Source organism: Candidatus Defluviilinea gracilis (assembly GCF_057138825.1).
In genome coordinates this window covers 230,687-288,357 of the sequence record NZ_DBNHEF010000074.1, presented here as the reverse complement: position 1 = coordinate 288,357, position 57,671 = coordinate 230,687, and the positions used below count along the sequence as shown (strand labels likewise).

The 57,671-nt window shown below is 56.1% G+C and carries 52 protein-coding genes and 1 pseudogene (2 of these 53 running past the window's edge); 15 read left to right on the top strand and 38 right to left on the bottom strand.

Translation table 11 applies throughout. The features are described 5' to 3' along the window. From nuoK to AC16KF_RS13970, 20 genes and pseudogenes are all read right to left on the bottom strand, one after another. Positions 1–158, bottom strand: the 5' portion of a protein-coding gene (gene nuoK / locus AC16KF_RS14065) for an NADH-quinone oxidoreductase subunit NuoK (protein ID WP_484037963.1). Its footprint begins 145 nt before the window's first position; 158 of the gene's 303 nt are visible here — the first part of the coding sequence; it begins with the start codon at positions 156–158; its stop codon lies beyond the left edge, outside the window. Next, positions 155–679, bottom strand: coding sequence for an NADH-quinone oxidoreductase subunit J (locus AC16KF_RS14060; protein ID WP_484037962.1), 525 nt, complete (start codon positions 677–679; stop codon positions 155–157). The genes nuoK and AC16KF_RS14060 overlap by 4 nt, the downstream gene beginning before the upstream one ends. A gap of 70 nt (positions 680–749) precedes the next feature. Then, positions 750–1,268: an NADH-quinone oxidoreductase subunit NuoI gene (gene nuoI / locus AC16KF_RS14055; protein ID WP_484037961.1), complete on the bottom strand. Its 519-nt coding sequence runs from the start codon at positions 1,266–1,268 to the stop codon at positions 750–752. After that, positions 1,255–2,376: an NADH-quinone oxidoreductase subunit NuoH gene (gene nuoH / locus AC16KF_RS14050; protein WP_484037960.1), complete on the bottom strand. Its 1,122-nt coding sequence runs from the start codon at positions 2,374–2,376 to the stop codon at positions 1,255–1,257. The genes nuoI and nuoH overlap by 14 nt, the downstream gene beginning before the upstream one ends. Continuing rightward, positions 2,373–4,823, bottom strand: a complete 2,451-nt coding sequence (nuoG, locus tag AC16KF_RS14045; RefSeq protein ID WP_484037959.1) for an NADH-quinone oxidoreductase subunit NuoG — start codon at positions 4,821–4,823, stop codon at positions 2,373–2,375. Before nuoG ends, nuoH begins: the two co-directional genes overlap by 4 nt. Beyond that, complete coding sequence (gene nuoF, locus AC16KF_RS14040; RefSeq protein ID WP_484037957.1) at positions 4,823–6,073, bottom strand: NADH-quinone oxidoreductase subunit NuoF; 1,251 nt, start codon at positions 6,071–6,073, stop codon at positions 4,823–4,825. Before nuoF ends, nuoG begins: the two co-directional genes overlap by 1 nt. 48 nt (positions 6,074–6,121) lie before the next feature. Continuing rightward, positions 6,122–6,616 carry an NADH-quinone oxidoreductase subunit NuoE family protein gene (locus AC16KF_RS14035; protein ID WP_484037956.1) on the bottom strand — a complete coding sequence of 165 codons (495 nt, stop codon included), beginning with the start codon at positions 6,614–6,616 and terminating at the stop codon, positions 6,122–6,124. Between the two features lie 73 nt (positions 6,617–6,689). Further along, entirely contained in the window at positions 6,690–7,928 is a 1,239-nt protein-coding gene (nuoD, locus tag AC16KF_RS14030) for an NADH dehydrogenase (quinone) subunit D (RefSeq protein ID WP_484037955.1), read from the bottom strand. A 62-nt stretch (positions 7,929–7,990) separates the two neighbouring features. Continuing rightward, positions 7,991–8,503 (bottom strand): NADH-quinone oxidoreductase subunit C, encoded by a 513-nt coding sequence (locus tag AC16KF_RS14025; RefSeq protein WP_484037954.1) that lies wholly within the window; start codon positions 8,501–8,503, stop codon positions 7,991–7,993. 21 nt (positions 8,504–8,524) lie between these two features. Continuing rightward, on the bottom strand, positions 8,525–9,007 hold the full coding sequence (locus tag AC16KF_RS14020) for an NADH-quinone oxidoreductase subunit B (RefSeq protein WP_484037953.1): 483 nt from the start codon (positions 9,005–9,007) through the stop codon (positions 8,525–8,527). After that, on the bottom strand, positions 8,998–9,351 hold the full coding sequence (locus AC16KF_RS14015; protein ID WP_484037952.1) for an NADH-quinone oxidoreductase subunit A: 354 nt from the start codon (positions 9,349–9,351) through the stop codon (positions 8,998–9,000). Before AC16KF_RS14015 ends, AC16KF_RS14020 begins: the two co-directional genes overlap by 10 nt. Positions 9,352–9,489: 138 nt before the next feature. Then, positions 9,490–11,082, bottom strand: coding sequence for a sigma-70 family RNA polymerase sigma factor (locus AC16KF_RS14010; protein WP_484037951.1), 1,593 nt, complete (start codon positions 11,080–11,082; stop codon positions 9,490–9,492). Positions 11,083–11,233: 151 nt separating this feature from the next. Next, positions 11,234–13,189 (bottom strand): DNA primase, encoded by a 1,956-nt coding sequence (gene dnaG / locus AC16KF_RS14005; protein WP_484037950.1) that lies wholly within the window; start codon positions 13,187–13,189, stop codon positions 11,234–11,236. Between the two features lie 135 nt (positions 13,190–13,324). Then, positions 13,325–13,585 carry a hypothetical protein gene (locus AC16KF_RS14000; protein WP_484037949.1) on the bottom strand — a complete coding sequence of 87 codons (261 nt, stop codon included), beginning with the start codon at positions 13,583–13,585 and terminating at the stop codon, positions 13,325–13,327. Positions 13,586–13,748: 163 nt separating this feature from the next. Further along, positions 13,749–14,021: a DUF5647 family protein gene (locus AC16KF_RS13995; protein ID WP_484037948.1), complete on the bottom strand. Its 273-nt coding sequence runs from the start codon at positions 14,019–14,021 to the stop codon at positions 13,749–13,751. Continuing rightward, positions 14,021–17,071 carry a glycine--tRNA ligase subunit beta gene (gene glyS, locus AC16KF_RS13990; RefSeq protein WP_484037947.1) on the bottom strand — a complete coding sequence of 1,017 codons (3,051 nt, stop codon included), beginning with the start codon at positions 17,069–17,071 and terminating at the stop codon, positions 14,021–14,023. Before glyS ends, AC16KF_RS13995 begins: the two co-directional genes overlap by 1 nt. A gap of 157 nt (positions 17,072–17,228) precedes the next feature. Beyond that, positions 17,229–18,575 (bottom strand): toll/interleukin-1 receptor domain-containing protein, encoded by a 1,347-nt coding sequence (locus AC16KF_RS13985; protein ID WP_484037946.1) that lies wholly within the window; start codon positions 18,573–18,575, stop codon positions 17,229–17,231. Beyond that, positions 18,572–18,799 (bottom strand): hypothetical protein, encoded by a 228-nt coding sequence (locus AC16KF_RS13980; protein ID WP_484037945.1) that lies wholly within the window; start codon positions 18,797–18,799, stop codon positions 18,572–18,574. Before AC16KF_RS13980 ends, AC16KF_RS13985 begins: the two co-directional genes overlap by 4 nt. 184 nt (positions 18,800–18,983) lie before the next feature. Then, positions 18,984–19,196, bottom strand: a pseudogene (locus AC16KF_RS13975) (type II toxin-antitoxin system HicA family toxin). 2 nt (positions 19,197–19,198) lie between these two features. Next, positions 19,199–19,396, bottom strand: a complete 198-nt coding sequence (locus AC16KF_RS13970) for a type II toxin-antitoxin system HicB family antitoxin (RefSeq protein WP_484037944.1) — start codon at positions 19,394–19,396, stop codon at positions 19,199–19,201. Positions 19,397–19,772: 376 nt separating this feature from the next. Between AC16KF_RS13970 and AC16KF_RS13965 the strand changes: the two genes are divergently transcribed. Genes AC16KF_RS13965 through AC16KF_RS13950 form a run of 4 tightly spaced genes read left to right on the top strand, consistent with a single transcriptional unit; the run spans position 19,773 to position 25,224 of the window. After that, on the top strand, positions 19,773–20,246 hold the full coding sequence (locus AC16KF_RS13965) for a hypothetical protein (protein WP_484037943.1): 474 nt from the start codon (positions 19,773–19,775) through the stop codon (positions 20,244–20,246). Positions 20,247–20,259: 13 nt separating this feature from the next. Continuing rightward, the gene (locus tag AC16KF_RS13960) at positions 20,260–22,500 is read left to right on the top strand and encodes a tetratricopeptide repeat protein (RefSeq protein ID WP_484037942.1); all 2,241 of its coding nucleotides are present in this window, start codon (positions 20,260–20,262) and stop codon (positions 22,498–22,500) included. Further along, positions 22,493–24,196 (top strand): 2'-5' RNA ligase family protein, encoded by a 1,704-nt coding sequence (locus tag AC16KF_RS13955; protein ID WP_484037941.1) that lies wholly within the window; start codon positions 22,493–22,495, stop codon positions 24,194–24,196. The genes AC16KF_RS13960 and AC16KF_RS13955 overlap by 8 nt, the downstream gene beginning before the upstream one ends. 47 nt (positions 24,197–24,243) lie before the next feature. Then, positions 24,244–25,224 (top strand): GGDEF domain-containing response regulator, encoded by a 981-nt coding sequence (locus AC16KF_RS13950; RefSeq protein WP_484037940.1) that lies wholly within the window; start codon positions 24,244–24,246, stop codon positions 25,222–25,224. 342 nt (positions 25,225–25,566) lie between these two features. On the opposite strand, the gene AC16KF_RS13945 is transcribed toward AC16KF_RS13950, so the two are convergent. Then, the gene (locus AC16KF_RS13945; protein ID WP_484037939.1) at positions 25,567–26,391 is read right to left on the bottom strand and encodes a hypothetical protein; all 825 of its coding nucleotides are present in this window, start codon (positions 26,389–26,391) and stop codon (positions 25,567–25,569) included. A 271-nt stretch (positions 26,392–26,662) separates the two neighbouring features. Here AC16KF_RS13945 and galK point away from each other — a divergent pair, with 271 nt between their 5' ends. From galK to AC16KF_RS13890, 11 genes are all read left to right on the top strand, one after another. Then, positions 26,663–27,832, top strand: a complete 1,170-nt coding sequence (gene galK / locus AC16KF_RS13940) for a galactokinase (protein ID WP_484037938.1) — start codon at positions 26,663–26,665, stop codon at positions 27,830–27,832. Between the two features lie 11 nt (positions 27,833–27,843). Beyond that, complete coding sequence (locus AC16KF_RS13935; RefSeq protein WP_484037937.1) at positions 27,844–27,996, top strand: hypothetical protein; 153 nt, start codon at positions 27,844–27,846, stop codon at positions 27,994–27,996. Position 27,997: 1 nt separating this feature from the next. After that, positions 27,998–28,303, top strand: coding sequence for a hypothetical protein (locus AC16KF_RS13930; RefSeq protein ID WP_484037936.1), 306 nt, complete (start codon positions 27,998–28,000; stop codon positions 28,301–28,303). Positions 28,304–29,153: 850 nt separating this feature from the next. Continuing rightward, positions 29,154–29,546: a hypothetical protein gene (locus AC16KF_RS13925; protein WP_484037935.1), complete on the top strand. Its 393-nt coding sequence runs from the start codon at positions 29,154–29,156 to the stop codon at positions 29,544–29,546. Further along, the gene (locus AC16KF_RS13920; RefSeq protein WP_484037933.1) at positions 29,543–30,394 is read left to right on the top strand and encodes a c-type cytochrome; all 852 of its coding nucleotides are present in this window, start codon (positions 29,543–29,545) and stop codon (positions 30,392–30,394) included. The genes AC16KF_RS13925 and AC16KF_RS13920 overlap by 4 nt, the downstream gene beginning before the upstream one ends. 145 nt (positions 30,395–30,539) lie before the next feature. After that, on the top strand, positions 30,540–34,199 hold the full coding sequence (locus tag AC16KF_RS13915; protein ID WP_484037932.1) for a nitrate reductase subunit alpha: 3,660 nt from the start codon (positions 30,540–30,542) through the stop codon (positions 34,197–34,199). 75 nt (positions 34,200–34,274) lie between these two features. Beyond that, a complete protein-coding gene (gene narH / locus AC16KF_RS13910; RefSeq protein ID WP_484037931.1) occupies positions 34,275–35,789 on the top strand; it encodes a nitrate reductase subunit beta in 1,515 nt (504 codons plus the stop codon). Between the two features lie 143 nt (positions 35,790–35,932). Next, complete coding sequence (gene narJ / locus AC16KF_RS13905; protein ID WP_484037930.1) at positions 35,933–36,541, top strand: nitrate reductase molybdenum cofactor assembly chaperone; 609 nt, start codon at positions 35,933–35,935, stop codon at positions 36,539–36,541. Positions 36,542–36,558: 17 nt separating this feature from the next. Further along, positions 36,559–37,233 carry a respiratory nitrate reductase subunit gamma gene (narI, locus tag AC16KF_RS13900; RefSeq protein ID WP_484037929.1) on the top strand — a complete coding sequence of 225 codons (675 nt, stop codon included), beginning with the start codon at positions 36,559–36,561 and terminating at the stop codon, positions 37,231–37,233. A 210-nt stretch (positions 37,234–37,443) separates the two neighbouring features. Further along, complete coding sequence (locus tag AC16KF_RS13895; protein ID WP_484037928.1) at positions 37,444–38,058, top strand: FmdE family protein; 615 nt, start codon at positions 37,444–37,446, stop codon at positions 38,056–38,058. A 174-nt stretch (positions 38,059–38,232) separates the two neighbouring features. After that, positions 38,233–39,306 carry a tellurite resistance/C4-dicarboxylate transporter family protein gene (locus AC16KF_RS13890; RefSeq protein WP_484037927.1) on the top strand — a complete coding sequence of 358 codons (1,074 nt, stop codon included), beginning with the start codon at positions 38,233–38,235 and terminating at the stop codon, positions 39,304–39,306. 16 nt (positions 39,307–39,322) lie between these two features. Here AC16KF_RS13890 and AC16KF_RS13885 read toward each other — a convergent pair whose 3' ends face one another. The 17 genes from AC16KF_RS13885 to AC16KF_RS13805 form a co-directional block, all read right to left on the bottom strand. Beyond that, entirely contained in the window at positions 39,323–39,862 is a 540-nt protein-coding gene (locus tag AC16KF_RS13885) for a hemerythrin domain-containing protein (RefSeq protein WP_484037926.1), read from the bottom strand. A gap of 114 nt (positions 39,863–39,976) precedes the next feature. Then, on the bottom strand, positions 39,977–41,047 hold the full coding sequence (locus AC16KF_RS13880) for a 3-isopropylmalate dehydrogenase (RefSeq protein WP_484037925.1): 1,071 nt from the start codon (positions 41,045–41,047) through the stop codon (positions 39,977–39,979). Positions 41,048–41,143: 96 nt separating this feature from the next. After that, positions 41,144–43,213 carry a LeuD/DmdB family oxidoreductase small subunit gene (locus AC16KF_RS13875; RefSeq protein WP_484037924.1) on the bottom strand — a complete coding sequence of 690 codons (2,070 nt, stop codon included), beginning with the start codon at positions 43,211–43,213 and terminating at the stop codon, positions 41,144–41,146. 173 nt (positions 43,214–43,386) lie between these two features. Continuing rightward, positions 43,387–44,643, bottom strand: coding sequence for a 3-isopropylmalate dehydratase large subunit (gene leuC / locus AC16KF_RS13870; RefSeq protein WP_484037923.1), 1,257 nt, complete (start codon positions 44,641–44,643; stop codon positions 43,387–43,389). A 228-nt stretch (positions 44,644–44,871) separates the two neighbouring features. Beyond that, complete coding sequence (locus tag AC16KF_RS13865) at positions 44,872–46,743, bottom strand: aldehyde ferredoxin oxidoreductase family protein (RefSeq protein ID WP_484037922.1); 1,872 nt, start codon at positions 46,741–46,743, stop codon at positions 44,872–44,874. Between the two features lie 236 nt (positions 46,744–46,979). Then, on the bottom strand, positions 46,980–47,231 hold the full coding sequence (locus AC16KF_RS13860) for a MoaD/ThiS family protein (protein WP_484037921.1): 252 nt from the start codon (positions 47,229–47,231) through the stop codon (positions 46,980–46,982). Next, positions 47,228–48,547, bottom strand: coding sequence for a LeuA family protein (locus AC16KF_RS13855; protein ID WP_484037920.1), 1,320 nt, complete (start codon positions 48,545–48,547; stop codon positions 47,228–47,230). The genes AC16KF_RS13860 and AC16KF_RS13855 overlap by 4 nt, the downstream gene beginning before the upstream one ends. Before the next feature lie 96 nt (positions 48,548–48,643). Further along, the gene (locus AC16KF_RS13850; protein ID WP_484037919.1) at positions 48,644–49,285 is read right to left on the bottom strand and encodes an indolepyruvate oxidoreductase subunit beta; all 642 of its coding nucleotides are present in this window, start codon (positions 49,283–49,285) and stop codon (positions 48,644–48,646) included. After that, complete coding sequence (gene iorA / locus AC16KF_RS13845) at positions 49,282–51,030, bottom strand: indolepyruvate ferredoxin oxidoreductase subunit alpha (protein WP_484037918.1); 1,749 nt, start codon at positions 51,028–51,030, stop codon at positions 49,282–49,284. The genes AC16KF_RS13850 and iorA overlap by 4 nt, the downstream gene beginning before the upstream one ends. Positions 51,031–51,086: 56 nt before the next feature. Beyond that, entirely contained in the window at positions 51,087–51,998 is a 912-nt protein-coding gene (locus AC16KF_RS13840; RefSeq protein WP_484037917.1) for an amidohydrolase family protein, read from the bottom strand. A gap of 18 nt (positions 51,999–52,016) precedes the next feature. Next, on the bottom strand, positions 52,017–53,042 hold the full coding sequence (locus tag AC16KF_RS13835; RefSeq protein ID WP_484037916.1) for a zinc-binding dehydrogenase: 1,026 nt from the start codon (positions 53,040–53,042) through the stop codon (positions 52,017–52,019). After that, positions 53,039–53,458 carry an acyl-CoA thioesterase gene (locus tag AC16KF_RS13830; RefSeq protein ID WP_484037915.1) on the bottom strand — a complete coding sequence of 140 codons (420 nt, stop codon included), beginning with the start codon at positions 53,456–53,458 and terminating at the stop codon, positions 53,039–53,041. Before AC16KF_RS13830 ends, AC16KF_RS13835 begins: the two co-directional genes overlap by 4 nt. Before the next feature lie 85 nt (positions 53,459–53,543). Then, positions 53,544–54,743, bottom strand: coding sequence for a thiolase family protein (locus tag AC16KF_RS13825; RefSeq protein ID WP_484037914.1), 1,200 nt, complete (start codon positions 54,741–54,743; stop codon positions 53,544–53,546). A 1-nt stretch (position 54,744) separates the two neighbouring features. Then, positions 54,745–55,512 (bottom strand): 3-oxoacyl-ACP reductase FabG, encoded by a 768-nt coding sequence (fabG, locus tag AC16KF_RS13820; protein ID WP_484037913.1) that lies wholly within the window; start codon positions 55,510–55,512, stop codon positions 54,745–54,747. A gap of 29 nt (positions 55,513–55,541) precedes the next feature. Continuing rightward, positions 55,542–55,997: a MaoC/PaaZ C-terminal domain-containing protein gene (locus AC16KF_RS13815; protein WP_484037912.1), complete on the bottom strand. Its 456-nt coding sequence runs from the start codon at positions 55,995–55,997 to the stop codon at positions 55,542–55,544. A 126-nt stretch (positions 55,998–56,123) separates the two neighbouring features. Continuing rightward, positions 56,124–56,888, bottom strand: coding sequence for an enoyl-CoA hydratase/isomerase family protein (locus tag AC16KF_RS13810; RefSeq protein ID WP_484037911.1), 765 nt, complete (start codon positions 56,886–56,888; stop codon positions 56,124–56,126). Positions 56,889–56,998: 110 nt separating this feature from the next. Further along, positions 56,999–57,671, bottom strand: the 3' portion of a protein-coding gene (locus AC16KF_RS13805; protein WP_484037910.1) for an enoyl-CoA hydratase/isomerase family protein. Its footprint extends 365 nt past the window's final position; the window shows 673 of its 1,038 coding nt (coding positions 366–1,038); its start codon lies off the right edge, out of view — the gene reads right to left on this strand; the stop codon is at positions 56,999–57,001.

Below are 57,671 nucleotides of genomic sequence, written 5' to 3'. Positions count from 1 at the left end.
AACGCGCTTCCGAACGCCACGATGGCGAGGTTTGCCGCGTTCAACATCAACTCAATGGACATGAAGATGATCAGCGCGTTGCGGCGGATCAACACGCCGAGCACGCCGATAGTGAACAAAATGGCAGAAAGGATGATGTAATAATCAACAGGGATCATTGCCGCGCCTTTTTCTCTTTCTTCGTAAGGACGATCGCGCCGACCATGGCGACCAGCAATAGAATGGAGACCACTTCAAATGGAAGCAAATAATTTCTGAATAGCGCGATGCCAAGTTGTTGCAGATTCTCCGTCGCGTTGACCGCGTCGGCGGGCGGGAGGACATTCCCGACCGGGCGGGCTTTCGTCACGAGCAGGTACGCCGCTTCCGCAAAGAGGAGGATCGTCAACCCAACGGCAAGCGGTTTCTGCCACGGAAGAACTTGCGACTTCGGCAGACCTTCCGCGCCCAACAACATGATCACGAACAGAAACAACACCATGATCGCGCCCGCATAGACCGTGACCTGCGCCATGGCAATGAACGGCGCGCCGAGTAACAGATAGAACACCGCCACCGTGACGAAGTTCAACACGAGATATAACGCCGAATACACCGCGTTGCGGCTGAACAACATCCCCAGCGCGGCGGCGATGGCGGCGAGGGAGAGGACGAGGAAAAGTGCTAAATCGAGTGTCATAGTTCTCTGCAAAAGAGAATTGGGGAATTGGAGAATTTGTTTTCTTCCAATTCTCTACTCCTCTAATTCTCTAATCCTTTGGATTTTCCATCTCCGGCACCGAACGCGTGAACACGCCGGTTTCGGTCTTCTGCGGAGTCAACATGGCGGTCGCGGGGACGGGGTCGAGCAGCATATCCTTGGTGTAGATCGCCGAGCGGCGGTCGTAATACGAGAGTTCGTAGTTATCGCCCAGCGTGATCGCCTCGGTCGGGCAGGCATCTTCGCAATAACCGCAGTAGATACAGCGGAGCATGTTGATCTCGTAGGTGGAGGCATACCGCTCTCCGGGCGAGAAGCGTTTTTCATCCGTATTTTCGGAGGCTTCCACGAAGATCGCATCGGCGGGACAGGCGGCGGCGCAGAGCGAACAGCCGATACACTTTTCGAGTCCGTTCTCGTAGCGATGCAGTTCATGGCGTCCGCGGAAGCGCTTGCGGACTTCCCGCTTCTCTTCGGGATACTGGATCGTAACGGGCTTCTCGAACATGGACTTGAACGTAACCCACAGCCCGCGCACCAGCTCAACGGCGGGTTCAAGCGCGCTCATACAGTAATCTCCTCAAGGTGTAATAGATCGTCACCACCGGAACCAAACCAGCAATGACCGACGCGACCGGGATCGCCCACATCCACAGGGCGTTGCCTGTTTGGTCCGCAAGCAAAATCCCTGTGGCAGTGATGAATACGATTGCCAACGACAACGGCACCAATACCTTCCAGCCGAACGACATCAAGCGGTCATAGCGGAAGCGGGGCCAGGTGGCTCGCACCCAGATCATGGCAAACAACAGCAGAAAGATCTTGACGAACATATACACGGGTCCAAGCAGGGGATATTGATCCACACCGGGGCCTAAATACCCGCCGAAGAAAAAGACCGCCATCACCGCGCAGATCACGATCATCTTCTGGTATTCCGCCATAAAGAACAACGCGAACTTCATGCCCGAATACTCGGCATGATAGCCCGCGGTCAATTCCTGCTCCGCCTCGGGCATGTCGAACGGCGCGCGGTTCACCTCGGCAAGGGTCGCGATCCAAAAGATCAACGCGCCCACAGGCTGAAGGAACACAAACCACAATCCGTTCTGCCTCTCCACGATCTCAACCAGGCTCATCGAGTTGCCGAGCAAGATCACGGGGATCAGGGAAAGACCAAGCGCCAGTTCATACGAGATCATCTGCGCCGTCGAGCGCAAGCCGCCGAGCATCGCATACTTGCTGTTCGAAGCCCAGCCCGCCAGCACGATCCCATACACCGCGATCGCCGCAATGGACATGAAATACAACACGCCCACGTTGATATTGGTGAGATACAAATTGACCTCGCGCCCGAAGACATGGATCGAACGCCCCAGCGGAATGACCGCCGCAATCACGATCGAAGGCACCAGCGTCAAGATCGGCGCGAGAAAGAACACGAACTTATACGCTCTTGCGGGCGAGAGCTCCTCTTTGAAGACCAGCTTGATCGCGTCGGCGATCGGTTGAAGCAAACCAAACGGTCCCGCGCGATTCGGTCCCACGCGAGTTTGTATACGCGCCAGCGCGCGGCGTTCATAATAGGTAAGATACGCGAACCCGCCCAATAACGCGAAGACCCACACCAGCGATTTGATAAACCACTCGAGCCACAAAGTCCAATCGCTAATCATGCTTTCACCTTCACTGCTGCAGGCTCCTGTATGGCAAGACCCATTGAGCGCGGCACCAGCGCGATACCCTCGTCAATCGAATCGTCCAGCTTCACAACCGCCTGTCCGCTCGTTCCGTTGAAACTCACATTCACGGTCTGCCCCGCGCGCACGCCTAGTTTTTCCGCCGCGCTGGGATGCAACGACACGCTCGCTTCGCCGATCCGCTGATGCAACAACTCAGCCGTCATGACCGTCGTGCCGCGATGATACAACTTGTTGACGGGCACCGCCAGCAATTCTTTATCTTTCGGATGTGGAACCGCTTCTTTCTGGACCTTCGGGATGCTCACCTTTTCCCCGCGCGTCGCCGCCGCCGACAGATGCGCGCCCAAGCCGTGGTTATTCGCATACGTCGTGCCGCCGTAATACATGTCGCCTCGCCCGACGATGGGCAACTGCTCATGCACTTCGGCAAGTTTGGCGTAATTCAATCCCTCGAACGATTTCACCGTTTCAGCCAGCAGATCGAACACCACCGAAGCGGATGTGCCTTCGAGGATGACTCCCATGTTCCGAGCGATCTGAGCAGTGATGGCGAAATCGGGTTTCGATTCGCCGGTCACCGGCACGGCGGGATAAAAACGTTGCGCGCGTCGTTCGCCGGAAGTGAACGTCCCCTCGCGTTCGGTGAACGCTTGCGCGGGCAAAACCACATCCGCAATTTCGGTCGTCGCGGTTTCCATCACATCCTGCACCGCCACGAACGCCGCGCCTTCGAGCGCCTTCGCCAATTTCGGGTCGTCGCTCACCGGGTCCGCGCCGACGATATACACCGACTTATCCTTCAACGCCCTGGCAAGGTCCTCTTCAACGGTGAAGCCCATCTCCCACGCGCCTTGGTCGTTCGCGCGTTCCCACACGCCGATGAGTCCGTTGTTGGGTTTGCCGGTAAATCCGTTCTCGTTCAACAACTTGGCGCAGGCGGTCGCCAAACTTTGCGAACCAAGCGCGCCAACCCCTTCGCTTCCATATAAGATGACCAAGTTTTCGGATTTCAACAACGCGTCGCCTTCTTTGCTTTTCTTCGTCAGGTCGTGAACCGTTCTGGCTTCATCGCCGTATTCGTAACGGACTTTGTGCGAAGCGTATCTATCGAGTTTCGTCTCGCGCGGATTCATCACGATCAACGTCGCGCCGCGCTCTTTGGCTTGTTTGACTCTGAGATACCAGATCGGCGCTTCCTCATACAAGTCGGAGGCAACGACGAGGATGGTCGTCCCCGCGCCCATGGCTCCAAAATTCGTGCCCGCGCCCACGCCGACCAGCGACGTCAACTCGCCGCCCGCCATGTGCGAATAGAGATAGGCTTTTCCGCCCGCGTGATCGGCGAGCGTTTTCAAGTTGAACAGGTCTTCGTTCGAGAGTCTGCCCGAAGCGAGAATAACAAAATCTTTCTTATCCTTGCTGAATTTCTCAGCGGCGAGTTTCGTCGCGGCATCCCATGAAGAGCGAGCCAACTTCTTCTCTTTGCGGATGAGCGGCTTCGTTAATCGATTCTTGCTGCCCGCGTAGTGATAGGCGAAGCGGCCCTTATCGCAGATCCAAATTTCGTTCACTTCTTCGTTCTGCCGCGGCATCACGCGCTTGACGACAATCTCGCCGTCTGTTCGGGCTTCGCGGCGGGTGTTCAAGGTGGTGTTGCATCCCACCGGGCATTGCGCGCAGATCGAAGGGGAAGCCGCCAGTTCCCATGGTCGGGCGCCGAAGCGGAAGTCTACAGTGGTCAACGCTCCCACAGGACAAATATCCGTAGTGTTGCCGGAGAAAACCGAATCAAACCCGGGCTCCGAACGAGAAACGATCTGCATCGAGCGCTCGCGCTTGTCGAATTCGAGAACCGCGTCCCCGGCGATCTCGTCTTGAAAACGGATGCAACGCGCGCATTGGATGCATCGCTCCTGGTCCAAGAAGATCAACTCGCCGAGCGGTTTTTGCTTGGCAAGGTGCCTCTTCTCATCGTATATGAAGCGGCTTTTGCCGGGACCGTGCGTCAGGGTGAGGTCTTGCAGGGCGCACTCGCCGCCTTTGTCGCACACCGGGCAATCGAGCGGATGCGAGGTGAGCAAAAATTCAAGGATGCCGTTCTTGGCTTCGGCAACCTTTGCCGACTGCGTGACCACAACCAAACCCTCTTCGACCTTGTTCGTGCAAGCCGTTTCCAGCTTAGGCATGAACTGGATCTTCGGCGCGCCGTTTTCCATCACAAATTGCCCTGTGGCGCGGTCGCGCATGGGGCGGCCGAGTTCCACGAGACACATGCGGCACATGCCGGCGGGTTCAAGTTTGGGATGATGGCAAAAGACGGGAATGTCTACGCCTGCAAGTTTTGCCGCGTCGACAACCGAGGTTCCTTCTTGAACCGTGACTTGTGTTCCATCTATGGTAAGAGTGACTAGTTTACTCATTATGCTTTTACCGCATTATCGAAATCTTTTCTAAATCGTTCGATGCCGGAGACCACCGCCATCGTGGAGAATTCACCCAGCGCGCACAGGCATTTGCCTTGCATCTGTTTCGCCACGTTGAGGAGCAAGTCCACATCCGCTTTGACCGCCTGGCCACTGTGGATGCGTTCAGTGAGATGAGACATCCAATAGGTGCCTTCGCGGCAGGGCGTGCATTTGCCGCACGATTCGTGCTGGAAAAAGTGGACGGTCTTGTTGACGAGCCAGTCCATCGAGACGGTATCGTCAACGATGATGACAGAAGCCGACCCAAGTTCCGATTTCAGTTTACGCACTTCCAGGTAATCCATGGGCGTATCGAGAAGCGCATCGTCATCCACAAGGATCAACGACGAGGAGGCGCCGGCCGGCATGATCGCCCTGACCTTGCGCGAGTCTTGCACGCCGCCGCCGTGTGTGTAGATCAATTCACGGAAGGTTGTGCCAAGCGGCAACTCATAATTGCCGGGTTTGCGCACGCGGCCCGAGAGTGAAAAGATTTTTACGCCCGGAGCGTCTGCCGTGCCCATGGTCTTGTACCACTCCGCGCCGTTCGTCATGATCATCGGCACGTTGGTAAATGTTTCGACGTTGTTGATGATGGTCGGCTTGTTGTACAGACCCACCGCCGGCGGGAACGGAGGACGTACGCGCGGCTGTCCGCGTTTGCCTTCGAGCGATTCAAGCAGAGCGGTCTCTTCGCCGCAGATGTACGCGCCCGCGCCGAGGTGAGTGTAGATGCGCAGCGAATATTCGGTGCCGAAGAGTTTGTCGCCCAGATAGCCATCTTCTTCCAATTCGGCGATCTTTGCGTCGAGCGACTCAGCGATCTCCCAAAACTCGCCGCGCAGGTAAATGTACGCCGCGTTCGCGCCGACCGCGTAAGCGCCGATCATCAACCCTTCCAAGAACTGGAACGGATTGCCTTCCATGATCTCGCGGTCTTTGAATGTGCCAGGCTCGGACTCGTCCGCGTTGGCAACGATGTAATGAGGCCAGTTCTTGCTATCAATGAACGACCACTTCATACCCGTCGGGAAGCCCGCGCCGCCGCGTCCGCGCAGACCGGAGTTCTTGACCACATCGGTCACTTCGTTCGGCTTCATCTTTGTGACCGCGTTCTTGAACGCGGCAAGTCCGCCGTTCTTTTTGTAGACGGAAAGTTGGTTGATGTCGGGTACTTCGCGGTGACGTAAAAGAATGTGTGTCATAATTAGGTAGTTGGATAGTTTGGTAGTTTAGTGTTGGACGAAGGTACTTTACGCAGTACTCTTCCTCAACCCTTCCACCAACTCAAGAGTCTTCTCAACGGTCATATTCTCGTGATACTTGATGCCCTCCGGTCCCTGCGTTTGGAACATGGGAGCTTTGTCGCATGCGGCGAGACAGGTCACTGCTTCGATCGTGACGGCGCCATCGGACGTGGTCTCGCCGACCTTGATGCCGAGATTGCCGCACAGATCGTCCATGAATTTGTCCGCGCCGCGCAAGGCGCAGGGCAGGTCGGTGCAGACTTGGATGCGGTGTTTGCCTTCTTTTTGCTCGTGATACAAGGTGTAAAAACCGACGACTCCCGCAACTTCCGTCTCGGTGATGTCGAGCATCGCGGCAATATCCTGCATCGCGGCTTTGTTGATGTAGCCTTCCTCGCGCTGGGCAAGGAAGAGCAAGGGCATCAACGCCGAGCGCTTGCCCTCCGGCGGGTACTTGGAAAGGATTTGCTTGACTTCTTTTGGATATTTCTTTGAAAGCATAATGTCTCACACTCGTCTTTGAACCGCGAAGAGCGTAAAGATTTTTATCTTCGCGCTCTTCGCGGTGAGAATATTATCGGTCAATGTCTCCTAGCACGATGTCGATCGAAGCAAGGATCGCCACCAGGTCGGCGACAAGATGTCCTTGCGTAATTTTGTTGATGACAGACAAGTTATCGAACGAAGGCGTGCGCATGTGCACGCGATGCGGTTTGGGTCCGCCGTTGCCTTCGAGATAGACGCCCAACTCGCCGCGCGGCGATTCGACCGCGCTGTAGATCGAATTCTTCGGCGCGGGGAAGCCCTCCGTCCAAAATTTGAAGTGATGGATCAGCGCTTCCATGCTCACGCCGATCTCGGCGCGCGGCGGCGGAACAAATTTACGGTTATCGCTGAGCACAGGCTGACCCGGTAATTTCTTCAACTTCTCCAGTCCCTGCTCGACGATCTTCAACGATTCGCGGAACTCTTCAATGTGGACGATATAACGAGCGAACGTGTCGCCCTCGGTGCGGACGGGGACGTTGAACTCGTATTGTTCATATCCGATGTATGGGCGGGCTTTGCGCAAATCCCAGTTTACGCCGGAGGCGCGGAGCGTGGGACCCGTAACGCCGTGCGAAAGGGCGGTCTTTCCGTCGAGGATGCCGATACCAACCAAACGGTCGAGAAGAATCGGGTTCTTCGTCAACAGCGCTTCGTATTCATCCACGCGCGCGGGGAAGATCTTGATGAAGTTCCGAACGGCAGAATCAAATTCCACTGGTACATCGCGCCACACGCCGCCGGGGCGGAAGTACGTGGTCATCATGCGTTGACCCGAACACAGTTCGAGAATGTCCATGATATATTCGCGCTCGCGGAAGCAATACAGGAACATGGACATCGCCGCGAGATCGAGACCGAACGCGCCCATAAAAACGAGGTGCGATGCGATGCGCTGTAACTCGGTGATGATCACGCGGATCACCTGCGCGCGCTCGGGCACGTCGAGCCCAACCAATTTTTCAACCGCCATGCAATAAGCGAGGTTGTTGCCCGTTGTGTTCATATAATCGAGGCGGTCGGTCATCACTTCGGCTTTGAGGAACGTCTTGGATTCCATGTTCTTCTCGACACCGGTGTGCAAATAACCGATATCGGGAATCGCGTTGACGATCGTCTCGCCGTCGAGCTCGAGCAACAAGCGTAACACGCCGTGCGTAGACGGGTGTTGCGGTCCCATGTTCAACAACATGGTCTCGCCCGTCAGCGCGCGCTCGGATACGAGATGCTTGTATTGTTCGTAACCTACTTCTTCGATCTGTGCCATCGTAGACCTTTTTTGTAGTGGCGATTGAAATCGCCAAATTGCCGACTTAAGTCGGCACTACGTTATTCTTTCGCGTAAATCTTCTTCAAGTCAATATCGTCGTAATTGAACGTGAACTGCGGCTCTTCATAACCCAGCGGGAAATCTTTGCGAAGCGGATGATCCTCCATCCCTTCGGGGGTCAAAATTCTGCGCGGGTCGGGATGCCCCTCGAACACGATGCCAAACATATCGAAGACTTCGCGCTCGCGCCAATTGGCGACATCATACACGCGCGTCGCTGTCGGGACTTTGAGCTGGTCGCTGTTGACTGCGACTCTTAACTGCAACGTGATATTTTGCGCCAGCGATGATAGTTGATAGATCACATGAAAGCGGGGAGTCTGTTGCGGGTAATAATCCGTCGCAGTAAGCGCGGAGAGCAGTTCGAATTCATATGTATCGCGCAGGAGGGTCAGCGCATCCACGATCTGTTCCGCTTTGACGAAGACGTGCGCTTCGCCCCGGAACTCTTCGACGGAAGAACCGAACTGCTCCTGTAACGCCTGAACGACTTTTTCGAGTTTCTTTTCCATTCCGAACTCCGTAACACCGACTTAAGCCGGTGTTACAAACTTATCAGCCTTCACTTTTTCGTACAACGTCACGATGCCATGGATCAACGCCTCAGGGCGCGGAGGGCAGCCCGCCACGTACACATCCACAGGGATGATCTCATCCACGCCTTGCAGGATCGCGTAATTGTTGAACACGCCTCCACAGGAAGCGCAGTCCCCCATCGCGATTGCCCACTTCGGTTCGGGCATCTGGTCGTACAAGCGGCGGACCACAGGCGCCATCTTGCGCGAGACTCGTCCCGCCACGATCATCAGGTCCGATTGACGCGGGCTGGCGCGCATCAGTTCCATGCCGAAACGGCTCATGTCGTAATGAGAAGCCTGCGCCGCCATCATCTCGATCGCGCAGCATGCGAGACCGAACAGCATGGGCCACATCGCGTTCGTGCGCGACCAGTTGACGAGTTCTTCCAATTTTGTAGTGACGATCCCCATGTCGCCGAGTTTTTGTTCTACTCCCATTCAAGGGCTCCTTTCTTCCACGCGTACACAAACCCCACCAACAAGATTACGATAAAAATGATCATTTCGATCAAACCGAATAGCCCCAACTGACGGAACACGATCGCCCACGGCAAAAAGAAAACGACTTCGATATCGAACAGGATGAACAAGACCGCGATCAAATAAAAACGGACGGGCATGCGGCGCGTCCCTTCACCGTAGGGAGTCATGCCCGATTCATACGGCATGGATTTAGACGCAGACGGTTTCTTCGGTCCGAATAAATTCCCCAAGCCAATAGCGATCAAGGCGACGAGAGTCGCCAATACGATCATCAATGCGATTGCTACGTATTCCAGCATTATGTATCCTCAAAACGCCCATAAAAGGACGATCTTTGTAAGGTTCGCGACAGTATAACATAAGAGTTTTGAAAGTGCCACTTTTCACAAGGCGGGGACAAAAAATAAGGGCAGGTTTGTCACCTGCCCTACAAAGGGTTACCCCAAATAATCCCTCAACTGCCTGCTCCGCGAGGGATGCCGCAACTTCCGCAACGCCTTCGCTTCGATCTGGCGGATGCGCTCGCGGGTCACATCGTAAAACGCGCTCACCTCTTCGAGCGTGTGATCTTTACCATCTTTCAAGCCGAATCTTAATTCCAGCACTTCGCGCTCGCGGTCGGAGAGCAGATTGAGCGCGCTACGAACCTGCGCGCGGAGCATCTCGCGCGTGGCGGAATCCAACGGCGAGGGCGCGTCTTCGTCTTCGATGAAGTCACCGAGCGAACTGGAATCCTCATCGCCGATGGGACCGTCGATCGAGATAGGCTCCTCGGCGGAGCGAAGCACGCGGTCTACTTTTTGCATGGCGGAGTCCAGCCTGTGTTGCAGAGCGGAGTCCAGCGGCTGTTCCTCTGAATGCGCGCGCAAGATCGCTTCCACATCCACTGCGGGGAGATAGCCCACTTCGATGGCTACTTCTTCGGTGGTTGGCGCGCGTCCAAGTTGCTGTGTGAGGGTGCGTTGAACGCGCATCACGCGGCTGATGGCTTCGAACAAATGCACAGGGATGCGGATCGTCCGCGCTTGCTCGGCGATGGAGCGGTTGATGGACTGTCGAATCCACCAGGTGGCGTAGGTGCTGAATTTGAATCCGCGGCGCGGGTCGAACTTGTTGACCGCGCGCATCAACCCCAAACTACCCTCTTGAATCAGATCTTGGATGTTAATGCCGCGATTCAAATATCGTTTCGCCACGCTGACCACCAACCGCAAGTTCGCGCGGATCAACGTCTGGTTCGCCTCCACCGCGCGGGCTTGAGCCGAGTCCATTTCTTTGCGGAGGATGTCGTCGGTGGGCAGATGATTGAACAGAGTCCGCTGGTTGGGAAAATCGTGATGCGAGTTAAGATGCTTGAGGAGCCAGTCGGCATACGCGGGCGGAAGCAGGTAGAGGCTGAGAAAGACCGAGTACGCTTGTCGGGCGATGCTGTTCCACAGTTCGTCCATCCCCCACATCCCATTATCCAGATAGTTTCTCAGATACGAAGGTTCCTTCGATTCGGAGGAGGCGCATAACGCTTTCGCTTCATTGAGAAGGTAAACAAGATTCGGCGCAACACTGTTGAGCCGCGCCGTGTCTTCGAGCAGACGTTCCCACGAGGTGAGCATTTCGGCGATGAGCGCGTGGTAGATGGCGCATTCGGTCGTGAGCCCCTTGCGAAGCGGATGACGACTCAGCGACACGATCAGGCGATTCGCTTCGATCATCGTCGCCAGATGGAACTCGCTGGTGGCGTCGAGCAATTTGACTTGACCGATCTCGCGCAGGTACAAACGCACGGGATCGTCGGCAAGTTCGGCGGCGAACGCGGGGTCTTTCAGGTCGAGCGGTTCATCCTCAAGCAACTCTTCTTGTTGCGAAAGCGCGTTGACATCGGGGTCTGGAGAATCGTCGCGCGTCAATTCAGGCAGTTCGTTCAGCATGGCGTCCATGTCCACAGGCAGGGACGAATCGGAAAATTCCGCGTCGCGCGGTGTTCGTTCATCTTTTTGGTGATTGTCCGATGCGGCCCGTTTGTGTTCTGCCATAGTCCCATTTACCAGACGCCATCTCACTTGGATTGTTACGAGTACGAAAAATCGTTTTTACCACGAAGTACACAAAGGTCACGAAGGTTTAAACCCTAAAGTTTTAAAAACTTTGTGTACTTCGTGTCCTTTGTGGTTAAAAAGCCTTTTATTATTCCAACCTTTTGACCGCCATTTTTCGGTGCGCCTGATCCAGGTCGCGCAACAGCCGCGTATGCTGTAACACCAAGTCCTGATACGACGATGCGCGCGCATCCCCGCTCTCGTGCGCCTCTTCCTGCAAAAACCGCAACTGGTTGATGTTCTCCCCCGCCGCCACCCGCCGCAACTTGATCACGCCGCGCAATAATTCCTCGAGCAATTTTTCATCCAACTGTTTTTGCCTCTCCGCCTCTTTCACCAACTCGCGCGAACGCGCCTGCAGAGACTCGGGCAACGCCTCCACCACAAAATCGTGATGCTCCGTTTTATCCTGCTCCACCGACTCGCGGATCAACCCGAACAACAACTGATTGTCGGTATAGTCAAAATCTTCGGCGGTCAACGCGATCAAGCCGAACTCCTGCAACGACCGATCCAGCCGATACAACAACTCGGGCTTTCTGAACAACACGCCGATCACATATTCCTCGACCGCTTTACTGGACGAAACCGACACTGTGACAGGCGATACGGATTCGCGGACTTCAATCTTCTCAACCTGCCTCGGTCGCCTCACTCGCGGATACTTCGACCCGCTCAGTACGCCGCCTTGAGCCTGCGTCGCCAGTAGTGAACGTTCATCCACTCTCAGCATCCGCGCCAACGCCTGACGATACGTGTCGCGTTCCAACGCGTTGGGCAAGTCTTCAATTAAAGGAAGCACCTGCGCGGCGATACCATTCTTCACCTTCGGGTCGTTGATATTTTGTCCCGCCGCGAGAGTCTCCATCACATGCGTGACGATGGGCTTCGCGCCTTCGATCAACTTCTTCCATTCATCTTTATCGCGCGCGACGATCTCATCAGGATCGAGGTCATCAGGCATGGTCGCCACGCGCAAGTCTGCTTGCAAACGCGACTCATTTTTTAGTAATCCACGCGCATCAAATCCCAACTCCCCTTCTTTATCCATGGCTGAACGCGCCGCGTCGAGTCCGCGTAGCACGGCTTTCTGTCCTGCGGTGTCAGGATCAAGCGCGAGGACGATCCGCCGCGTGAATTTTTTCAACAGTCGCATCTGGTCTTCGGTCAACGCGGTGCCCATTGGCGAGACGACGTTTTCGTATCCCGCCTGATGCAAGGCAATGACATCGAGATAGCCTTCGACGATGACCGCTTGGTCGGCAGTCCGAATCGGTTTGCGCGCGCGATCCAGCCCGTAGAGCAGGCGTCCTTTTGAGAAGATCGGCGTTTCGGGCGAGTTCAAAAATTTCGGCACGTCGTTCGGGTCCACGATGCGCGCGCCGAATCCCGCCATGCGTCCCTGCTCGTCGCGGATGGGAATCATGATGCGGTTGCGGAAGCGGTCGAAAGAACGAGACTGGAGATTGGAGACTTGAGATTCCGATTCGCGGACGGAGAGCATACCCGAATCAATTAAGTCTTGTTCGGTGTAACCGCGTTGGGTGAAATGTTTGAGGAGGTTGTCGTAGCCTGCGGGTGCGTAACCCAAGCCGAATGTTTCGATGGTTGAGTCGGTCAATCTGCGTTTTGTGCGGAGGTAATCGAGAATATCCTTGTTGTTGAACAGATGAGTCCGATAATAAATGATCGCATCTTCCAACAACTTGCGGAGATTTTCATACGCTTCTTTTTGCTCAGGCGTTTCGCGCTGGTATTCTTTTAATTCCACGCCTGCGCGCGCGGCGAGTTTTTGCAGAGCCTCTTTGAAATCCAACCCCTCGCGCTTCATCACGAACTTGAAGATGTCGCCGCCCTCGTTGCATTGACCGAAGCATCGCCACGTCCCCGTCTCGGGCCAGACGACGAACGCGGGCGAATGTTTGTTATCGTGAAACGGGCAGAACCCCGTGTAATTCTTCCCCGCGTGGCGCAGTTTGACTCCCGCCTCCGAGACGAGGTCAACGATGTCTATTTTGGATTTGATTTCATCAATGGTGGACATGGGGTTGAAGTAAACAGTTATCAGTGATTAGTAAGCAGTGGCTGAATTATAGACGCAATCGAGAGTTTGACACATTAAAAGAAGAAGGGCAGACATTTGCCTGCCCTTGCTATAAACTTTGAACTTCAACTGACGTTAATCGTCTGGACTGTCGTGGTCGCAACCACCGCCTTCACCTTGATACGAACTATCGTTATATGAATTGAGGTTCTGTTGACCAGTGAAGCCCGCGCTCCGAACGTGGCTCATGTCGGGCAACAAGCCTGCGGTGGTGAAGGCTCGCTCCCCGCTCAGACTGGCTCGCGATGCCGCCGCTTGCACAGTCGCAAACACCGCTAGAACGACCACAATACCGATCAACAGGGAAACAGCGATCCGAACTTTTGACTTGGACATGATTTTCTCCTTTTCAAAAGACGTTGCATTGACGAAGAGAGCGATGCGCGAATTGGCTGGTTGCATCCCCGTTTGACGATGACGGGATTATACCCAACAATGTCCGATTAGACAAAACTCTTAAGCATCCCTAATTTATGAAGCCTTCGAGTTTGTTCGCCTGTTAAGCGGCAATCGGCACAAAGATGCTTGGTTCGGATGTGATTTTTTCCGAAATTGATTTAACTCGCGCCAAAACAACTGGCTTGTTCTGCCTGCCATGTTTCTTGAGTAATTCGAGATTGAATAAGGTGATCTCCTGATCATCTTCAGGTAATATCACCAATTCAAAATCATCAGGCAAGACCTCAAATACTTTTGGGTGGTCAAGCAAATAACTCATAATTTGTCTTGATAAGGCGAAGTTTCGCTCAACAATTTCAGAATTTGTTGTCATTAGAACCCTTCGAGTTTGCTCAGATCGGCGATGCCTTTTGATAGCACGGCGATTTGTTGCAGTAAGCCGAGACGATTCTCCTGCAATTTCTTGTCATCTGCCATCACCAACACTTTATCAAAGAACGCGTTGATGGATGGGGTTAGTTTGACGACGATCTCGAATAGTTCGTCCACAGTTGATGGTTGATGTTTGACAGTTTTCTGGAACGCGGCGAACAAATCTTTTTCTTCTTTTTCGACAAAGGCTTTCTCGGTGACTTTGAATGTCTTTTCCTGATCGCGCGTGATGCGGACACAACGCGCAAACGCGGGCAGGATCGTGGACCAGTCCTCGCGTCCGACCCACGCTTGAAGTTGCTTCACCGCCCGAGCGGACGCCGCAGGGTTGGCGGACTGCTCCGCAAGCACGGCTTCGACCACATCGTGCTTGTAACCAGCGTCTTTCAAGACAACAGATAAACGACCAGCGATGAATTCCAAAATAGTATTTTGGGTGCCATCGTCGACCTTTATGGGCTGTGTCAGCGCCGAACGCTTCACCGCTAGCGCAAGGTCAACAGCGATATCATGTTCGATCAACGGTTGGACAATCCCAATGGCGGCGCGGCGCAAGCCAAACGGGTCTTTCGCGCCTGTGGGAGCCAACCCTGCGGCAAAAAGCCCGACGAGTGAATCGATTCGATCAGTCAGCGCAACCGCCAAACCGATCTTCGAACGCGGCGCGGTTTGATATTGTTCGGCGATCGCTTGCGCCACCTCTGGAGCCTCTCCGCTCCGCAGTGCATATTCACCGCCGATGATTCCTTGCAACGATGTCATTTCGGTAACCATTTGCGTTGCAAGGTCTGCTTTACAAAGATACGCGGCGCGTCCGAGATGCTTGATCGTATTCAAGTCGCCTTGATATCCTAACAACGCGCCGATCTCCGCGCCAAGTTTCAGGATGCGGTCCGATTTATCGAGCATCGAGCCGAGTTTGGTGTGGAAGGTCAACGAGGCGAGTTTTGGGCGGAACTCTTCCAGTTTGAGTTTGAGGTCTTCGCGGACGAAGAAGTTGGCGTCGGTGAAGCGCGCGCTCAAAACGTGTTCGTTGCCCTGACGGACGATGTCCACGCCGATGTCGTCTCCGTTGCGGATGGCGATGAAGTGCGGGAGCAAGGTTGAAGGTCGAAGGTCGAAGATCGAAGGGTCGCCCGACTTTTGACCTTCGACTTTTGACTGGACTGGAAAGTATCTCTGGTGTTTCTTCATCACCGAGATCAGCACATCACGCGGCAATGAGAGGAATTCATCGTAGAATCCGCCCATGACGGCGGTGGGCATTTCGATGAGGTTGGCGACTTCGTTGAGCAGTCCATCTTCGATGAGCGCTTCCCCACCGACCAGCGACGCGGCTTGTTTGACCTGCTCCACGATGGATGCTTTGCGTTCTTCTTTATCGAGGATGATTCCTGCTTCACGGATAATACCGAAGTATTTATCTGCCGAGGGGATTTTGATTTCGGGAGAGTCGTATGGGCGAAGTCCGCGTGAGGTGTTGCTTGAAACCACGCCTGCATATTCAAACGGAATGACCATATCACCGAACAATGCCACATACCAGCGAATCGGACGCGAGAATGAAACGCCTGAATCATTCCAGCGCATGGATTTTTCAAATTTGATTTCAGCGATGAGTTTCGGCAACGCTTCGGCTAACACTTCGGGAGTCGGGCGTCCCTTTTGTTTGACGACGGCGAAAACGTATTTGCCCCCCGCTTGCGCGTGTTCGCGGACTTGGAGGTCTTCGACGTTGATTCCGTTTTTCTTTGCAAAGCCAATCGCCGCTTGAGTGTAAGTCAAACTTCCAGTTTGACCCGCAGACAAACTGGAAGTTTGTCGTACGATGGCTTTATCCGCGGGGGGACCTTTGACCTCCTCTTCACGGTCGGGCTGAGTCGGGGAAAGTGAATCAACCGCAATGGCGAGTCGACGCGGGGTTGCGTAGATGCGGATATTTTCGTGTTCAAGATAAAGTTCGTCGAGGAGATTCGGGATGCGAGTTACGAGATACGCTTGGGCGGAGTCCACATCGGCGGCGGGGAGTTCCTCAACTCCAATTTCCAAAACGAAGGTCGAAGGTCGAAGGTCGAAAGTCGCAGGAAGGTTTTGACCTGTAACCTTTGACTTTTGACTCTCTTTCAAGAGCGGATACTCCAACTCTTTGCGCTGTTCCTCATATCCCTCCGCGACGCGGCGGGCGAGTTCGCGCATCCGTCTGAAAAACGCCTGACGTTCGGCGACAGAGATCGCGCCGCGGGCGTCGAGGATGTTGAAGGTGTGCGAGGACTTGAGGACATAATCGTGCGCGGGAACGAGCAAACCTTGCGCGAGACAGGCGTCGGCTTCGGCGGAGAAAAGATCGTACATCTGACGGGCACGCTCGACGTCGGCGACTTCGTAATAATATTTGGAATGTTCGAACTCTTCGCGGCGGATGATCTCGCCGTAGGTGACGCCTGCGCCCCACTCTTCGTCCCAGATGGCTTTGGCGTTGTTGAGCGCGATGAGGATGCGTTCAAGCCCATAGGTGATCTCGACCGAGACGGGGTTGAGCGCCACGCCGCCCATCTGCTGGAAGTAGGTGAACTGCGTGATCTCCTGCCCGTCGAGCCAGACCTCCCAACCCAAACCCCACGCGGCGATGGCGGGCTGTTCCCAGTTGTCCTCCACAAAGCGGATGTCGTGCTGACGCGGGTCAATGCCGAGCGCCTTGAGCGAGTCGAGATACAACTCTTGCGGATTTCCTGTATCGGGCTTGAGGATGACTTGAAACTGCGTGTGCTTCTGAAAGCGATTCGGGTTCTCGCCATAACGCCCGTCATCGGGGCGGACAGACGGCTCGACGTACGCCACATTCCACGGTTCGGGTCCGAGCACGCGCAGGAAGGTGGACGGGTTCATCGTCCCTGCGCCGACTTGGGTGTAGTAGGGCTGGGTGATCAGGCATCCGTGCGATGCCCAGAAGGATTGGAGGTTGAGGATGATGGATTGGAAAGTTGAAGACATGAGTTATCAGTGATTAGTGATTAGTGATCAGTTTTGGGTGAGGGGATTATAACTGATGAAAAAGACAATGGACGATTGACCGTTGGCTGTGGTTTATCGTCCATCGTTTGAAATGCGGTTCACGCTACGGGGGAGGTTGATTTTGTTCTGGAAAGTTTTACTCGGCTGATATATTCACAGTATATTCGTAAATCTTATAGCCTGCCTCGAATGTTTCTCTGCCATCGTTAATTGCCTGTGAAATGGTCATCGTCTGAGTAAATACGTAAGTCCCTGGCTTCCAATCTCGCATGACGGTCTCGTAAGTCCGACACTTCCAACCTTCATAGATGGGATCAGAATTCTCAAATATGACTGTTGCTAGCTGTTCCTGCGGAATCACCTGACCATCCGCATCAAAGATGATGCTGATCTTTGTCATGTTTTGCTCCAACACCTCGTCGGTCACTGCACACCAAAACCAGCGCCAAAGAATCGGAACATCAGTAGTCGAGTTAACCGTGAAAGGTAATGTACTATTGATTCTGTTTCGCTCTTCTGTTGAATATTTCTCAACAGCCAATTGCCCCAAAGTTCTCAAACTTGGAGCTATTTCCAATACCTCTTGTGGGTCTACGATTGTGAATTTTGGTTCAGGGGCAAATGTCACTGTTGGCGATGGAGTGGCTGGGCGAGATGTCAATGTAGCAGTGACCGTTATTGTTTCGGTTGCAGAGGGTGCGAGAGGAAACCATTCTTCAACTATCGGCGAGCCAAGCAACGCGGCAATAATTGTACCAGCCAAACCAATCAAAGCAACAATGACTGCTGTATTCGGCTTGTGTGACGGTTTTGTTTTCTTGGGTTGCTGTTTTTCAGGCTCAGTTTTTTTCTGTTCGCCAATGTTGATCACATTGCCACTGCCTGAAACGATCACACTATCAGAAACATCACCACCAACACCAACTTTATCTTGTGAAGGCTTCGGTGTCTTAATTTCAGCCTTTTCTTCTTTCGGTTCGGGAGGTTTCTTTTCTTCAACAACCTTTTTTATCTCAGCGGTCGTTTCTCCCTTTTTTGGCAATTCCACTATCGCGCGTTCCAGTTGTGAGGCGCGCAGTTTGAGCGCTTGCATCAACTTTGTGTAACCCGCCTTTTCGTACAAATTCACTGTCTGGTATTTTTTCAAACCAAAAGGCAGGTCGCAATCTTCCAGCCGCGCAGGGATGATGAAGATGCGTCCCTCGGGCATTTCCATTGCCTTGTCCAGCGCGAACTTGATCTCTTTTTGAACATATCCCTCTTTGTCCACGGAGTTGGGAGAAAGGCAAATGATGATCGCATCCGAGGAAAGCAACGCCTTGGGTATCTCCACTTCCCAATTCTGCCCAGGGATCAAATCCTCCGCGTCCAGCCACGGTTGCACGCCGCGTCGCTTCAGGGTGCGGTACAACTCGCGCACCTTCGGCTTGTCCGCGGAGGCATGGCATAAAAATACTTTCAAGGGGCGTTTTGCGTCGGTCATGTCTGTCCCGTTTTGGCGTTCAGACTGGCTAACCGCGCCTGAAGTTCGATCATCGTCCGATTGCGCTCATTCCGAAACACGGACTCGGTCTCCCGCAGCCACGGTTCGAATTCAGCCATTAACGCAAAGAATTGCCGCGCACCCTCCTGCGGGGATAAAGCGCGCAATAAACGAGTCTCTTCGGCGTGAACGGCGTCCCAATTTGCGGGAATGTTTTTCAACATGATTTTTACAATTCTATTCGTACGTTCGATTTATTATACCCGTTCAATGTTGCACGCCGCGTCGCTTCAACCCTTCGATCGCGAAGCACTCAGGGCAGGCGTGCGGTACAACTCGCGCACCTACGGCTTGTCCGCGGAGGCGTGGCAGAGGAAGACTTTGAGGGGGCGTTTGGCATCGGTCATGTTAGAGTAATTTCTTGAACTCTTCGATGGTCAACCCCGCGTCTTTGATAATTCCGCCCATCGTGAAAGCATTGATCGGGTTATTGCGCGGGATAATGATAATGCGGTCATCTTTCGCCATCGAAATATGCTTCCCTTCACGGATGACACGAAACCCCGCTTTCTCAAAAGCTTTTACGGCTCACTGGTGTTGAACTCCCGCCAATTTGGGCATGATTACACGGGAACTTCAACCAAACGGGTTTCTTTATCTCGATTCAGAATATCAATGGTTTCAAGATAAGTTTGAATCGCATCTTTGATATTTTCAATCGCTTCCAGTTCGGTTTCCCCTTGCGACCAGCAACCTGGAAATCCAGGCACCCAAACGGCAAAGCCTTCGTCCGTTTCTTCGAGTCGGATTTTGTATTTCATGGTCAAATCTCCTGAACGATGTTGCAATTATACCTCTATGAATTTCCATTTCGTAATTTTGACGCGTCCAGCCACGGTTGCACGCCGCGTCGCTTCAGCGCGCGGTACAACTCGCGCACCTTCGGCTTGTCCGCGGAGGCGTCCCGCAAGGGGATGATATGGCAGAGGCTTGTCCTGAGCCTGTCGAAGGGAAAACTTTGAGGGGGCGTTTGTCCATAAAGGATGAATTATGAAGGATGAAGGATGAAAGGCGACGCGCTCATTTCAGAGACGCGTCGCTTCAAACTCCCAGACCATCATCCCCACCGTGATTTGAACGCCTGCGAGCGTAGCGTCTCATTCCTTCCTGTGCTACAATGAATCAACAGGAGGCGTTATGTTGGATGCGATCGAACTCCCTATTTTGTTGAAAGCGATTGACTTCATATTTGATGAGGGGCGTAAAATTCTGGAGGAACGTCGGGAACGGCGGAAGGCGAAGGACGCCCCTGCCCCCGCAGAGGAAAAGCCAGCCGAAGCCGAACCAGCCCTCCCCGCCGTTCGAAACGAGTCGAAGAGTGCGATGGAGACGAAGGCGGAATCCAAAGAGGAATTGCTTTCTGTCAAAGTGGATGAGGGTCTGTGGAAGAATTACGAGGCGGAAGTCGGGCATTTGGTGAGGCTGTTGCAAACGTACTCGCAGAATTATCAGATCGCAAAAGAACAATATGCGAAATGGGGAAGCGCACTCGTGCCTCCGATCGTGGTGCATACCATGACCGAGGCGGAAGACGCCATGATCGAAACCATCGAACAACTTGAGGCGGCGCTTTCCAAGTTGTATAACAAGGATATTCGGATCATCGAGTAAACCGAGGCTGTCTATGAATCAGGAAGATATTGCTCATCGTGAAAAGATGATCGATCTCCATAAAAAGAATCTCTACGCGCTCGAAGAGATGCTCGCAAAGTACGGCGCCGACCAGCCGCTGCATCTCATCAACAGCGTTACGATGGAACGGGAGGCGATCGCGCGCTACGCCAAAGAGATCGAGGGGTTGACCTCCAGCGGCGCGCGCGAAAGAACGGACTCGTTCTCGAACCTGCCGAGACGTCATTATTTTGTCGGGCGGGAACCAGAGATCAAGACCATCCTGCAATCGCTCAGCCCCAACAGCCGCACGTTTATCATCGGCATCGAGGGCATCGGCGGCGTGGGAAAATCCGCGCTTGCCATCGAAGCGAGTCATCGTTGTGTCGAGGCGGATTTGTTCGAATCGGTCATCTGGATCTCGGCGAAGGAATCGGTGCTCACCCTGCACGGCATCGAGCCGATCATTCCGGAAGCCAAATCGTTTTCCGATATCCTGATCACCATCGGTTCGAGTTTGGGGAATCCGACGATTGGGAATATGCCGATTCACGAGCAGATCAAGCAGGCATATAACCTGCTGGCGCGGCGCACCACGCTTCTTGTTCTGGACAATTTCGAGTCGCTCTCCAAAACCGAGCAACGCGACATCCTCGACTTTTTGCGGCGTTCGCCGATCACGCTCAAAGCGCTCGTCACCTCGCGCGAACGAGTGACCGAAGGGCAGATCATCCGCTTGCAGGGATTGTCGTTCGACGAAAGCAACGCCCTGCTGAAATGGGACGCTCAACAGAAAAACATCCAATTGACCAAAGAGCAAAATAAATATTTAGCGGAACACACCGGCGGGCTTCCGCTCGCGTTGTTGTGGGTACAGGGACAGATCGCCGTGCTGGGGTATTCCGCCGCGCAAGTGCTGGATAAATTGAGCATGGACGCGAATATTCCCGTCCTGCAATATTGTTTCAATCACAGTTGGGAGTTGTTGCGTCACCACAATGAAAAGAAATTGCTATATCTCCTTGCCTTGCAACCTGAAGCCGTTTCGAGGGAGGCGTTGAGGGAAATCTCCGGCATTGAAGATGAGGACAGTTTCGAGGTCGCCGCCAGCGATCTGTTGCAGTTCACCCTCATCGAACTCGAACCGGACCGGGATTATTTCAGCATCCTGCCTCTCACGCGCAGGTATATCCGCACCCAATTTACCGGTGATCGGAAATTCATTCAGCAGGCTGAGTTGAAGATCGCGCAGTATTATGCCGCGTTGATCTCGCAACGCAGTGACTTCACCGAGTGGCGCGGGTACGACAAACTCTTAGCAGACAGGAACAACATTTTGAGCGCCGCGCAATGGTGTTACAAATCCATACAGAAGAAACTGCCCGGCACAAGTTCCTTGACCAAGAAGACGAGGGGGATTGCCGAATTGCTGGTGCAGATCGGCGCCCAGTTCGGGAGCGTGCTGTGGCAACGCGCCTACTGGTACGACCGTCTCACGCTCGCGCACGCCTCGCTCCGCGCGGCAAACCTGCTCTCCGATTGGAAATCGGTCAGCACATTTGCGCGCAACATCAGTTGGATCTATTTTTATCAGGGCGATTATCTGCGGGCTTTGCGTTGGGCGGAGGAATCGCTCTCGGCAACCACGATCACGCGGGACGGGCTGTTGATCGCGGCCGCGCAGAGATTGATCGGCACCGTGGAACTTCGGCTGGGGAATTTCGAGCGTTCGGAACAAATGTTGATGGATGCGCTCACGACCAGCGAACAACACGCCGACGACGATTATGGGATCTACAGCAAAGGCTTTGCGCAGTTTGGTCTCGGCGATCTTGAGAATGAACGAGGCAACATCAAGCAAGCCGGGGCGTGGTACCAGAAAGCGCTGGAAACGTGGCAGGACCCCGTGCGGAAAGACCCGGTGCGCCACATCAGTTACGCGTACAACGGGCTGGGCTTTGTCGCGCTGAAGGAAAAAAAATACGAAGAGGCAGAGCGTCACTTCAAAGAGGGGATCCGCTCTGCCAATGAATTCGGTCGGGTGGAGGAACTGGCGCGCGGTCAACTGGGGCTTGCCGCGGTGTATCTTGAATCGAATGCCGAGCCCAACGCCGCGCTCAGCCTGGTTAACGAATCAATGGAAGGGTTTCAACGCCAGGGGATGCAACACGAGATTCGGCTGGGACAAGAGTTCCTGCAAAAGATATTCACGTTGCATCCGCACCTGGCGGTAAATCAACAACCGCATGGATAACGAGCAAAAAATTTTTCTGCAAGCCTTCAAAGAGTTAGAGACCTTGTTCGAGGCGTTACCGATCCATGAGGCGCAACGCCAGCCTTTGAAAAGTATCCTCTCCGGCATACTGAAAAATGCCAAAAATCTGGCGTTATACGATCCCATCACGCATGCGCTCAACTCGCGCGCGGAGAAATGGCTCATCCCCGCCGGGCATACAGGCATGGCAAAGGTGGACATTTACGACCTGCGACAGGCGAACAAAGTGTATGGCGCCGCGGCGGTGGACTTGGAACTGCATAAACTGGCGTTCCAATTTATGTACATCTTTACCTCCGACCAGGGCGACTTCGTCCGCAGGTCGCCGGGCAGCGACGAGTTCCGCATCACCTCCACATCGAAGACCCCGCGAGAGATCAAACGCATGTTGTCGAAGTTGTATGCGGATCAAGAACGCGACTCTCTCCTGACGTGGGACTTTGGCGCGGGGATGACCGAAACCGAGGCGGAGCATGAACTCCAGAAACAACGCCGAGCCTACCGCCCCATCGTCGTCAGGCAGACCATCCTGGAAAGCCATACCGAAATTCCCGCGCGCATGGAGGAAGTCAATCTCCATCAAAGTTGGCATGAGTTTAATATGCCTTACGAAACGCTTATCGATAAAATTTGTTTGTTGAACCTGCCGGTCAATTTGGAACAACAGGTGATCGAACAGGTTCGAATCACGCAGAGCGTTGTGGAAAGCATCGTCACCCGCGAACCGCTCACAGACACGCTCAATGGGTTGGGCGCGAGGTGGTACGTTGAAAATAAAGCCATCCAATGCATTGCCCTGACGGACATGATCAATATGCACGAGGGGAATGCCCGCTACGGAAGCGCCGCCATAGACCAGGATCTGAGGCGATTTTCAAATGTGTTGGTGAAACACTTCCCGAAAGATGAAGGGTTCCTGCTCTTCCGCTCGGAACGGGCGGGAGACGAATTCAAAATCACTTCCACCGCCGACGATCTGCCCAAACTGGAAGACAGGCTTCGTACCGTTTGGGAAAAAGACAAAAGTCACGGGTTGCTTGCGTGGAATTACGGCGCCGGCAGGAATATCAATGAAGCGCATGTGGCTTTGTATAGGAATCGCGTGAAGGAAACCGAAATTATGAACTTGTCATCGTCAGACGGTAAATCAACCTTCATCATTGTCCGGCCCGAGAGCGAAGACTACCCAAAGTTATTCCAACTTTCAGAAGATACTGCCCGCCTGATCAACGGGACGCCGATCATGGATATTCACATGACCATTCAGGCGATCCGCAATGTGAAGGATTTTTCGGCTTTGAAGGAGCGCCTGACGGAGTATGCGCGGAACTTGCCGCCCCTTGAGATCAGCGTCAGAAGCATTGCGCGGATGAATGTGCACAGCCAAAAGGGCAGGTTATGGCTGTTGGCTGAAAAAACACCGGCGTTGGAAAAAATCTACAACGAACTTGCCCACATCGCCCAAGACATGGGATACGAAGCGTATCCGTACGCGTCCAGCGATTGGCTGCCCCACATCAAGATCGTTGATATGCCGGAGAACATGTCGCCGCAGATCAAAGACCCCACGTTTGGAACCGGGCGAGGGTTATCCTTCACCGTGAGAAGTTTCGAATGGACCGTGCAGATGGGCGCCGAACGTTGGGATCTGCTGGACCAATTCCCCTTCGGGTAATGACCGGTTGAGCCCCCGGTCTGCGCTCCTCATCCGCGAATCATAGTATGGCAATCCTTCTCATCGTTGACAAGAACCCAACGGATCGCCGGGCATATACAACATTATTGGGGAATTATGGCCATCGCTTTCTCGAAGCCGAGGACGGCGTTCAGGCTTTGGAAGTCGCGCGCGCCGAACTCCCCGATCTGATCATTACCGATATTCTCATGCCAACCATGGATGGGTTTACACTGGTGCGCCGCCTGCGGGCAGAACCGTTGCTGATGGGAATCCCTGTGGTTTTCCAAACGTCCAATTATGATGAGACGGAGATACACAAATTGGCGCGCGCCAGCGGGGTGACGCACATTCTCCGCAAGCCCGCCGAGCCGCAAGCGATCTTGCGGGCGGTGAATGACGCGCTTAAGAATCCAACGATCCCTTCCCGGTTGCCGCAAACCGGTCAACTACAACGCGAACATTTGCAATTACTTGCCGATAAACTCTACGAAAAGGTTTCCGCGCTCGAAGATGCCAATGAGCGCCTGCGAAACCTATCCCTCATAGACGGCCTGACCGGGCTGAACAACCGCCGCGGCTTCATGATCCTGGCGACCAATTTATTGAAGTTTGCGCGGCGGGCAGGGTATGCCTCCTCCCTGATCTACATTGACCTGGACAGCCTGAAAGCCATCAATGACATGTTCGGTCACGCCGGCGGAGACGCGGCTCTGGTTAACTTTGCCCGCATCTTAACTTCCACATTTCACGATTCAGACGTGAGCGGGCGCCTGGGCGGCGACGAGTTTGTCGTCCTGATCGTGGATGCGACCCATAACGATCTCGTCAACATACAAGCGCTCCTGCAAAAGAACATAGACGCATACAACCGACAGATCGAACCCGAACGCGCCTTATCTTTCAGCATGGGAAGTATCCGCGTGGAATCCGATTCCACAATTTCTATGGAAGAGTTCCTCACGCAGGCAGATGAGGCGATGTACAAACACAAACAGAGTCGCAAACGGGCAGGGAATAAAACCTAGCCACCTGATAGTTAATAGGACTTACGCAGTTGAACCTGTTGCGCCGTAGTTGCGCTGCCGCGGCGGCACGATTTGCTTGGCAAATCGAACTGCCCGCCAACTGCGTAAGTCCTGGTTAAGAAACAGCCGCTCAGAGTTTTTCTCAGACTCTCTGCGCTCTCTGTGGCAAAAGAAATGTCAACCTTCCGACTAACTACCCGACACTTTCCTTTTTTGGACGCTGACCGCGAAGCGCGCTGAAAACGCTGATAAAAACTTTCGCCCGTTTTTTGAAAAATCCGCGTTTATCTGCGTTTTCTGCGTGAATCAGCGTCCCGATTTTGAAAGTATAAGGTCATCAACTCAACCCTCTTGTTTGGACGCGTCTCGGAACCGAAACAATGACCTCAACCCCTTCCACGGATTCTCCCCGCGTAGCATCGCGCGTCCATGCAGGAACAGGCTCACTTGCGACAGACCGAACCAAAGGAAGAAGACCGTCAGCGCAACGGACGCGATATCGATCCACACAGGCAGGTTCGTTTTGGCTTCCTCCACCTGCGCGCGCCAACCTGTCACCTTCTGCTGGTATCCATTCACTTCGGCAAGAAAACCCTCCAGGCTCGCGCGCGTTTCGTCAAAGTCTCCGCTGAAAAGTTGCGAAGCCGAATCAAGCAACACCGAAGCCTGCTCGGCAAGCTCGCTCAGATCGCCGATCTTTGATTCCAACGCATCGGCGGAATCGATCAGGTCGGTCAGGGTTTTATCGGGAATGTTGACATTGATGAACGGGACGATGTTCACCCCAAGGATCGTCACGCGCGCATTTTCGAGCGTATCACGCGCCGCGATCAGGCGCTCCTTCGCCGTTTTCAATTCGGGGACGAGTTCATCATCGAGCGTGGTCTGCACATCTTCGAAGAACGCTTGCGGATCGTTCCGCGTGAAGTCGTTCAACGCCTGTTCGGTGGAATCGAGAATGCCCAACGCGCGTTCCAACTCGACGCGCGAACGATCCAACGCTTCCTCGCCCTGACGTAAGGCTGTTTCGATCTCCCCAAGCCGCGCCACCCCCTCGCGCGTCAGCGGACCGTTCAACCACCACACCATCGGAATCCCAATCATGCTCAACAGCAGGAAGAACCCGCTCAAGACGATCAACGCGCGCGATACAATGTTGCGAGCCATACAGTCCTCCGATTCTCTTGCAACCGATCCAAAATGATATTACGACCTCTCTACCGTACATTTGCACCGCTAAGTGTCGCCATGGCGCCATGCGACACCCGCAAAGAACGCAAAGAAAACCTTTTTCACTTGGCGACCTTAGCGTGCTTTGCGGTAAAAATCTTCTCATGTACGGTAGAGAAATTACGACAAATCTACAACTTGCGCAGGTTCAGGTACACTTATGGCAGACCTCGGCGCAAGCCACGCCGGGTTCACCGAATGATACACAATGGACATGAATTCCGCCACATCACAATTTAAAGATCGCTTTGGTTATTCCCCGGCGCATATTATCCGCGCGCCCGGGCGCGTTAACCTGTTGGGCGAACACGTGGACTATAACGATGGACTCGTTCTCCCCGCCGCCATCGACCGCGCCACGCACATCGCCTTCTCCCCCTCTACCGCGAATCATTCCACCATTGCGGCTGTGGATTTCGACCAGCAGGCGGTGTTCTCCGTGGATGGGTTATCCGCCAAAACCCAAAGCGACGGTTCGCCGCTCCCTGAATGGGCGCATTATCCCGCCGGCGTGATGTGGGCGCTTCGCGAAGCGGGGCTTGCCGCGCCCGCAATGGACGCGGTCTTTCTCTCGAATGTGCCGCGCGGCTCCGGCTTGAGTTCCTCCGCTTCGGTGGAAATGGCGTTCGCGTTGGCGTGGCAAACCCTCGGCGGTTGGACGCGCTCGCCCATGGAACGCGCTTTGCTTGGACAGAAAGCCGAGAACCAATATGTGGGCGTCCATTGCGGGATCATGGATCAGTTCGCTTCCGCGTGCGGGGAGGAAAACAAAGCGCTACTGCTCGATTGCCGCTCGTTGGAATACCGATCCCTGCCGTTGCCCGAAAGCGTGTCGCTGGTGGTGGCAGATACCACGGTTCGGCGCAAGTTGACCAGCGGCGAATACAACAACCGTCGGAACGCCTGCGAGGCAACCGTAAAGTTACTCAAAGCGAGCTTGCCGGGCATCACATCGTTACGCGACGTTGCATTGGAAGATTTCAATCGGCTGGCAAAGGGACTACCCCCCGAACTGGAGCGCAGGTCGCGTCACGTGGTGGAAGAGATCGGGAGGGTGAACCAGGCGCAATCGCGGCTTGAAGCGGGCGATATCCAGCAGTTTGGTCAGTTGATGAATCGATGTCACGCCAGCCTGCGCGATTTGTATGAAGTGTCCATCCCCGAACTGGATACAATGGTGGAGATTGCGCAAGGGTTGCGCGGGTGTTATGGCGCGCGCCTGACCGGCGCGGGCTTCGGCGGTTGCACGATCAATCTTGTGGAGCGCGATCAGGCTGGCGAATTTGTCGAACGCCTGGCAAATGGATATGAATCTAAAACGGGGCTTCACCCTGAGATTTATATTTGCCGCGCGTCAGATGGGGCAAGGTTGTTATAAAGGAGTGGGAAGTGAACCCTGAAATCCATCTTCGGCTGGCGGGGTTAAATCTACAGGGTATTGCGCAAATGTCGTTATGCGGCATTCCTCCGCCTCAAGCCGATCAGGCGCAAACGTCGACCGTCTACTTGGATGAGACGAAGACAGCAAAACACAAGGATTAACATGAATAATTGGTATATGAAATCGCTAGGCGATGGGATGTGGGCGCCGATGGCTTGCGCGGAGATCGAAGAGAAATTCCAGCCGATGTTTGAATCTGTTGGCAAGCCCATCACAATGGCGGTTTTTATCCGCCGCGAGGAAGGGGATGTGCATTGCGAAGTCACCGCGTTTTTTTCTCCCGCCGCGCGGGGGTTTGCTGAATCGTTCGGCGCATCGCCATGCGCCCCTCCCCCGCGCGAGGGATTGGAATTACTGGCGGGGGATAAAAATTGCTGGTCGGCGTTATTCTCCCAGTCCGATATATAAAATCGGGATTTGATTACCTTACACTTTAAGATCGAGACGCTGACCGCGAAGCGCGCAGGAAACGCAGATTTTTCTTTCTTTCAGATCAGCGAAATCAGCGTTTCCCCTGCCCTTGCGGGCGGCGCAAGGGTCTGCGTCCAAAAAGCATTGTGTCAGGTAATCAGAATTGGGATATAGTCAGGGCGCGCATTTTGTCCACTACTCTCCTCGAAATTCCATGAGAGCGGCGAAAATGCGCGAAGATGGGTGGATAGCGGATAAATCTTGGGGTGTGTGTAAATTCCAGCGATTTTGGCTCTATTGTTTCTGACGGGATTGCGACTCGCAGAAAGATTCTTTGCCACGAATTTACACGGATGTTCACGAATGTTTTAAACAATCCGTCTGATTACCTTACACTTTCAAAATCGGGACGCTGATTCACGCTGAAAACGCAGATTATTATTTTTGAATCAGCGAAAATCAGCGTTTGTCTGCGTCCCAAAAGCATTGTGTAAGGTAATCAAACAATCCGTGTGAATTGCTAAGGTTGTTGGGCTTTCCCGTTCATAACGGTCGAGCCATCCAGCGCGGCGAACGGTTGATGCGTTTTACGATCAACCCGCGTTATTCGCCGTTTCATTCAAGAACTAGTTCCCCTTTCAACAAGATTTTTTTGCATAATCACTCTTTTCTCGTTCTTAATGCGAGGGGAAGAGGTATTCGATTACGTTGCCTTTTTCTGTATTCTGAAAGTGATTTCTTTCTTCGCGGGTTGATCTGTGTTGCGTGGAGGATGGTTCGCAATGCGTGACAGGAACGGATAACACCGCATTCGCTTACGGTTGATTCCATTCATTTGAGATCGCGCATGAAAAAACATCGTGTATTGCTGGTGTGTTCGCAACATATTTTTGGCGCAGGCATGGAAGGCATGTTACGCGCCGCTGAAGATGTGGAGTTGATCGGACCATGCGGCTTGGGGGAGGATGTCTGCGCGAAGATAGCCGAAGCAAGCCCGGGCATGATCCTGATCGTAGATGAAGATTCGCACAGCGAAGCCGGCGCAAGGCTGACCTCGGTCATCATGGCATCTTACCCTAAACTTCCCATCGTCCGCGCCGGACTAACCGAGAACGTTGTGCGCGTGTATTCGGCTCACACCCTGCCTGCCCGCGGCGCCGATCTATTGGAAATCATTCGCAAATTGCCTGTCGCGGTTGAGGCGGGCAAGTTATCAGACGAGAGGAGTGAATCGGAATGATCAAGTCATCCATCCCAAAATCTTTTTTGTTTGCGCTATTGACGACAACGATATTTGTGCTTGTCACTGCCACGGTCGCTTTCGCGCAACCCTCCGCCCAAACACCGGACGGAGAAACGCTCTTCAAGACGAAGTGCGCGGCGTGTCACACGATCGGAAGCGGTGACTTGGTGGGTCCCGACCTTGCCGGTGTCGCCGATCGCCGCGACCGAGCCTGGCTGGCTCAATGGATTCTCACGCCCGATCAAGTGTTGGCTTCAGGCGACCCGATTGCCACAGAACTGCTGGCGAAATATAACAATATTCCGATGCCGAATTTGGCGCTGACCTCCGAAGAGGTGGATGCGCTTCTTGTCTATTTGGGAAGCGGCGCGACAGCGGGCGGAGGCGCAACCGGACTCCCCGCAGGCGATGCGACGAGCGGCAAGGCTTATTTTGTCGGCGATAAACGCTTCGAGAACGGCGGACCGCAGTGTATGTCGTGCCACAGTGTGGCAGGGATCGGTTCCCTCGGCGGTGGAAACCTCGGTCCCGATCTGACGACCAGCGGTTTCGTCCAATCGGATGCGGCGTTTGCATCTTTCATGGGCGCGCCATCCACGCAAACGATGGGCTCGATCTGGGCGAACACGCCACTGACGCCGCAAGAGCAAGCAGACTTGTACGCGTTCCTGAGCAAGGCAACGGTCACACAACGGGAGCCAAGCGCGTTGTTGCAGATCGCCCTGCTTGCCATTGCGGGCGCGGCGTTGTTGATAGCGCTGGCGAATTTCTATTGGGGTAAACGCCTGAGAGGCGTGCGCAAGCCGATGATCGAACGAACGTTGGCGATGAAGGCGAGAAAGTAGTGAAAACGGCAGAGTGAACTTTGCCGTACGGCAAGATTCATCTTGCCAATTGCGGCGCACAGTGAACTTTTTTAATAGCAAGGTTTATCTTGCCATATCGAGCGCACAGTGAACTTTGCGGTACGGATTAACGGAGGCATACGCCATGAGTTGGATTCAAGATTTGGTCAACCCGCAAGCCCGCCAGTGGGAGGAGTTCTATCGCAACCGCTGGCAGCACGATAACATCGTCCGCAGTACGCACGGGGTGAACTGCACGGGCGGATGTTCGTGGCAGGTCTATGTGAAAGACGGCATCATCACGTGGGAGATGCAGCAGGTGGATTACCCGCTGTTACAGGATGGATTGCCGCCCTACGAGCCGCGCGGCTGTCAGCGCGGGATCTCCGCGTCGTGGTATGTGTACAGCCCGATCCGCGTTAAGTATCCGTACGCGCGCGGCGTGTTGCTGGATTTTTGGCGCGAGGCGCGCGCGAGCGGAAAAAGCCCGGTCGAAGCGTGGAAGTCCATCATGGAAGATGACGAGAAGCGCAAGCGTATCCAAAAGGCGCGCGGCAAAGGCGGATTCCGCCGCACGAATTGGGATGAAGTGCTGGAGATCGTCGCCGCGGCAAATTTATACACCGCGAAGAAATACGGTCCCGACCGCGTCTTTGGCTTCTCGCCCATCCCCGCGATGTCGTATCTTTCATACGGCGGAGGTTCGCGCTTCTTGCAACTGTTCGGCGGCGTGAACATGAGTTTCTACGATTGGTACGCCGACCTGCCGAACGCCTTCCCTGAGATATGGGGCGACCAGACCGATGTGTGCGAATCGGCGGACTGGTACAACAGCAAATACATCGTCTCGATGGGATCGAACTTGAATATGACGCGCACGCCCGATGTGCATTTCATCTCGGAGGCGCGACACGAAGGCGCGAAGTTCGTCGTCATTGCGCCGGACTTTTCTCAGGTGGCGAAATATTCCGATTGGTGGATCCCGGTCAAGGCGGGGAACGATACGGCGATCTGGATGGCGGTCAATCACGTCATCTTGAAAGAATTCTATGTGGATAAGCAAGTCCCGTATTTCGTCAACTATCTCAAAGAGAATACGGACATGCCGTTCCTGATCGAGTTGGAAAAAGACGGCGACAGTTACAAGGCGGGACGTTACATCCGTGCGAATACGGTGAAGCGATACAAGGACGTTGAGAACGGCGAATGGAAGTTCCTTGTGCACGATGCGAAGGCGAACGCGCCGCGCATGCCCAAGGGCGCGGTGGGCGACCGCTGGAGCAAGGAAAAGGGCAAGTGGAATATCAAGATGGAAGACGGACTGGATGACGCGCCCATCGAGCCGACGCTTTCGTTTTTGGGCTCGCAGGATGAAACCGTAAATGTCCAGTTCTATGAATTCGCGGAACAGAAGACCGCGTTACGCGGCGTGCCCGCCAAATACATCGAGACCAGCGATGGGAAGACATTGGTCACGACCGTGTTCGATCTGGTCATCTCTCAATTTGGCGTGGGGCGCGGACTGCCCGGCGAGTACCCGACGAGTTACGATGAGATCGGCGCGTACACGCCCGCCTGGCAGGAAGCGTATACGAACATCGGGCGCGACACGATCATCCGCCTCGCGCGCGAGTTTGCCAACAACGCCGAAGCGACGAACGGCAAATCCATGATCATCGTCGGCGCGAGTATCAATCACTGGTACAACAACAATCTTGTCTATCGCGCGCCGATCTACGCGCTGATCCTGTGCGGTTGTTGCGGAGTCAACGGCGGCGGGATGAACCATTACGTGGGACAGGAAAAACTGACGCTGGTCGCGCCGTGGACGAGTCTCGCGTTCGCGCTCGACTGGCAGAAGCCGCCGCGTCAACAGCAATCGCCCACCTGGCATTACGTCAACAGCGACCAGTGGCGTTACGAAGGCGACTTCACCGAGTACGCCCACGTCCCGCCTGAAACGAAATGGGCGAAGGGTCACGCGATGGACCTGGAAGCGATGGCGGTGCGCATGGGCTGGATGCCGTACTTCCCCCAGTTCAAAGAGAATAACTTCGATGTGATGAAGAGAGCCGAAGCCGCAGGCGCGAAATCTGCGGATGAGGTTTCCAAATGGGCGGCGAAGCAAATCAGCGACGGCAAACTCGAACTCGCCGTGGACGATCCCGACGCAAAGGAGAATTGGCCCCGTGTGTGGATCATCTGGCGCGGCAACGCCATTCAATCCAGCGCGAAGGGACACGAGTTCTTCCTGCGCCACTACCTCGGCACGCACGATAACATCATTGCGGAGGAACACGCGAAGGATAAGGTGAAGACCGTGAAATTCACCGAGCCCGCGCCGCGCGGCAAAATGGATTTGATCGTGGACCTCAACTTCCGTATGGACTCCTCCGCGCTGTATTCGGATATCGTCCTGCCCGCCGCGTTCTGGTACGAAAAGAACGATCTCAACTCCACCGACTTGCATTCCTTCGTTCATCCGTTGGGACAGGCTGTTCCGCCCGTGTGGGAATCGAAGACCGATTGGGAGATCTTCAAAGCCTTCGCAAAGAAGATCAGCGAACTTTCGGCGGACGTTTTCCCCGAGCCCGTCAAAGACCTGGTGATGACGCCGCTCAAACACGATACGCCCGATGAACTCTCGCAGCCCGACGTGAAAGATTGGCGCGCGGGCGAATGCGACCCCGTCCCCGGCAAGACCATGCCGCACTTCCATGTGGTCGAGCGCGATTACGCCAATCTGTACAACAAATTCATCTCGCTCGGACCAAACCTCCGCAGGGATGGCATCAGCGGCAACGGTGTGCAAATCCCCATCGCGGAGTTCTACGATGAATTGATGAAGAATCCCGTCGGCGGCTCGCCCGACCCGCGTCACATGCGCTGCGTGGAATGGGGCGGGAACAGATATCCGTCGGTGGAAGACGCGCTCGACGCGGCGAATGTCCTGTTGTATCTCGCGCCCGAAACGAACGGCGAAGTCGCCTATCAGGCATTCAAACACGAGGAGGAGCGCGTTGGATTGCCGCTGGCAGATTTGGCTGAGGATGTGCGCGGCGTCCGCATGACGTTCTTCGACCTGACGCGGCAAGTGAGACGCACGCTCATCAGCCCGTGCTGGAGCGGCATCGTCAACGATGGACGCGCGTATTCGGCGTGGTGCATGAGCATCGAGCGGCGCGTCCCCTGGCGAACGTTGACGGGACGCCAGCACTTTTACATCGACCACCCGTATTACATGGACTTCGGCGAAAACCTGCCGACCTTCAAACCGAAACTCGTGGCAAAGCCCGGCGACTGGAAGAAGATCGGCGACATCGTGAAAAGCCCCGTGGACGACAAGAGCCTGATCCTCAACTACATCACGCCGCACGGCAAGTGGAACATCCACTCCACGTACAAGGACAACCATCGCATGTTGACTCTCTCGCGCGGCATGGATCCCGTGTGGATCAACGACAAGGAAGCCGAGAGCGTGGGGATTGTGGATAATGATTGGGTCGAAGTCCACAACGACAACGGTGTCGTCGTGACTCGCGCCGCAGTTAGCGCGCGAGTCCAACCTGGAACATGCCTGTACTATCACGCGGTCGAGCGGACGGTCTTCATCCCCAAGTCGCAGATTCGCAACGGAAAACGCGCGGGCGGTCACAACAGCCTGACGCGCACCCGCATCAACCCGGTACAGTTGGCTGGCGGCTACGCCCAGTTCACATACTCGTTCAACTACTGGGGACCCATCGGCGTGTTCACGCGTGATACGTATTGCGTGGTGCGGAAGATGGAAAAGTTGGAGTGGTAAGGAAACAGTACCGCAAAGTTCACTTTGCGAAATACGCAAGGCGAACCTTGCGGTACTACTCAAAGGAGCAAACACATGGACATACGCGCGCACGTTTCAATGGTCTTCCACCTCGATAAATGCATCGGCTGTCACACGTGTAGTGTGGCGTGTAAAAACATCTGGACCGATCGCAAAGGCACCGAGTACATGTGGTGGAATAACGTCGAGACCAAGCCCGGCACGGGCTATCCGACGTTGTGGGAAGATCAGGAAAAATACAAAGGCGGCTGGGAAAAGAAGAATGGGAGGATCGAATTGAAATTGCACAGCCGCCGCGGCGGGTTGACGAACATTTTTCACAATCCCTATCTGCCCACGATCGACGACTACTACGAGCCGTGGACGTACGACTACGAGAATCTTTTCAACGCGCCCGAAGGCGACGACCAACCCACCGCCCGCGCCGTTTCGATGATCACAGGCAAACCGATGGAAAGCATCGAAGCGGGACCCAACTGGGACGACGACCTTGGCGGCTCGCCCCTCTATGCCCGCAACGACGTCAATCTCGACGAACTGACCGAAGACGAGCGCGAGCAACTCAACGAGGTTGAACGCGTCGTCTTCTTTTACCTGCCGCGCATCTGCAATCACTGTCTCAACCCCGGTTGTGTGGCGGCGTGCCCCGCAGGCGCCATCTACAAACGCGGCGAAGACGGCATCGTGCTACTCTCGCAAGAGAAGTGCCGCGCCTGGCGCATGTGCATTTCAGGATGCCCGTATAAGAAGACCTATTTCAACTGGTCTTCGGGCAAATCGGAAAAGTGTATCTTGTGCTACCCGCGCCTCGAATCGGGACAACCCCCCGCCTGCTTCCACTCCTGTGTGGGACGCATCCGCTATTTGGGAGTTCTGCTTTACGACGCGGACCAGATCGAGAAAGGCGCTTCTGTCGCGGACACGGACCTGGTCGCCGCCCAGCGAGCCATGATCATGGACCCGTTCGACCCCGAAGTCATCGCCGCCGCGCAGAAGAACAAGATCTCCGACGCGATGATCGCCGCCGCGCAGAATTCGCCCGTGTATAAGTTCGTGAAGAAGTGGCAGATCGCGCTTCCGCTTCACCCCGACTTCCGCACATTGCCCATGTTGTTCTATGTCCCGCCGATGCTGCCCGTGCTGGCGAAAACGAAAGACGGCAACTACGATGTGGAAGGCTTGGACAAGGAAAACTTCCCCGCCATGCTCAGTTCGCTCGAGAAGGCTCGCATGCCGATCAAATATATGGCGAGCATGTTCTCGGCGGGCAACGTCCAAGTGGTGGAAGAGGTCTATCGCAAGTTGATCGCCGTGCGCATCTTCAAGCGCGCGCAAAAAGTAAAAGACTACCAGCAAGCCGAAGTGGATGCCGCGCTTGCCTCAGGAAAGACGAACGCCGAAGAAGTGGAAGCCATCTTCCGCCTGACCTCCCTGCCGACCTACGAGGAGCGTTTCGTTGTCCCGCCGCTGGGGCGCGAATCTGCGGTGGAGGCGTGGGAGAAACCGCTCACCCGCAAGCAGGAAGCGGGCTTCGGCATCCGCAACAAGATCGCCAAGAGGAAATTCTAATGAAACGCAAAACCATTAAACAAAACACAAAGGCTTGCACTGAGCCTGTCGAAGTGACACGAAGTACACAAAGGTTTTAAAGAATTTCCTTCGTGTCCCTTTGTGACCTTCGTGTTTAAAAAGAATTTCGTGGAGACTCACTAATGTACACCGAATTGGAAATGCGTCAGTTATATCAATGCTTTGCGCGCATGTTGGAATACCCCGCAGGCGGCACGTTGCAAGCCGCGCTCACAGCGCAGGGCTTGCTCGCGGATGAAAACCCCGAAGCCGCCGCCTTGTTGAACGACTTTCACGAGTATGCCAAATCCCTGCCGCCCGGCCGACTCGAGGAAGTGTATACCGGCACGTTCGATCTCGACGCGGCGTGTCATCCTTATGTGGGTTATCACCTCTTCGGCGAGACGTATAAACGCAGCGCGTTTTTGGTGGAACTCAAACAACGCTACAACGCGGCCGGCTTTACCTTCTCGGAGACTGAATTGCCCGATCATCTTGCCGTGATCCTGCACTTCCTTGCCATGACGAAAGACAACACGCAGGCGGAGGAGATCGCCCGCGACGCGTTGCTTCCGGTGTTAGACAGGATGACGGGTCGCGCCAAATCGGAGGGCTTCGACGAGGACGAGTCGCCGTCGGCGGAGGCAAAGCCCGAAAAGCGGAACCAGTTCCAAGTGGTGTTGGAAGCGCTGCGTTTCGTCCTGAGGAATCAATTCCAGGTTCTCAATGTGCTGGAGACCTCCAAGGTCTGACAAAGAAGGAGCTTCATATGTTCGACAACGCCTTATTCATTGGTTTCCCGTATGTTGCTGTCGCTATTGCGATCGTGGTATCCATCTATCGCTTCTGGTTCGACCCATATTCCTATTCGAGCCAGTCGTCGCAATTTTTGGAGAACCGCGTCTTATTTTTCGGGTCGGTGCCGTGGCATTACGGCATCATCATCATTTTGCTGGGGCATATCACCGCGTTGTTGTTCCCCAGTCTGTGGGGCTTGTTCACCGCGAACCAGACGCGCCTATACGTATTGGAAGTGATCGGACTTTCGCTCGCGTTGATGGCGACAGTGGGATTGGCAATTTTAATATATCGCCGCATCGCAAACGCCCGCGCGAACTCGGTCACCTCCGAGTTGGACTGGGTATTGCTGGTCGTCCTGTTGCTTCAAGTTGGGCTTGGTTTTTGGGTGGCATATTATTATCGCTGGGGCTCGGACTGGTATTTGCATACTGCCGTGCCGTGGCTGATCTCGCTCGCCAAATTTCAGCCGAACATCGCCTCTGTTGCCGCTCTGCCGTTCTGGGTTAAGTTCCATTTCGTTGGAGGGTTTGTTGTCATATTGTTGTTGCCCTTCACGCGCCTCGTGCACCTGCTCGCCTACCCGCTCTCGTATTTGTGGCGCGAACATCAAGTGGTGATCTGGAATCGCTCGCGCATGAATTGATGAAGATCGCCTTGATTCGGTTTTTGCCGCCGCGCAAATGACAAACGGGAACCGCAAAGGTTCATTTGTCATTCTCAGCGCTTCACGAAAGTTCAGGCGACAGTTCGATGTGCCTGGCAAATCGTGTCGCCTGACTTGACGCAGTACTACTGCGTCAAGAACATGTTTTCGTGACCTACTGATTCGGCTCAGATTTGCTATACTGGATACATGAAACCCCTCGACGAAATTCTGCGCGACTCTGCGACTCGTCACCGCCGCCTCTGTCCTCGACAGGTGTTGGGCGCGCGCGTGGGGATGTTTGCCGCCTCTCTCCTGACCCTCGACCTGCCCCAGTCCGACAAGCGTCTCCTCGCTTTCGTTGAAACCGACGGCTGTTTCGTAGACGGAGTCTCCGCCGCGACAGGCTGTTACGTTGGAAGAAGAACCCTGCGCGTGGAAGACTTCGGTAAGACCGCCGCCGTCTTTGTGGATACGCGCGTCGAACGCGCCGTCCGCATTGCGCCGCGCCTCGACATCCGCGAACTTTCGAAAGAATACGCCCCCGAAGCAAAAAACCGTTGGGAAGCGCAACTGCTCAGCTACCAGACCATGCCCGACGAAGACCTGCTGGGCTTCAAATGGGTGACCATGCGCATTAACATCCCCGCCTTGATCGGGCAGGCAGGCGCGCGCGTCAACTGCGATGCGTGCGGCGAAGAGATCCTCAACCAGCGCGAAGTCCTCTGGGAATCGAAAATTCTCTGCCGCGCCTGCGCAGGACAGGCATACTACGCGGAAGTGGAAAGTCACACAGCCTTCAAACTGCCGCGCGAAGCGGGATAGACCACCGTTTCGAAGGTTTGGATAAACGAGAACCTTCGGGACAGTGAGCCATTAAATGGAAGGACGCCTCATTAGGAGCGATTGTAAGGAAGAATGTCTTTTGGGGTGGTGATGAATATAACATCGTCAGGGGGGAACCTTGTGGTACAAAATAACGGACTTCACGAGAAACCCATGACCCCAAAAAACAACCCATCCCTCTGGCGCATATTCACCTCAGCCGCGGACGGACTCCCGCCCGCTTATTTTGCCCTCGTCATGGCGACGGGCATCGTCTCCATTGCGGCGAAATTGGAAGGCATGCCAGCAATCGCATGGGCGCTGTTCGGCGCCAACATCGTCTTTTATATCATCCTCTGGGCGCTGACAATCGCGCGTCTTATCCGCAATGTTTCGGGCGTTGTCGCCGACCTGACCAGTCACGAACGCGGGCATGGATTTTTCACAATCGTCGCTGGCACCTGCGTGCTTGGCAGGCAGTTTCACATCATCGGCGATAACTCCTTCATCGCCGCCCTGCTCTGGTGGCTTGGGCTGTTGCTTTACTTTGTATTGATGTACACCTTCATCGCCGCTGTAACCGTGCGGGAGGTAAAGCCCGCGTTCGAAAACGGTTTGAGCGGCGGATGGCTGCTGCTCGTCGTTTCCACCCAATCCCTCTCGGTGACGGGTGCCAGCCTGACCGAATATTTTGGACCCCTGGCAGAGGCGACCCTCTTCTTTACGCTGACCATGTTCCTGCTTGGCTTTATGCTTTACATCCTTGTGATTTCGATGATTTTTTATCGCTTCACGTTCTTTCGATTACGACCGGAAGAACTGGCGCCGCCTTACTGGATCAATATGGGCGCGATGGCAATCACCACGCTGGCTGGCTCGGTCCTCATCCTCGAGGCGAATCACTGGAAATTGATTCAGGACATCATGCCCTTCCTGAAAGGGCTCACACTTCTCTTCTGGGCGACCGCCACCTGGTGGATTCCGCTTCTCTTGATTCTCAGCGTCTGGCGGCATGGCACCAAGCGCGTCGCCATCGCGTACGAGCCTTCGTATTGGGGACTGGTCTTCCCGCTCGGCATGTACACCGTCTGCACATTTCAACTCGCCAGGGCGCTGGGGTTAGATTTTCTCTACGCCGTGCCGCAATACTTCGTGTATTTCGCCATCGCCGCGTGGACTGCCACATTCATCGGGCTTGTGATTCAACTGGCGCAAAAAATAAACGCTTCTGCCCGCTCCCAAGCCTGAAGTCGAATTTCAACAATCACGCTCCCCAACCCGCCAACTCCTCCGCCACCCTCGTATACTTCTCGCCCGTCCCGCGCTCGTCGTCGGCGCGGTGGAAGTCTTTGAGCAGTTTCGATTCCTCGTCCGCAAGAATGTTGTCTGCCATCGGGAAGAGGACGTTATCTTCTTTTTGGATATGCTCGCGCAACAAGGCGGCATAATCCTGCGCGTGTTGAACCAGCTGGGGTTTGGCGCGCGCGTCGCCCGCGTTGATTCGCTCCGCGCACTCGACCATGCCTCGTATGAATCGGCGTCCCTGCTCGTGTTCATCCATAAACACGGACACGGGGTCTTCGTTTTTTGGGAATCCATGTTCTGCGAGCGCGACGAAGAGAATGCCTTCCTCTTTTTGGTGATGCGTCCCATCGGCGAAGTTGCGGAGGAAATCAGCCGCTTTGATAAAGAACTCCATCGGCACATCATCTCCCGCAGAGAGATGGTCGGCGGCGGCTTCGAGCGCGGTCAACACTGTTTCGATGACGCGATGTTCGCTCATGAGGATGTCTGTGGTTTGCATGATGGCTCCTGATATTTTGAGGGTGTGAAACGAATTAGCCACAGAGACCACAGAGTTCGCAGAGATTTAAAAAGATTTTCTCTGTGGTCTCTGTGCGCTCTGTGGCAAAAAACTCTACGGTGCTTTCCGAACCTGCCCCACAACCATATCGCCGATCTGGCTTGTGCTCAGTCCGCTGGAGGCGTCGAGCGAGGGGATCTGCCCGCTGGCGAGCAAATGCTCCACGCTGGATTCGATGCGACCCGCAGAATCCGATTCGCCGAGGTAATCGAGCATCATGCCCGCCGCCATGATCGCCGCCAGCGGACAAGCGATGCCCTTCCCCGCAATATCGGGCGCGGAGCCGTGAATCGGCTCGAACATGGATGTCTTGCCTGGGTGCAAATTGGCGGAGGCGGCGATTCCGATTCCGCCTTGAAGCATCGAACCGAGGTCGGTGAGGATGTCGCCGTAGAGGTTGGTGGTCACGAGGGTGTCGTAATATTCGGGCTTTTGGATCATCAGCATCGCGAAGGCGTCCACATAGGCGTGATCCTGTTGGATGTCGGGATAGTCCTTCCCCACTTCGGCGAAGACGCGCGTCCAAATCTCCTGCGGGCGGATGGCGTTGGCTTTGTCCACGAGCGTGAGATGACCAGGCTTCTTGTTGCTGGAAGCGCGCGCGCGCGCGAGTTCAAACGCATAGCGCACGGCGCGTTCGATCCCGACCCGCGTATACAGGCTGGTGGATGTGGCGACTTCATCGGGCGAGCCTTTTTTGAGGATGCCGCCGATCTGGGTGTATTCGCCTTCGGTGTTTTCGCGCACCACGGCGAAGTCAATGTCTGCGGGGGTCTTGCCTTTGAGCGGGCACAAATTTTCAGCGTAGAGTTTGATCGGGCGGAGATTAATGTACAGGTCCAGACCGAAGCGCAGACCGAGGATGACCGAGCGCTCGACCAGCCCCACTTCCACTGCGGGGTGACCGATCGCGCCGAGAAAGACCGCGTCCAGCGTTTTCCATTCTTCGATCACTTTCTCTGGCACGAGTTCTTTGGTCTTGAGATAATGCGCGCCCGAATAAGGATACTCGACGAGGTTGCACTCGAAGCCCTCAGCGACGGCTCGCAAAACCTTCAACGCTTCGTTCGTGACCTCGGGACCGATCCCGTCTCCCGCGATGATGCCGATGTTGTATGTTTTCACTGATCCTCTCCACGATAAAAAGCAATTCACCACGAAGGTCACAAAGGGGCACAAAGGAAATGCCTTTAACCTTCGTGTACTTCGTGTCCTTTGTGTTTAAAGAGATCTCTCCGCCAGCCGCTCCTCCGCATAGGCGAGCAGACCGCCCACGTCAATGATGCGGCGCAGGAATTCGGGGAAGGGCGCGGCTTGATATTGTTTGCCCGTCGTCAGGTTGCGGATGACGCCCGCGGCAGGCTCGACCTCGATCTCATCGCCCTCTTTGATCCCATCCACCGCCTGCGGACATTCGAGAATGGGCAGACCGATGTTGATGGCGTTGCGGAAGAAGATGCGCGCAAACGACTTGGCGATGACCGCCGAAACGCCCGCGGCTTTGATGGTGAGCGGAGCCACCTCGCGCGACGAACCACAGCCGAAGTTTGAATCCGCCACGATCACATCTCCGCGCTTCATCTTTTTGACGAAGTCCGCGTCGGCGTCTTCCATGCAATGCAGGGCGAGCTCGCGCGGGTCGGCGGTGTTGCAGTGACGGGCGGGGATGATCGCGTCGGTATCCACGTTCTTGCCGAACTTCCAACTGTGACCGTGAATGCGCACGCGCTCGCGCAGGTATTCTTTTTGCGCCGCGCCGTCGGTCATGCGCGGGAGCGTCTCGAAGAAGAGAATGCGGTCGGGGCGGGCGTAATCGGGCAAACGCGACTCGGCGAATTCCAACACATTTCGCGCCGAAAGTTTCGCGTCGTCTTGAAGCACAATGCAGGCGCACGTCAACTCGCCATAGATGAGATCGGGCGCGCCGACCACCGCCGCATCCTTCACGCCTGGGCAGGAACGCAAAACCATTTCAACCGCGCCTGGGTAAATTTTGAACCCGCCGCGCATGATCACTTCGTCCTTGCGCCCGACGATCTTCACGGGCCCGTCCGCGTCCATCACGGCGAGGTCGCCCGTGTGAAGCCAGCCGTCCGCATCCAACACTTGCGCGGTGGCTGTCGCGTCGCCCCAATAGCCTGTCATCACGTTATAGCCGCGCGCGCACAACTCGCCCTCTTCGCCGTTTGCGAGAGTCTCGCCGTTTGCGCCGATCACTTTAATTTCCACGCCGTCCATCGCAACGCCGACCGTTTCCGTCGCGGTGATGGGACCGTCGTCGAGTTGGGTCATGGTGATGGCGGGCGAGGCTTCGGTCAACCCGTAGCCGATGAGCAATTTGAATCCCATCTCTTCGCGCGCGCGGCGGACGAGTTCGGGCGGGCAGGGCGCGCCAGCCATAATTCCCGCGCGAAGCGTGGCGCAGGCTGAAGGGTCGAAGTCTTTGTGATTCAATTCCAGCGCGAACATCGTCGGCACGCCCGAAAGAATCGTCACTCCCGTTTCCTTCACCAGCCTCAGCGCCTCACTCGGACGATAATGCGGCAGGCAGACCAACTGCGCTCCCGCCACCGCGCAGGCAAGCATGACCGCCGTGAAGCCGAACGTGTTCGAGAGCGGAACCGCGCCGAGGAACACATCCTGAGCCGAGCAATTCATCCGCTCTGCCATCTCTGCCGCGTTGCGGACCATGCCGCCGTGCGTCAACGTCGCGCCGCGCGGCTCGCCCGTGCTTCCCAGCGAGTGGATGATCGCCGCCGCGTCGCGCGGTTTGGCGGAGGCAGGCGGGAGCGCCGCCGTGTCTTTGAGCAAACTCTCCCACGCGATAACATCCTTCTTTTTATTTGATTTGGAACTGGAGACGGAGACGATAAACTCCAACTCTGGGATTTGACCCCGCATCTCCAGCGCGATTTCGAGATGGTCCACGCCGTCGAACTGTTTCGCCTCTGAAAACGCGACCAGCGCGCGCGGCTTCGTCTTTGCGAATCGCGCCAGCGCATCCGCCTTGTCGCGGCGGACGTTGATCGGCACAAGGACGAGTCCCGCTTTGGCGGCGGCAAAGACCGTGACGACGTACTCAGGCGTGTTGGGCAGGATCACAGCGAGGCGGTCGCCGGGTTGCAGACCCAGCCCGCGCAGTCCCGCCGCGAGCGAGGCGGCTTGCAGTTCCGTCTCCGCGTAAGACCAGCGTTCCTCGCCGAGGCGAAGGAAAGTCTGGTTGGGGAATCGCGCCGCCTGCACGCTGAGCAATTCGCCGATGGTTGTGTCGTGAAATGTTTCGTATGTCATAAGTTTATTTCCTGATTCTCAAAAAAGAATTAGCCACGAAGGGCACAAAGATCACGAAGGTTTAAAGCTCGCTCAACGAGATGCCTTCTTTTAGACCACCGCGCGTGATGATCTAAAACAAAAAACCGAAACCGTCACTCAAACCAATTTTGTGTACTTCGTGTCCTTCGTGTTTATAAATCTTTCGGAGAGATGATCCTCCCCGCAATGGCGGAGGCGGCGGCGACGTAGGGGTTGGCGAGATACAGCTCGCTGGAGGTGTGACCCATGCGCCCGCGGAAGTTGCGGTTGCTGGTGGAGATGCACTTCTCGCCCGCCGCCAGCACGCCCATGTGACCGCCGAGGCACGGTCCGCACGTGGGCGTGCTGACCGAGCAATTGGCGGAGATGAAGATTTCGATCAACCCTTCGCGCAGGGCGTCGAGATAGACCTTCTGCGAGCCAGGGATGATGACCGCCCGCACGCGCGGATGGATCTGATGCCCCTTGAGGATCTCCGCCGCGGCGCGCAAGTCTTCGAGGTTGCCGTTGGTGCACATGCCGATCACCGCCTGGTCGATCTCCACTTCGTTGAGTTGCGAAACAGGTTTGACGTTTTCAGGGATGAACGGCACAGCCACGAACGGCTCGAACTCCGACACGTCGAATTCATAGACCTGCGCGTATTGCGCGTCGGGGTCGCTTTGCAGGTACAAGCCGTCCTCGCGCCCGCGCGCGCGGATGAACGAACGGGTCATTTCATCCGCCGCGAACAAGCCCGCCTTCGCGCCCGCTTCGATCGCCATGTTCGCCATCGAGAAGCGGTCGCTCATATCGAGATGTTCCAGCGCCTCGCCCGCGAACTCCATCGCCTGATACCGCGCGCCTTCCACGCCGATGCGCGCGATGGTGTGCAGGATCAAGTCCTTGCCGCGCACCCACTTCTGCGGCTTGCCGTGATAGACGAACTTGAGGCTCTCTGGCACTTTCATCCACAACTCGCCCAGCGCCATCGCCACCGCCGCGTCGGTCGAGCCGATGCCCGTGCCGAACGCGCCAATGAATCCGTGCGTGCAGGTATGTGAGTCGGCGCCCGCGATCAGGTCGCCAGGGACGATCATGCCCTGCTCGGGCAAAAGGATGTGCTGGATGCCCGCCCGCCCCACATCGTAAAAGCGGATGCCGTGCGCGTTCGCAAACTCGCGGCATTGCTTGACGATCTCCGCCGATTTGATGTCTTTGGCGGGCGTGAAGTGATCCATGATGAAGACCACCTTCTGCGGGTCCCAGACGCGCGCGCCTTTGATCTTCTCGAACTCTTCAATGGCAAGCACGCCCGAAAGTTCGGACGCCATCACCAGATCCACGCGGGCGTTGATGAACTGCCCAGGGTAGAGTTCCTTCTGGTCGCATTTTTCAGCCAGGATTTTTTCCGCAAGAGTATGTGCCATACTTATCTACCTCGTTTCTACCTCGTATAAGATTCTCTTTCCGTGAAAAGAATAAAATCGGATTTTCTATCGTACAGGAAAGATTTTTTACCGCAAAGCACGCTAAGGTCGCCAAGTTAAAAAGGTTTTCTTTGCGTTCTTAGCGGTGCAAATGTACGGTAGAGAGAAATCGGAAGGATGAAAGAAAACGCAAAACGCCTGGACTCTTCATCATTCATAATTCATCCTTCATAATTTATCTTTCATCCTTCCAAAAATCAGACCGTCTATTTCCTCGATCCTCTCGGCAGAGACTCGCCCATCCGCGTCCCAGCCGCGTTCGGAATAATAATCATCGAGCATCTTTTGGAATTGCTCCCTGTCCACGTGGTGACCTTTCGTTTTGCGCGCGGGCATGGGGTCGTCGAAGTAGCGCTTGGGCAGGGTGTCGTCGGCGCGGGTCAAGCCGAAGCCCGCGTTGATGAGTCGCTCCGTGTCGAGCGTGCGCCGCCCCACGTCGCGGAGAGAGGCGGGAGTGTATTCCAGCCCTGTCGCGGCGGCGACCGAGTCGCAAAATTCCTGATAGCCCAGCAGATGCGGGCTGTTGAATCCGCGCGTGACGAAGCGGCACACGCCGAGGCAATCCGCGATGGCGTAGATGTCGTCGCCGTACGCCACGATGAGTCCCTTGTCTTTGTAGCCCGTCGGGTCGGGGTCGTTGACGCGCCCATAGACGTTCGCGCGCGCTTCGTCGGGAAGTTTGAAAACCTCCAGCGTGGGACGGTTGCGGAGGTGGTCGGCGCCGCGGCTGGCGACGGCGATGCCGAGCGCGAAGCCTTTGAAATACCTCACGTCGTGCGGGTCAGACTGCGGCAGGTTTTTGACGGCGATCAAATAATCGAGCGCCTCTTGCGGGAAGTAACGCGCCGCCTGCGTGCTTTCAGCGAGAATATCGCCGAACCCGCGCCGATGCGCGATATCTTCGATCAACGCATAGACGGTTTCGTAATCGCCCCAGACCAACGGCTTGCCTGTCAGCGAGTCGTCGATCAGCCCGCGCTGGTACAGTTCCATCGCCCAGCCGATGATCGTGCCAGTCGAAGAAGCGTCCAAGCCGAGGTCGTTGACCAGGTTGTTCAACTGGATGACCTGATCGGTGGGCGCAATGCCGATGTTCGCGCCGAGCAGGACGAGCGTCGAGTATTCGGGTCCTTCGCCGCCGAGCGTGTTGCGGTGACGGCAATGCACCACGCACGACGTGCACGCCAGCATCTTGTCGGAAAATTTTTCGACCTCTTCGCCGTTGAGCGTTTCCTCGAAAAAATTCTCCTGCGAGTTACGCGTGCGGATCGCGCCGAGTCGGTTGCTCACTTCGTACAACAGCGGCGTGCCGACCTTGCCCAACACCTGCACCACCTTCGAGTTTTTCAACTCTTCCTGTTGTTTGAGTCGCAACGCGCGTAACGTCTCCTTTTGCGCCACCTCGATCGCCGTCCCGCCGCGCGCCACGATGGCTTTGAGATTCTTGCTTCCCATCACCGCGCCCATGCCGCCGCGTCCCGCCGCGTTTTTTTGACCCGTCATGATCGCCGCCATGCGGACTTGATTCTCGCCCGAGGGTCCGATCACCGCCGAGACGGTCCCGCTTCCATGCCGCGCTTTGAGTTGGTCCTGCGTCTCGATGGCGTTCAACCCCCACAGCCCATCCGCCGCATGGAGGCTGATCTGCCCGTCTTCGATCAACAGGTAGGACGGTTTCTCGGCGCGCCCCAAAATGATGAGGCGGTCGAAGCCCGCCTTGCGCATCGCCGCCGCGAAGAATCCGCCGCAGTTGGCATCGCCGAGAATGCCGCTTTCGGGCGAACGCGCCGAGACGTTGAATCGCGCCGCGTTGGGAGCGATGGTCCCCGTCATCAGCCCCGCGCCGATGATGAGCGGATTCTCCGGACTGAGCGCATCCACACTGCGCGGGTCGCCGTGCTGGCGCAGATACTGGCGCAGGTATGCCATGTTCAGTCCGCGCCCGCCGAGATAGGCGCGCAGAAGTTCATCGGGCGTGGTCGTGATCTCGGTCTCGCCCGTCGAGAGGTTGATGATGGCAATTGGAGATGTGTAATTCAAAATTTACCTCATATTCGTACCGTACCGCAATCTTCAGATTGCGATTGCCACATGGGGCAAAGTAAACTTTGCCGTACAGCAATCTTTAGATTGCGCCTGCCAAATGGGCAAAGTGAACTTTGCCGTACCGCAATCTTCAGATTACGCTTGCCGCATGGGCAAAGTAAACTTTGCCGTACAGCAATCTTTAGATTGCGCTTGTCAAATGGGCAAAGTGAACTTTGCCGTACTGGGTCTTACCCTCCCGCCACAGGGTAGACGAAATGGGCGCGCGCGCCGTCTTGCAGGGGCGTATGCGCGTCGGCTTCCTCTTCGTCAATGAAGATGTTCGGCGGGCATTGATCGAAGTCCAGGCTCAGGCGTGGATAACGCTCGCGCAGGAGAATCAGCAGGGCGTCCACGTTGGAAGCGGGTGGGAGAGTCAGGTCAAGCTCGCGCTGTCCGACCGATCTCCAGAACGGTTCCGCGAGCCGCACATGAATGTTCATCGCAGGATCCTTTCGCGGCGGCGCGTCAACTCGTGATCGAGTTCCTCGTCGGTCACTTCCTGATGCGCGCGCTGGCGTCGGCTCATCACCGTGACGATGCGGCGCACGTCGTCTTCACCGAGCAGGTGGTTGGAGCGTTTCGCCACTTCGAGAATTTTCGTGACGTAGGCGGGGTTCTCTTCCATTTTATGTTTGCGTAAGAAGAAGCGCACGTTATGCTCGCCAGACATCGGACCGATTTCGATCTCGTGCGCGCGCCCGACCATGCTCGAAGGCACGCCGCAATAGACATGCTCCGCCAGCCACTCGTCGTTTTTGGTGAGAGCCTTGGCGATTGCCGCGGCATGAACGCCCGTGGTCGTGCGGAAGGCGTCGGCGCCGACGATGGGATAATTGAACGGGATGACCGCGCCGCATTTGTCGGCGATGACCTCGCAATATTCGGGCAGTTTCGTCAGGTCGCGGTTTCCCCAGCCGAGCAGGTTGAAGTTGACCAGCAGGAGTTCCATGGGCGTGTTGCCGCTTCGTTCGCCGATGCCCAAGCCGCAGGCGTGGACTCGATCCGCGCCCGCTTCGACGGCGGCGAGGGAGTTGGCGATCTCCAGCCCGCGATCTTTATGCCCGTGCCAGTCGATGCCCACCGTCGGGTCCACTTCATCCACCACCTTGCGGAGGAATGAGATCAACGCATGGACTCCATGCGGGGCAATGTGACCGACCGTGTCGGCGGCGCAAATGCGCTTCGCTCCCGACCTGATGGCTGTTTCGTACACCCGACGCAGAGTCTCAGGGTCGGCTCGCACCGTGTCTTCGGTGACGAACATGACGGGGATGCCGTGCTTGGTGGCAAAGGTGACGGCTTCTTCGGTTTGGCGCAACAGGAAGTCCACATCCCAGCTTTCGGCAAATCGGCGAATGGGACTCGTGCCGAGGAAGACCGCCGCTTCGAGCGGTATGCCGACCTCTTCGGAGACATCCACGATGGGGATGATATCGGCGACGACGGAACGCGCCGCGCTCTGCGGCTGGATGTCCATCTTCTGTTTGACGATTTCCTTCGCCAGCACGCTGACGTGATATTTGAACTTCTCGCCCGCGCCGCACAAACCTAAATCTGCCGCGTCCACGCCGAGGTCAGACATGAGGTATAGCAAATACACTTTGTCTTGAATCTCAGGCTGGATGACGGACGGCGATTGCAATCCGTCGCGCAGGGTTTCGTCGGTGACCATCACGCGCTTCTTCGGCGCCTCGGGCGCTTCGACGAGATTCCAATCGTAGATCAGTTCGTGCGTGTCGTTTGGATTCGCGGACATGGCTGACTCCTTTCTTCGACGCTAGAGAGCGTCTCCTACGCGCTTTCTTTTTTAACCACGAAGGCTTGCACTGAGCCTGTCGAAGTGACACAAAGATCACGAAGGTTTAAGAAATGTCTCTTTTTCCTTTGTGTACTTCGTGTCCTTCGTGTTTAAGGATTGCATCGCAACATAACCACATTCAAACGCCTGCAAATTACCGTTCAAATATTTGGCGGGGATGCGGAGCTTGAGCGTCTTATCCCACACATCCCGTTCGATGGGCAGCAGCGTGGATAACGCGCCGAGCATGACGACGTTTGCCATGCGGGCGTCGCCGAGGTCGCGCGCGGTTTGCGAGGCGGGCAGGGCGACGACTTTCATGCCCTTCGATCTGAGGAAATCAATCGTTTCGCGCGGGTAGATGCTTTCGGCGTTTGGCACCGAGCCTGGCACCAGTTCATGGTCGTTGACGAGGACCGTTCCGTGTTCAACGTTCAAGTAATGCGCGAAACGCAGGGCTTCCAATTTTTCGAGTCCGACCACCGCGTCGGCTTCACCTGGGGTGACGATGGGCGAGTGAACTTTTTCGCCGAAGCGGACGTGCGTTTCCACGCTCCCGCCTCTTTGCGAAACGCCGTGCACTTCGGTCTGCTTCGTGTCGTACCCCGCGTTGACGGCGGCGAGCGAAGTCAGTTCGGCGATGAGAAGCGATCCCTGCCCACCGACGCCCGCAAACATCAGGTTGTAGGTCTTCATGCGGTTTCCTCCGCGAGTTTGATGGCGTCCGTCGGGCAGACCTGGGCGCAGACGGTGCAGGAGGTGCATTCGTTGGCGGCGATGACGGGGAAATTTTGCGGCGTGCGCGTGATGGCGGGACACCACACTTTAAAGCAGGCGTCGCATTGCGTGCAGAGGTCTTCATGGATGAAGAAGGGAATGCGATGCGCGTGTTTGATTTCGGGGATCTGCTGGCACGGTCCACGCGCGATGACGACGGAAGGTCCCTTGAATGAAACGGCGCGGCGGATGACGTTGACGACTTCCTTGCGGTCCCACGTATCCACAACGGCGACGTTGGCAACGCCCGAGGCGCGGCACAACGCTTCGAGGTCAATTTGAGGCGCGGTCTGCCCCATCACATCCTTGCCCGAAACGGGATTGGGTTGGCTGCCCGTCATGCCTGTCGTCGAGTTGTCGAGGATGATGAGCGTGAGGCGGCTTCGATTGTAGACCGCGTCGATCAGCGGCGGGATGCCCGCGTGGATGAAGGTCGAGTCGCCGATGATGGCGACGGTGTTCTCGTGTCCCGCCTGCTCCAAGCCGACGGCGACGCCGATGCTCGCGCCCATGCAGAAGGTGGTGTGTTCCGCTTCGTAGGGATGCAACGCGCCCATGGTGTAACAGCCGATGTCCCCCGACACGGTGACGCGCAACTGCCTCAACGCGGCGAAGACGGTGCGATGTCCGCAACCGACGCAGAACATGGGCGGACGCATGATGAGGTTGACGCCGTCGTTGGTGAACGGCGCGGGCGGGTCGCCCAGCCCAAGCGTTTTCTGCAACCTGCCTGGCGAGTATTCGCCGATGACGCCGAAGAGTTCCTTGCCTGTGAGGTTTGCGATGCCCGCCCCGCGCATGAATTCTTCGATGAACGGTTCGCCTTCTTCGACGACGTACACGGTTTCGTATTGGGCGCAGAAATCGCGCAGAAGATTTGCGGGCAGGGGGTAGGTCATGCCGAGGCGCAGGACGCCCGCGTTCGGCAAAACTTCCTTCACGTATTGATACGAAATCCCCGAAGTGACCACGCCGATTTTTTTGTCCGCGCCTTCTTCGATTCGGTTGAAGGGACAGGTCTCGGCGTATTCGGCGAGAGCCGTCAGCGTTTTCTCAACTTCGGGACGGCGGATCAGGCGATAAATCGGGACAGAGAAGCGGTGGGGGTCGCGGTTAAATTCGCGGGTCTCCACTTCCTTCCGCTCGCCGACTTCCACCAATCCTTTGTGGTGCGCGAGCCTGGTCGTGGTGCGGAGCATGACGGGCGAGCGGAACTGCTCCGAGAGTTCGAGTCCTGCGATCATGAAGTCGTGACATTCCTGCGCGTCGCTCGGCTCGAGCACGGGCACTTTGGCGACGCGCGCGAGATAGCGGTTGTCCTGCTCGTTTTGCGAGGAGTGCATCCCAGGGTCGTCGGCTGAGATGACGACGAAGCCGCCGTTTGTGCCTGAGTAGGGGAAGACCATGAAGGCATCTGCCGCGACGTTGAGACCGACGTGCTTCATGGTGACCAGCGTGCGCAAGCCGCCGATTGCCGCGCCCATGCCTTCTTCAAACGCGACCTTCTCGTTGGTGGACCAGCGCGGGTTGGTTTCGGGGAAGCGCATCGCCAGCGTCTCGATGATCTCGGTGCTGGGCGTGCCTGGGTAGCCCGATACGAATTTGACTCCCGCTTCCCACGCTCCGCGGGCGATGGCTTCATTACCTAACAGGAATTCTCGCATAGTGTCTCCAGTATAGACTTTAGACCTGACAGGTTTTTAAAACCTGTCAGGTCTTTTTACAACTTCAAGATCCTTGCCGCGTTGTCGTGAAGGATTTTTTGTTTCGCTTCATCCGAAATATTCAAAGCGCGGATCGCTTCGACATTACGCCTCAGGTCGGGGTTGCCAGGCCAGTCTGAGCCGTAGATGACTTTGTCCGCGAGCATTTCGAGGCGCGGAAAATAATCCAGCAAATGTTTGGCGGGCAGACCCGAAATTTCCATGAACATGTTCGGGTGCCGCCGCGCCAGCCAGAACGCCTGGTCGTACCAGAACGGACGCCCCGAATGCGCCATCAGAATGTTCAGCTCGGGGAAGTCAATCGCCACGTCGTCGAGCAAAAGCGGATCGGCGTATTTGATGCGCGCGCCTTTGAAGACCGACGAACCCGTATGCACCATCATCGTCAGACCGAGTTCCTGCGCTTTGGCGTACAGCGGATACATGCGCGGGTCGTTGACGTAATGATGCTGGTAGGGCGGATAAACCTTGATGCCTCTGAAGTCGTATTCGTTTACAAGCCTTTCGAGTTCCGCGGCAAGATCGTTGACGAGGAATGGGTTGAGGCTGGCAAAGGGTAGCAACCGTCCGCGCGGACCTGAGGCGGGGTCGGCGATTGCGTTGGCTGACGCGCAGAGTTTGCCGACGTAGTCGTTATCCGCGACGCCTGTGGTGAGCGGCGAGACTTCCGCCAGACCGACCGCCAGGTCAATATCATGCGCTTGAAGATACTGGCGGATTCCCTGCGGGGTGAGAATGTCTCGGATGTAGGCATCGAGGTCTCCTTGATAATTCGAACGCATCCATTCCAGCACGGACGGCAGTTCGTGTTCGGGAAGCGAGAGGTGGATGTGGAAGTCTATGATCATGTGTGAGAGAGTAGTGAGCAGTGAATAGTGAGTAGTGAGCAGTGAACAGTTGTCAGTCACTGATGACTGATAACTGATCTACGGAGTAACCACCGACCGAATCCCTTCGCCTTTGCGAAGCGTATCGAACGCGACGTTGATCTGATCCAGCGGGAACTGCGCGGTGACAAGTTCCTTCACTTTGATGCGACCCTGACGCGCCAGTTCCAACACACGCGGATAATCCACCGCGCGACAGCCGAGCGAGCCGATGATCTCCATTTCGCGGTACATCACGCGCCCCGAGTCGAGCGTCATCGGTTTTTCGCTGTAACCGACCATCACGAATCGTCCGCCCGCGCGGATGCAGGAAAACGCCTGCGCCTGCGTGACGGGATTGCCGATCGCTTCAAAGCCGATGTCCGCGCCGCCGCCGCCCGCCAGTTTGCGGACTTCCTTGTCCACGCGCTCGACGTTCTTCGCGTTGACCGTCGCCTGCGCGCCGAGTTTCTTCGCCCATTCCAGTTTGGAATCGATCACGTCCACGGCGATGACCTTCGCCCCGACCGCCGAAGCGACCTGCACCAGATTCAAGCCGATGCCGCCGCATCCCACCACCACGACTGAATCGCCAGGTTTGACCTGTCCGCGATTGACGACGGCGTGATACGGCGTGGTGACCGCGTCGGCAATGATGGAACTCTCCACAAGCGGAAGTTCATCGGGCAAAGGGATCACATCCTTGGCGGGCGCGAGCACGTATTCGGCGTAACCGCCGTCCACGTTGTTGCCGAACATCATCATCTTCTCGCAGATGTTCTCGCGTCCCGTGCGGCACATGGCGCATTGACCGCATCCATACACGGCGGGGAGCAGGACGCGCGCGCCCTCCTTCCATTGCGCGACGCCCGCGCCCAAGCCCGCGATCATGCCAGAGACTTCGTGTCCCAGCACGAGCGGCGGCTTCTTGAAGGTGGGAACATCGTGGTCAATGTAATGCAGGTCGGTGTGACAGACTCCGCATCCCGCCACCTTGACGAGAACTTCGCCCGCAGACGGGGTGGGCGTGGGAATTTCTTCCATTGCCAGCGGTTGACGCGCGGCGTGAAATACGGCGGCTTTCATGAATGGCTCTCCAATGCCTTGCGAAAATTTTCGGGGACGCGCATCTTCTTCAGCGTGTTGCGCTCCGCCGTTACGACGGTGATCTCGCCTTTGGCGGTCAGGCGGTTGTCTTTGCTTTCGTTGAAAATTTCAAAATCGAAGCGCGCGCTCGAAGCGCCGACCTTTCCCGCGCGGCAGTGAATCCGCAGGAGGTCGTCGAAATAGGCGGGGGCGTGATACGAAGCGTGAGCGTCCACATACAGCATGTCGAAATCCTCTTCCAGCATTCGTTTGTAACTGAACCCGATATAACTGAGATATTCAACCAGCGCGACATCGAAGAGATTGAGGTACTGCGCGAAGTTGACGTGTCCCTGCGCGTCGGTCTCGTGGAAGCGCACCTTGAGGGTGGTTGAGAATGGATAAAGATCAGTCATCGCATAAATCTGAAACACGGAGACACTGAGTCACGGAGATTTTTTTATTCTCTGTGTCTCCGTGTCTCAGTGGTTTTCTCTTGAGTTATCCAGCGCGGACCTCCAGCACAATCGCCGCGGCGGTGTCGCCTGCCGCACAGCCTGTGAACAACCCATACCCGCCGCCGAGCAGGACAAGCTCTTCGATCATCTCCATCACCAGCCTCATGCCCGTCGGTCCCTGCGGATGACCCCAGATGAGCGACGAGCCGTAGTTGTTCATCCGATCGAGCGGAATGCCCAACTCGCGGTTGAGGAATACATCGTTCACCGCAAAGGGATTGTGAGTCTTGATCGCCTTAATGTCTTTGATGTCCACGCCCGCTTTTTTCAACGCGCCTCGCGCGGCGGGAGCGTTGGCTTTGGGCATGTATCCTTTTTCGGCACGTCCTTCGCTGAACGAAAGCAGTTGAATCTCGATCTTTGAATCTCGGCTGAGTTCGCGCGCCTTGTCCTTCGTGGTGACGATCATGCCCGCGTTGCCGTCGGCGGGATAGGTCTGCCCGCCGTAGGTGACCGTGCCATCGGGCAGGATAGGTTTCAGTTTGGCGAGTCCCTCCGCGGTGGACGGGAACACGCCTTCATCGTCCGTCACCGTAGCAACGACCTTCTTCCCCGACGGGTTGACCTCCACAACCGACATATATTTCTTATGAAACGCCGCGTCGTGTTCGAGCGCCTTTTGATATTGAGCGTAACGCATCAACATCACCTCATGTTGTTCGGCGGTGGTGATGTTGCAATCCTTCGCGGTATTCTCCGCCGTCTGGATCATGGCGTTGCCCACGAACGGGTCGCGGTTGAAGTTGTCCCACACCCAGTCTTCCGAGTCGCCGCGCGCGCCAGGGTTGGCGGGATTCGGATACAGCAGGTGAGGTCCGTTCGAGGTGCGGTCCGCCGTCACACAGAGGATCGAAGCGTCGTCCTCCGTCTCCACCGCCCGCGCCGCGCTCCCGATCACCCGCGCCGAAGTGGCGCACGCCTGCGAGAAAACGGGACCCGTGATCCCCTCCGCGCCGATCATGCCCGCCAGCCAGGGCGCTCCATAAAATGAAGCGGGCGCGGGCACGGTCATGCCGAGATAGACGTTGCTGAACGACGACGGCGAAATCATGCGCGCTTCCAACGCCTTGCGCGTCACATCCGCCGCGAATTTGATCGTATGCAAATTGGCGAAACTCCCCTGCCAGCGCGCGAACGGCGAACACCAATACCCGCCGTAGGGAATGTATGATTTCGCAAACATCTCACGCTCCCACGGTCTGACCGCCGTCCACGAAAATACATTGCCCCGTGATGAACGACGCCTCGTCGCTCGCCAGAAAAGCGTGAACCGCCGCGATCTCGCGCGGGTCGGCGAAGCGCTTGAGCGGGATGCGCTCAATCAAATTCGCCATGATGTTTTCGGGGATCGCCGCCGTCATGCGTGTCTTCGTCCCGCCTGGCGCGATGCAGTTCACCGCGATGTTAAAGCGCGCCAGTTCGAGCGCCAGCGTTTGCGTCACCGCCACCACGCCCGCCTTCGACGCCGCGTAATTCGACTGCCCCATGTGCCCAATCGCCGCCACCGAAGCCGTGCTGACGATGCGCCCATATTTCTGCTTGATCATTTCCACCGCCGCGATCTGCGAACACAGCCACGTCCCCTTCAGGTTCACCTCCAGCACCGCGTCCCATTGCTCGTCGGTCATCAACTTGACTTCGCCGTCCTTCACCCGCGCCGTGAGCGCGTCGCGCGTGATGCCCGCGTTGTTGATCAGGATGTCGAGCCGACCGTGTTCTTTGACGATCGAATCGACGACGCGTTGAACGTCCTCGCGCTTCGTGATGTTCGCCATCTCGCCTCTTACCTGACCCTGAGCCTGCCCCGCCTCTTTGAGCGTTTCCTCCAACCCAGCCTGATCCAGGTCCACTGTGACGACTTTCGCGCCATCCTGAAGAAAGCGCAGGACAATCGCCCGCCCAATGCCGTTCCCCCCGCCCGTGATCAACGCAACTTTATCCTTGAGTAACATACTGCCCTCCGATTATTTGTGCCGCAAACTTAAGTTTGCGAAACAGCCTTCATCAACAACGTCCATTCTCCCTCAACCACATTTTCATCGCGCTGGTTCTTCACGCGGACGGCAAACTTCACCACGCCCTTCTCAGGCTTGGAGGTGGGCTTCTTCTCGATGACTTCCATCTCCAGCCGAATCGTGTCGCCGAATTTCACCGCGCCTTTGTAGCGCGTCACCTGTTCCATCAGCGCAAGCGTGGTGCCTTCAAAGATGCCCATCCAGTTCGCCATGCCCGTCGCCATCGCAAGGATGAGCACGCCGTGCGCGATGCGCTCGCCCATCGGCGTGGTCTTTGCAAACTCGGCGTCGGTGTGCAGGGGGTTGAAATCGCCGGAAAGCCCCGCAAAGTTCGCCACGTCCGCCTCGGTGACGGTCCGCGCCTGCGACGGGTAGACCGCGCCCATTTCAAATTGCTCGTATGTCAGTCCGCGTGATGCCATAATGTTTCCTTTTCGTCTTTGCGTAGATTGCTTGTGTAGATTGCTTGTGTAGATTGCGCTCTCTAGCGCAATGCTCTGCGCCATGCCATCGGCGTTAGAGAACGCCGATTACGCGAGCGTCACCGATTACACGTGCTTCCAAACCGCCGCGCGTTTTTCCATGAAGGCGCTCAAGCCCTCATGCGCGTCTTCGGTCTTCATCAATTCGTCCAGATACAAGCGTTCCAGTTCCATCGCGGAGGAGTCCCACGCGCCGAAGCCGAGATGCAGGGCGCGTTTGGTCATCGTCAACGCCACGCGGCTGAGGGAGGTAAGTTTTGTTACCTTCTCTTCGACCCAGGCTTCCAACCCGTCGGCGGCAACCACCGCGTTGACCAATCCCATCTTCAAGGCTTCGTCGGCTGTCAACGCGCGACCCGTGAAGAGAATATCCGCCGCGTTGCGATAGCCGACCAACTGCGGAAGTCTCATCGCGGCGATGGGGGCGATGGCGGCAAGTTGAACTTCGGGCTGTCCGATCTTTGCGTTGTCGGTCATCACGGCGAGGTCACAGCATAGAACCAGTTCGCATCCGCCGCCGAGGGCGTGCCCGTGAACGACGGCGATCGTCGGCGCGGGAAAGTTCGCCAACGCGCGGCAGACTCTGTCGAACAGCGGAATCATGCCGCCGACTTTGTCGGGCGTGTGGTCTGCCACGTCCACGCCTGCCGAGAACATCTTCCCTTCGGCGTTCAACACGAGCACGCGAAGCGACTCGTCGCGAGTCAACTCCGCCAGCGCAGACTCGAGTTGAGTCAGGGTGGCGATGTCAAGCACGTTAAGCGGAGCCCGCTTCAAGGTCAGGAAAGAGGCGCCGTTCTTCGTCTCAACGGAAATGAATGAGTCGGTCATCTGATCTCTTTTTCACTTCTGGCGGACGCGGACGAGCGCAGATGTACGCGGAAAAAGTTTTTGAAAATCCGCGTTTTCCGCGTCCAAAATAGAAAGAGCGGCGAACTGGATCATTTCAAATCCGCGCCGCAAACGCCGCAGTGGGTGAATTCTTCGGGCAAGGCTTTCGCGCCACAGGAGGGGCAAGTCTTTTCGTAGGCGCCCCAGATGAACTCGCTGCTTTTGCCTTGCGCGGCGCGTTCGCGCAACATGCGATACCGCGCGGGGCGTTTTTCGACGAACGCGCTCATGCCTTCGAGCGGCTCCCATGAGGTGTAGTGGATCGAGAGCCAGTCGCGGGCGGGACCGATGGTCTGATGCCAGCTGAAATTCTTCCAGAAGTTGATCTGTTCTTTGGTGAAGCGGATGCACTCGGCGAATTTGTCCACGAGTTCCTGCGCGAGCGTTTCGACGGCTTCGTCGAGTTTGGAGAGGTCAATACTGTAGCCGTCGGCGCCTTTTTGGGCTTGGGCAATTTGTTCGGGCGTGGCATGTTCGATGAACGCGCCGTCCTTTTTGACGGACGGCACGACCTGATTGACGAGTCCCCATTCGAGGGCTTGGTAGGCGGGGATGCGGCGGTTCGTCATCAACATGTAGCGGGCGCGGCGGTCGCCGACGGTGATGGGCAGCCATTGAGTCGCTCCGCCCGCCGCCACGCTTCCAACTCCCGCGCCGACCTGCCCCACCCAGGCATGTTCGGCGATGACGGCGAGATCGCAGGCGAGATTCGATTCGTTGCCG

Bases quoted from the DNA above. Each gene is read 5' to 3' on its own strand.
- AC16KF_RS14060 (WP_484037962.1), bottom strand. From the start codon at position 679: ATGACACTCGATTTAGCACTTTTCCTCGTCCTCTCCCTCGCCGCCATC.
- nuoI (WP_484037961.1), bottom strand. From the start codon at position 1,268: ATGAGCGCGCTTGAACCCGCCGTTGAGCTGGTGCGCGGGCTGTGGGTT.
- nuoH (WP_484037960.1), bottom strand. From the start codon at position 2,376: ATGATTAGCGATTGGACTTTGTGGCTCGAGTGGTTTATCAAATCGCTG.
- nuoG (WP_484037959.1), bottom strand. From the start codon at position 4,823: ATGAGTAAACTAGTCACTCTTACCATAGATGGAACACAAGTCACGGTT.
- nuoF (WP_484037957.1), bottom strand. From the start codon at position 6,073: ATGACACACATTCTTTTACGTCACCGCGAAGTACCCGACATCAACCAA.
- AC16KF_RS14035 (WP_484037956.1), bottom strand. From the start codon at position 6,616: ATGCTTTCAAAGAAATATCCAAAAGAAGTCAAGCAAATCCTTTCCAAG.
- nuoD (WP_484037955.1), bottom strand. From the start codon at position 7,928: ATGGCACAGATCGAAGAAGTAGGTTACGAACAATACAAGCATCTCGTA.
- AC16KF_RS14025 (WP_484037954.1), bottom strand. From the start codon at position 8,503: ATGGAAAAGAAACTCGAAAAAGTCGTTCAGGCGTTACAGGAGCAGTTC.
- AC16KF_RS14020 (WP_484037953.1), bottom strand. From the start codon at position 9,007: ATGGGAGTAGAACAAAAACTCGGCGACATGGGGATCGTCACTACAAAA.
- AC16KF_RS14015 (WP_484037952.1), bottom strand. From the start codon at position 9,351: ATGCTGGAATACGTAGCAATCGCATTGATGATCGTATTGGCGACTCTC.
- AC16KF_RS14010 (WP_484037951.1), bottom strand. From the start codon at position 11,082: ATGGCAGAACACAAACGGGCCGCATCGGACAATCACCAAAAAGATGAA.
- dnaG (WP_484037950.1), bottom strand. From the start codon at position 13,189: ATGTCCACCATTGATGAAATCAAATCCAAAATAGACATCGTTGACCTC.
- AC16KF_RS14000 (WP_484037949.1), bottom strand. From the start codon at position 13,585: ATGTCCAAGTCAAAAGTTCGGATCGCTGTTTCCCTGTTGATCGGTATT.
- AC16KF_RS13995 (WP_484037948.1), bottom strand. From the start codon at position 14,021: ATGACAACAAATTCTGAAATTGTTGAGCGAAACTTCGCCTTATCAAGA.
- glyS (WP_484037947.1), bottom strand. From the start codon at position 17,071: ATGTCTTCAACTTTCCAATCCATCATCCTCAACCTCCAATCCTTCTGG.
- AC16KF_RS13985 (WP_484037946.1), bottom strand. From the start codon at position 18,575: ATGACCGACGCAAAACGCCCCTTGAAAGTATTTTTATGCCATGCCTCC.
- AC16KF_RS13980 (WP_484037945.1), bottom strand. From the start codon at position 18,799: ATGTTGAAAAACATTCCCGCAAATTGGGACGCCGTTCACGCCGAAGAG.
- AC16KF_RS13970 (WP_484037944.1), bottom strand. From the start codon at position 19,396: ATGAAATACAAAATCCGACTCGAAGAAACGGACGAAGGCTTTGCCGTT.
- AC16KF_RS13965 (WP_484037943.1), top strand. From the start codon at position 19,773: ATGTTGGATGCGATCGAACTCCCTATTTTGTTGAAAGCGATTGACTTC.
- AC16KF_RS13960 (WP_484037942.1), top strand. From the start codon at position 20,260: ATGAATCAGGAAGATATTGCTCATCGTGAAAAGATGATCGATCTCCAT.
- AC16KF_RS13955 (WP_484037941.1), top strand. From the start codon at position 22,493: ATGGATAACGAGCAAAAAATTTTTCTGCAAGCCTTCAAAGAGTTAGAG.
- AC16KF_RS13950 (WP_484037940.1), top strand. From the start codon at position 24,244: ATGGCAATCCTTCTCATCGTTGACAAGAACCCAACGGATCGCCGGGCA.
- AC16KF_RS13945 (WP_484037939.1), bottom strand. From the start codon at position 26,391: ATGGCTCGCAACATTGTATCGCGCGCGTTGATCGTCTTGAGCGGGTTC.
- galK (WP_484037938.1), top strand. From the start codon at position 26,663: ATGGACATGAATTCCGCCACATCACAATTTAAAGATCGCTTTGGTTAT.
- AC16KF_RS13930 (WP_484037936.1), top strand. From the start codon at position 27,998: ATGAATAATTGGTATATGAAATCGCTAGGCGATGGGATGTGGGCGCCG.
- AC16KF_RS13925 (WP_484037935.1), top strand. From the start codon at position 29,154: ATGAAAAAACATCGTGTATTGCTGGTGTGTTCGCAACATATTTTTGGC.
- AC16KF_RS13920 (WP_484037933.1), top strand. From the start codon at position 29,543: ATGATCAAGTCATCCATCCCAAAATCTTTTTTGTTTGCGCTATTGACG.
- AC16KF_RS13915 (WP_484037932.1), top strand. From the start codon at position 30,540: ATGAGTTGGATTCAAGATTTGGTCAACCCGCAAGCCCGCCAGTGGGAG.
- narH (WP_484037931.1), top strand. From the start codon at position 34,275: ATGGACATACGCGCGCACGTTTCAATGGTCTTCCACCTCGATAAATGC.
- narJ (WP_484037930.1), top strand. From the start codon at position 35,933: ATGTACACCGAATTGGAAATGCGTCAGTTATATCAATGCTTTGCGCGC.
- narI (WP_484037929.1), top strand. From the start codon at position 36,559: ATGTTCGACAACGCCTTATTCATTGGTTTCCCGTATGTTGCTGTCGCT.
- AC16KF_RS13895 (WP_484037928.1), top strand. From the start codon at position 37,444: ATGAAACCCCTCGACGAAATTCTGCGCGACTCTGCGACTCGTCACCGC.
- AC16KF_RS13890 (WP_484037927.1), top strand. From the start codon at position 38,233: ATGACCCCAAAAAACAACCCATCCCTCTGGCGCATATTCACCTCAGCC.
- AC16KF_RS13885 (WP_484037926.1), bottom strand. From the start codon at position 39,862: ATGCAAACCACAGACATCCTCATGAGCGAACATCGCGTCATCGAAACA.
- AC16KF_RS13875 (WP_484037924.1), bottom strand. From the start codon at position 43,213: ATGACATACGAAACATTTCACGACACAACCATCGGCGAATTGCTCAGC.
- leuC (WP_484037923.1), bottom strand. From the start codon at position 44,643: ATGGCACATACTCTTGCGGAAAAAATCCTGGCTGAAAAATGCGACCAG.
- AC16KF_RS13860 (WP_484037921.1), bottom strand. From the start codon at position 47,231: ATGAACATTCATGTGCGGCTCGCGGAACCGTTCTGGAGATCGGTCGGA.
- AC16KF_RS13855 (WP_484037920.1), bottom strand. From the start codon at position 48,547: ATGTCCGCGAATCCAAACGACACGCACGAACTGATCTACGATTGGAAT.
- AC16KF_RS13850 (WP_484037919.1), bottom strand. From the start codon at position 49,285: ATGAAGACCTACAACCTGATGTTTGCGGGCGTCGGTGGGCAGGGATCG.
- iorA (WP_484037918.1), bottom strand. From the start codon at position 51,030: ATGCGAGAATTCCTGTTAGGTAATGAAGCCATCGCCCGCGGAGCGTGG.
- AC16KF_RS13835 (WP_484037916.1), bottom strand. From the start codon at position 53,042: ATGAAAGCCGCCGTATTTCACGCCGCGCGTCAACCGCTGGCAATGGAA.
- AC16KF_RS13830 (WP_484037915.1), bottom strand. From the start codon at position 53,458: ATGACTGATCTTTATCCATTCTCAACCACCCTCAAGGTGCGCTTCCAC.
- AC16KF_RS13825 (WP_484037914.1), bottom strand. From the start codon at position 54,743: ATGTTTGCGAAATCATACATTCCCTACGGCGGGTATTGGTGTTCGCCG.
- fabG (WP_484037913.1), bottom strand. From the start codon at position 55,512: ATGTTACTCAAGGATAAAGTTGCGTTGATCACGGGCGGGGGGAACGGC.
- AC16KF_RS13815 (WP_484037912.1), bottom strand. From the start codon at position 55,997: ATGGCATCACGCGGACTGACATACGAGCAATTTGAAATGGGCGCGGTC.
- AC16KF_RS13810 (WP_484037911.1), bottom strand. From the start codon at position 56,888: ATGACCGACTCATTCATTTCCGTTGAGACGAAGAACGGCGCCTCTTTC.